This is a genomic window from Kitasatospora sp. NPDC058046 (genome assembly GCF_042885595.1).
Lineage (GTDB): Bacteria > Actinomycetota > Actinomycetes > Streptomycetales > Streptomycetaceae > Kitasatospora.
Genome location: NZ_JBHVRS010000001.1, coordinates 606744 through 663480, shown reverse-complemented (window position 1 = coordinate 663480; position 56737 = coordinate 606744). Strand labels below are relative to the sequence as shown.

Annotated in this window: 48 protein-coding genes and 3 tRNA genes (1 of these 51 running past the window's edge); 25 read left to right on the top strand and 26 right to left on the bottom strand. The window is 73.8% G+C overall.

Going from position 1 to position 56737, the window contains the following annotated elements; translation table 11 throughout:
* The 3 genes from dusB to ACFVU7_RS03055 all read left to right on the top strand — a co-directional run.
* Positions 1-954, top strand: partial view of a tRNA dihydrouridine synthase DusB gene (gene dusB, locus ACFVU7_RS03065; RefSeq protein WP_388043998.1) — the 3' portion only. The gene continues 216 nt to the left of window position 1, outside the view; only the last 954 of its 1170 coding nucleotides appear in the window; the start codon falls outside the window, past its left edge; it ends in the stop codon at positions 952-954.
* A gap of 564 nt (positions 955-1518) precedes the next feature.
* Positions 1519-4227: a pyruvate, phosphate dikinase gene (ppdK, locus tag ACFVU7_RS03060; protein WP_074000751.1), complete on the top strand. Its 2709-nt coding sequence runs from the start codon at positions 1519-1521 to the stop codon at positions 4225-4227.
* A gap of 245 nt (positions 4228-4472) precedes the next feature.
* Positions 4473-5012 carry a ribonuclease gene (locus ACFVU7_RS03055; RefSeq protein ID WP_079271730.1) on the top strand — a complete coding sequence of 180 codons (540 nt, stop codon included), beginning with the start codon at positions 4473-4475 and terminating at the stop codon, positions 5010-5012.
* A 30-nt stretch (positions 5013-5042) separates the two neighbouring features.
* Here ACFVU7_RS03055 and ACFVU7_RS03050 read toward each other — a convergent pair whose 3' ends face one another.
* A complete protein-coding gene (locus ACFVU7_RS03050) occupies positions 5043-6038 on the bottom strand; it encodes a hypothetical protein (RefSeq protein WP_380744795.1) in 996 nt (331 codons plus the stop codon).
* Between the two features lie 112 nt (positions 6039-6150).
* On the opposite strand from ACFVU7_RS03050, the gene ACFVU7_RS03045 reads away from it, so the two are divergent.
* The gene (locus tag ACFVU7_RS03045; protein WP_388043995.1) at positions 6151-7425 is read left to right on the top strand and encodes an ADP-ribosylglycohydrolase family protein; all 1275 of its coding nucleotides are present in this window, start codon (positions 6151-6153) and stop codon (positions 7423-7425) included.
* On the opposite strand, the gene ACFVU7_RS03040 is transcribed toward ACFVU7_RS03045, so the two are convergent.
* Complete coding sequence (locus tag ACFVU7_RS03040; protein WP_049650219.1) at positions 7415-8149, bottom strand: GNAT family N-acetyltransferase; 735 nt, start codon at positions 8147-8149, stop codon at positions 7415-7417. The genes ACFVU7_RS03045 and ACFVU7_RS03040 overlap by 11 nt on opposite strands.
* A 765-nt stretch (positions 8150-8914) precedes the next feature.
* Between ACFVU7_RS03040 and ACFVU7_RS03035 the strand changes: the two genes are divergently transcribed.
* The 5 genes from ACFVU7_RS03035 to ACFVU7_RS03015 all read left to right on the top strand — a co-directional run bounded on the left by ACFVU7_RS03035 (position 8915) and on the right by ACFVU7_RS03015 (position 15930).
* Complete coding sequence (locus ACFVU7_RS03035; protein WP_049650218.1) at positions 8915-9859, top strand: PAC2 family protein; 945 nt, start codon at positions 8915-8917, stop codon at positions 9857-9859.
* Between the two features lie 258 nt (positions 9860-10117).
* Complete coding sequence (locus ACFVU7_RS03030; RefSeq protein WP_388043993.1) at positions 10118-11125, top strand: SGNH/GDSL hydrolase family protein; 1008 nt, start codon at positions 10118-10120, stop codon at positions 11123-11125.
* Positions 11126-11297: 172 nt separating this feature from the next.
* A complete protein-coding gene (locus ACFVU7_RS03025) occupies positions 11298-12608 on the top strand; it encodes a deoxyguanosinetriphosphate triphosphohydrolase (RefSeq protein WP_049650217.1) in 1311 nt (436 codons plus the stop codon).
* 101 nt (positions 12609-12709) lie between these two features.
* Entirely contained in the window at positions 12710-14617 is a 1908-nt protein-coding gene (gene dnaG / locus ACFVU7_RS03020) for a DNA primase (protein WP_049650216.1), read from the top strand.
* A gap of 170 nt (positions 14618-14787) precedes the next feature.
* Positions 14788-15930 carry an RNA polymerase sigma factor gene (locus ACFVU7_RS03015; RefSeq protein ID WP_388043991.1) on the top strand — a complete coding sequence of 381 codons (1143 nt, stop codon included), beginning with the start codon at positions 14788-14790 and terminating at the stop codon, positions 15928-15930.
* A 9-nt stretch (positions 15931-15939) separates the two neighbouring features.
* On the opposite strand, the gene ACFVU7_RS03010 is transcribed toward ACFVU7_RS03015, so the two are convergent.
* From ACFVU7_RS03010 to ACFVU7_RS02995, 4 genes are all read right to left on the bottom strand, one after another.
* A complete protein-coding gene (locus ACFVU7_RS03010; RefSeq protein WP_388043989.1) occupies positions 15940-16971 on the bottom strand; it encodes a DUF2690 domain-containing protein in 1032 nt (343 codons plus the stop codon).
* A 432-nt stretch (positions 16972-17403) separates the two neighbouring features.
* A complete protein-coding gene (locus tag ACFVU7_RS03005) occupies positions 17404-18807 on the bottom strand; it encodes a glutamate decarboxylase (protein WP_074000755.1) in 1404 nt (467 codons plus the stop codon).
* Between the two features lie 100 nt (positions 18808-18907).
* On the bottom strand, positions 18908-20341 hold the full coding sequence (locus ACFVU7_RS03000; protein ID WP_380745223.1) for an FGGY family carbohydrate kinase: 1434 nt from the start codon (positions 20339-20341) through the stop codon (positions 18908-18910).
* 169 nt (positions 20342-20510) lie between these two features.
* Positions 20511-20816 (bottom strand): hypothetical protein, encoded by a 306-nt coding sequence (locus ACFVU7_RS02995; protein WP_310593127.1) that lies wholly within the window; start codon positions 20814-20816, stop codon positions 20511-20513.
* Positions 20817-21045: 229 nt separating this feature from the next.
* Here ACFVU7_RS02995 and ACFVU7_RS02990 point away from each other — a divergent pair.
* Positions 21046-21118 (top strand) — tRNA-Asn (locus ACFVU7_RS02990).
* Positions 21119-21179: 61 nt separating this feature from the next.
* Positions 21180-21252, top strand: a tRNA-Asn gene (locus ACFVU7_RS02985).
* A 156-nt stretch (positions 21253-21408) separates the two neighbouring features.
* Here the strand turns inward: ACFVU7_RS02985 and ACFVU7_RS02980 are convergent.
* Together ACFVU7_RS02980 and ACFVU7_RS02975 are read right to left on the bottom strand one after the other, a co-directional pair.
* Positions 21409-22155, bottom strand: a complete 747-nt coding sequence (locus ACFVU7_RS02980) for a serine protease (RefSeq protein ID WP_053111986.1) — start codon at positions 22153-22155, stop codon at positions 21409-21411.
* A 117-nt stretch (positions 22156-22272) separates the two neighbouring features.
* Positions 22273-23136 (bottom strand): trypsin-like serine peptidase, encoded by an 864-nt coding sequence (locus ACFVU7_RS02975; RefSeq protein WP_375876424.1) that lies wholly within the window; start codon positions 23134-23136, stop codon positions 22273-22275.
* A 189-nt stretch (positions 23137-23325) separates the two neighbouring features.
* Between ACFVU7_RS02975 and ACFVU7_RS02970 the strand changes: the two genes are divergently transcribed.
* From ACFVU7_RS02970 to ACFVU7_RS02955, 4 genes are all read left to right on the top strand, one after another.
* Positions 23326-23399, top strand: a tRNA-Ile gene (locus tag ACFVU7_RS02970).
* Positions 23400-23690: 291 nt separating this feature from the next.
* Entirely contained in the window at positions 23691-24638 is a 948-nt protein-coding gene (locus ACFVU7_RS02965; protein WP_380781117.1) for an SPFH domain-containing protein, read from the top strand.
* 9 nt (positions 24639-24647) lie between these two features.
* Complete coding sequence (locus ACFVU7_RS02960) at positions 24648-24920, top strand: hypothetical protein (protein WP_388043987.1); 273 nt, start codon at positions 24648-24650, stop codon at positions 24918-24920.
* A gap of 41 nt (positions 24921-24961) precedes the next feature.
* The gene (locus ACFVU7_RS02955) at positions 24962-26674 is read left to right on the top strand and encodes a pyridoxal-phosphate dependent enzyme (protein ID WP_388043985.1); all 1713 of its coding nucleotides are present in this window, start codon (positions 24962-24964) and stop codon (positions 26672-26674) included.
* Between the two features lie 156 nt (positions 26675-26830).
* Here ACFVU7_RS02955 and ACFVU7_RS02950 read toward each other — a convergent pair whose 3' ends face one another.
* On the bottom strand, positions 26831-28423 hold the full coding sequence (locus tag ACFVU7_RS02950) for an LCP family protein (RefSeq protein WP_388043983.1): 1593 nt from the start codon (positions 28421-28423) through the stop codon (positions 26831-26833).
* Between the two features lie 126 nt (positions 28424-28549).
* A complete protein-coding gene (locus ACFVU7_RS02945; protein ID WP_074000762.1) occupies positions 28550-29014 on the bottom strand; it encodes a MarR family winged helix-turn-helix transcriptional regulator in 465 nt (154 codons plus the stop codon).
* Positions 29015-29138: 124 nt separating this feature from the next.
* Here ACFVU7_RS02945 and ACFVU7_RS02940 point away from each other — a divergent pair, with 124 nt between their 5' ends.
* On the top strand, positions 29139-30167 hold the full coding sequence (locus ACFVU7_RS02940; RefSeq protein WP_388043980.1) for an NADP-dependent oxidoreductase: 1029 nt from the start codon (positions 29139-29141) through the stop codon (positions 30165-30167).
* Positions 30168-30530: 363 nt separating this feature from the next.
* Positions 30531-31025 (top strand): DUF3145 domain-containing protein, encoded by a 495-nt coding sequence (locus ACFVU7_RS02935; RefSeq protein ID WP_049656686.1) that lies wholly within the window; start codon positions 30531-30533, stop codon positions 31023-31025.
* A gap of 96 nt (positions 31026-31121) precedes the next feature.
* Here ACFVU7_RS02935 and fabF read toward each other — a convergent pair whose 3' ends face one another.
* From fabF to ACFVU7_RS02910, 5 genes are all read right to left on the bottom strand, one after another.
* Positions 31122-32387 carry a beta-ketoacyl-ACP synthase II gene (fabF, locus tag ACFVU7_RS02930; protein ID WP_049656688.1) on the bottom strand — a complete coding sequence of 422 codons (1266 nt, stop codon included), beginning with the start codon at positions 32385-32387 and terminating at the stop codon, positions 31122-31124.
* A gap of 186 nt (positions 32388-32573) precedes the next feature.
* Complete coding sequence (locus ACFVU7_RS02925) at positions 32574-32819, bottom strand: acyl carrier protein (protein WP_049656691.1); 246 nt, start codon at positions 32817-32819, stop codon at positions 32574-32576.
* A gap of 75 nt (positions 32820-32894) precedes the next feature.
* Entirely contained in the window at positions 32895-33926 is a 1032-nt protein-coding gene (locus tag ACFVU7_RS02920; RefSeq protein WP_049656693.1) for a beta-ketoacyl-ACP synthase III, read from the bottom strand.
* Positions 33923-34876 (bottom strand): ACP S-malonyltransferase, encoded by a 954-nt coding sequence (locus tag ACFVU7_RS02915; protein ID WP_074000763.1) that lies wholly within the window; start codon positions 34874-34876, stop codon positions 33923-33925. The genes ACFVU7_RS02920 and ACFVU7_RS02915 overlap by 4 nt, the downstream gene beginning before the upstream one ends.
* 91 nt (positions 34877-34967) lie before the next feature.
* Positions 34968-36164 carry a CdaR family transcriptional regulator gene (locus tag ACFVU7_RS02910; RefSeq protein ID WP_074001159.1) on the bottom strand — a complete coding sequence of 399 codons (1197 nt, stop codon included), beginning with the start codon at positions 36162-36164 and terminating at the stop codon, positions 34968-34970.
* 224 nt (positions 36165-36388) lie between these two features.
* On the opposite strand from ACFVU7_RS02910, the gene ACFVU7_RS02905 reads away from it, so the two are divergent.
* Positions 36389-37165 (top strand): pirin family protein, encoded by a 777-nt coding sequence (locus ACFVU7_RS02905; RefSeq protein ID WP_380778106.1) that lies wholly within the window; start codon positions 36389-36391, stop codon positions 37163-37165.
* On the opposite strand, the gene ACFVU7_RS02900 is transcribed toward ACFVU7_RS02905, so the two are convergent.
* Entirely contained in the window at positions 37162-37995 is an 834-nt protein-coding gene (locus tag ACFVU7_RS02900; protein WP_388043977.1) for a serine hydrolase domain-containing protein, read from the bottom strand. The genes ACFVU7_RS02905 and ACFVU7_RS02900 overlap by 4 nt on opposite strands.
* A 132-nt stretch (positions 37996-38127) precedes the next feature.
* Here ACFVU7_RS02900 and ACFVU7_RS02895 point away from each other — a divergent pair, with 132 nt between their 5' ends.
* Positions 38128-38631 (top strand): MerR family transcriptional regulator, encoded by a 504-nt coding sequence (locus ACFVU7_RS02895; protein WP_107086472.1) that lies wholly within the window; start codon positions 38128-38130, stop codon positions 38629-38631.
* Positions 38628-39641, top strand: coding sequence for an aldo/keto reductase (locus ACFVU7_RS02890; protein WP_388043975.1), 1014 nt, complete (start codon positions 38628-38630; stop codon positions 39639-39641). Before ACFVU7_RS02895 ends, ACFVU7_RS02890 begins: the two co-directional genes overlap by 4 nt.
* Positions 39642-39693: 52 nt before the next feature.
* Here the strand turns inward: ACFVU7_RS02890 and ACFVU7_RS02885 are convergent, their stop codons facing one another.
* Positions 39694-40272 (bottom strand): TIGR03086 family metal-binding protein, encoded by a 579-nt coding sequence (locus ACFVU7_RS02885; protein WP_049652636.1) that lies wholly within the window; start codon positions 40270-40272, stop codon positions 39694-39696.
* Between the two features lie 111 nt (positions 40273-40383).
* On the opposite strand from ACFVU7_RS02885, the gene ACFVU7_RS02880 reads away from it, so the two are divergent.
* A complete protein-coding gene (locus tag ACFVU7_RS02880; RefSeq protein WP_074000767.1) occupies positions 40384-41373 on the top strand; it encodes a YafY family protein in 990 nt (329 codons plus the stop codon).
* On the opposite strand, the gene ACFVU7_RS02875 is transcribed toward ACFVU7_RS02880, so the two are convergent.
* From ACFVU7_RS02875 to ACFVU7_RS02845, 7 genes are all read right to left on the bottom strand, one after another.
* Positions 41370-42584 (bottom strand): alpha/beta hydrolase, encoded by a 1215-nt coding sequence (locus tag ACFVU7_RS02875; RefSeq protein WP_388043973.1) that lies wholly within the window; start codon positions 42582-42584, stop codon positions 41370-41372. The genes ACFVU7_RS02880 and ACFVU7_RS02875 overlap by 4 nt on opposite strands.
* Positions 42585-42809: 225 nt before the next feature.
* Positions 42810-43181, bottom strand: a complete 372-nt coding sequence (locus ACFVU7_RS02870; protein ID WP_388043971.1) for an MmcQ/YjbR family DNA-binding protein — start codon at positions 43179-43181, stop codon at positions 42810-42812.
* A 159-nt stretch (positions 43182-43340) separates the two neighbouring features.
* Positions 43341-44615 (bottom strand): acyltransferase, encoded by a 1275-nt coding sequence (locus ACFVU7_RS02865; protein WP_380742954.1) that lies wholly within the window; start codon positions 44613-44615, stop codon positions 43341-43343.
* 27 nt (positions 44616-44642) lie between these two features.
* Positions 44643-45767 (bottom strand): alpha/beta hydrolase, encoded by a 1125-nt coding sequence (locus ACFVU7_RS02860; RefSeq protein ID WP_388043969.1) that lies wholly within the window; start codon positions 45765-45767, stop codon positions 44643-44645.
* Positions 45768-45985: 218 nt separating this feature from the next.
* Complete coding sequence (locus tag ACFVU7_RS02855) at positions 45986-46660, bottom strand: response regulator transcription factor (protein ID WP_049652627.1); 675 nt, start codon at positions 46658-46660, stop codon at positions 45986-45988.
* A complete protein-coding gene (locus ACFVU7_RS02850) occupies positions 46657-47985 on the bottom strand; it encodes a sensor histidine kinase (RefSeq protein ID WP_387966220.1) in 1329 nt (442 codons plus the stop codon). The genes ACFVU7_RS02855 and ACFVU7_RS02850 overlap by 4 nt, the downstream gene beginning before the upstream one ends.
* A 116-nt stretch (positions 47986-48101) precedes the next feature.
* Complete coding sequence (locus ACFVU7_RS02845; RefSeq protein WP_049652623.1) at positions 48102-48788, bottom strand: TetR/AcrR family transcriptional regulator; 687 nt, start codon at positions 48786-48788, stop codon at positions 48102-48104.
* Positions 48789-49021: 233 nt separating this feature from the next.
* Between ACFVU7_RS02845 and ACFVU7_RS02840 the strand changes: the two genes are divergently transcribed.
* Entirely contained in the window at positions 49022-50611 is a 1590-nt protein-coding gene (locus ACFVU7_RS02840) for an MFS transporter (RefSeq protein ID WP_369808305.1), read from the top strand.
* 89 nt (positions 50612-50700) lie between these two features.
* Here ACFVU7_RS02840 and ACFVU7_RS02835 read toward each other — a convergent pair whose 3' ends face one another.
* A complete protein-coding gene (locus ACFVU7_RS02835; RefSeq protein WP_079271734.1) occupies positions 50701-51159 on the bottom strand; it encodes a nitroreductase/quinone reductase family protein in 459 nt (152 codons plus the stop codon).
* Between the two features lie 176 nt (positions 51160-51335).
* A complete protein-coding gene (gene aceE / locus ACFVU7_RS02830) occupies positions 51336-54086 on the bottom strand; it encodes a pyruvate dehydrogenase (acetyl-transferring), homodimeric type (RefSeq protein WP_074000772.1) in 2751 nt (916 codons plus the stop codon).
* A 517-nt stretch (positions 54087-54603) separates the two neighbouring features.
* On the opposite strand from aceE, the gene ACFVU7_RS02825 reads away from it, so the two are divergent.
* From ACFVU7_RS02825 to ACFVU7_RS02815, 3 genes are all read left to right on the top strand, one after another.
* Positions 54604-55047, top strand: a complete 444-nt coding sequence (locus ACFVU7_RS02825; RefSeq protein ID WP_049652614.1) for a DUF3052 domain-containing protein — start codon at positions 54604-54606, stop codon at positions 55045-55047.
* A 241-nt stretch (positions 55048-55288) separates the two neighbouring features.
* Positions 55289-55747 (top strand): peroxiredoxin, encoded by a 459-nt coding sequence (locus tag ACFVU7_RS02820; RefSeq protein ID WP_074000773.1) that lies wholly within the window; start codon positions 55289-55291, stop codon positions 55745-55747.
* A 232-nt stretch (positions 55748-55979) separates the two neighbouring features.
* Positions 55980-56555 (top strand): TerD family protein, encoded by a 576-nt coding sequence (locus tag ACFVU7_RS02815; RefSeq protein WP_074000774.1) that lies wholly within the window; start codon positions 55980-55982, stop codon positions 56553-56555.
* The last annotated feature ends 182 nt before the right edge of the window (positions 56556-56737 follow it).

Genomic DNA, 56737 nt, shown 5'->3' with positions numbered 1-56737 from the left:
ATGCAGCTGATCAAGTTCGACCCGAGCGAGAAGCCGCGCTCCATCCAGCTGTACGGGGTGGACCCGGTGACCGTCGGCAAGGCCGCCCGGATGATCTCCGAGGAGGGCCTGGCCGACCACATCGACCTCAACTTCGGCTGCCCCGTCCCCAAGGTCACCCGCAAGGGCGGCGGCTCGGCGCTGCCGTACAAGCGCAACCTGCTGCGCGAGATCCTGCGCGAGGCCGTCGCCAACGCGGGCGACCTGCCGGTGACCATGAAGATGCGCAAGGGCATCGACGACGACCACCTCACCTACCTGGACGCCGGCCGGATCGGCGCCGAGGAGGGGGTGGCCGCGATCGCCCTGCACGGGCGCACCGCCGCCCAGCACTACGGCGGCACGGCCGACTGGTCGGCGATCGCCCGGTTGCGCGAGTCCGTCCCGGCGCACATCCCGGTGCTGGGCAACGGGGACATCTGGTCGGCCGACGACGCGCTGCGGATGATGCGCGAGACCGGCTGCGACGGCGTGGTGGTGGGCCGCGGCTGCCTGGGCCGGCCGTGGCTGTTCAAGGACCTGGTCGCGATCTTCGAGGGCGACGTGGACTACGCCCGCCCCGACTTCGGCTACGTGGCCGCGGCGATGGTGCGGCACGCGCAGCTGCTCGGCGAGTGGCTGGGCGACGAGGCGCGCGGCGTGATCGACTTCCGCAAGCACGTGGCCTGGTACACCAAGGGCTTCTCGGTCGGCTCCGAGCTGCGGGTGCGGCTGGCCGGCTCCTCCTCGTTGGCCGAACTGGCCGAAACCCTCGCCCAGGTGGAGCAGTCCCAGGGCTGGCCGGACGGTGCGGACGGCCCGCGCGGGCGGACCAGCGGCAACAACCGGGTGGTCCTGCCGGAGGGCTGGTTGGACGATCCGTACGACTGCGCCCGCCCGGGTGCTGACGCCGAATCGGACACCTCCGGCGGATGATCTGTACGACCTGGCGAAAATGACCCGTTCGGGTCGATGGCCACCTGGTCCCAGCCCTCTTGTCCATCCTGGACAAGAGGGCTCCTTTTCGGCGTCCGAATGTCACGGAGCGGGCACGTTTTTGGACACAGTGCGACGATCGGCGCAGGCGCTCTACGTTCGACCGGTGAGACGCTCTGGTGACGCTTGCCACACGCGGCGGGGGCTGACGGCCGGTCAGTGGACGAAATGGACAGGTCGGCTGTGAATCGCTTCCCGAAGTCGGTCGACCGGTGATCGGGCGATCCGGGTGCAGGAAATCAAGCCGGGGCAACGCCATGGACCCGCGGTCGCTACGGTGCGTCCGGATCGCACGATCTTCGCGGGTGCATGCCTTCAAGAGTTGAATGCTTGCTCGCGTCAGGCGGACGATTTCACCAACAGAGGTGAACGCCTTTATGTGCTTTCGATCTAGCGGGTTACCGCTGGGTACCAGCCTCGGGTGGCCTATTCAGGGCAGAGAAGTGCCTTCGAAATGGGTATGTTCTCCGGCGTCAGGGCAACCGCGTACGAGGAGACCGACCCGTGCCGTCCCAGCAGAAGTTTGTTTACTCCTTCACCGAAGGAAACAAGGACCTCAAGGATCTTCTTGGCGGCAAGGGCGCGAACCTGGCCGAGATGACCAACCTGGGCCTCCCCGTCCCTCCGGGGTTCACCATCACCACCGAGGCCTGCAAGGTCTTCCTGGAGACCGGCAGCGAGCCGTCCTCCCTGCACGAGGAGATCAGCGCCCACCTGGACGCCCTCGAGCAGGAGATGGGCAAGAAGCTCGGCCAGGCCGACAACCCCCTCCTGGTCTCGGTCCGCTCCGGCGCGAAGTTCTCCATGCCCGGCATGATGGACACCGTCCTCAACATCGGTCTCTCCGACGCCTCGGTGGCCGGCCTCGTCGCCCAGTCCGGCAACGAGCGCTTCGCCTGGGACTCCTACCGCCGCCTGGTCCAGATGTTCGGCAAGACCGTGCTGGGCGTCGACGGCGAGCTGTTCGAGGAGGCCCTGGACGAGGCCAAGCACGCCAAGGGCACCGTCAACGACCTGGACCTGGACGCCGCCGACCTCAAGACGCTGGTCGAGGTGTTCAAGGGCATCGTCGAGCGCGAGACCGGCCGGGCCTTCCCGCAGGACCCGCGCGAGCAGATGGACCTCGCGATCCACGCCGTCTTCCACTCCTGGAACGGCGACCGCGCCCGGCTGTACCGCCGCCAGGAGCGCATCCCGAACGACCTGGGCACCGCGGTCAACGTCTGCAGCATGGTCTTCGGCAACCTCGGCGAGGACTCCGGCACCGGCGTCGCCTTCACCCGCGACCCCTCCACCGGCACCCAGGGCGTCTACGGCGACTACCTGTCCAACGCCCAGGGCGAGGACGTCGTCGCCGGCATCCGCAACACGCTGCAGCTGTCCGAGCTGGAGAAGCTCGACAAGAAGTCGTACGACGAGCTGATGGCGATCATGCAGACGCTCGAGAACCACTACCGCGACCTCTGCGACATCGAGTTCACCATCGAGCGCGGCAAGCTCTGGATGCTCCAGACCCGGGTCGGCAAGCGCACCGCCGCGGCCGCCTTCCGGATCGCCGTCCAGCTGGTCGACCAGGGCCTGATCGACCTGGACGAGGCCCTGATGCGGGTCACCGGCGGCCAGCTCTCGCAGCTGATGTTCCCGCGCTTCGCCCCCGACTCCGAGTCGAAGCAGATCGCCAGGGGCCTCGCGGCCTCGCCCGGCGCCGCGATCGGCAAGATCGTCTTCGACTCCTACACCGCGGTGAAGTGGTCGCGCTCCGGCGAGAAGGTCATCCTGGTCCGCCGCGAGACCAACCCGGACGACCTGGACGGCATGATCGCCGCCGAGGGCATCCTCACCTCGCGCGGCGGCAAGACCTCGCACGCCGCCGTCGTCGCCCGCGGCATGGGCAAGACCTGCGTCTGCGGCGCCGAGGAGCTGGAGGTCGACACCAAGCGCCGCCGGATGACCACCGCCGACGGCCTGGTGCTGGAGGAGGGCGACGTCGTCTCGATCGACGGCGCGACCGGCAAGGTCTACCTCGGCGAGGTGCCCGTGCTCCCCTCCGCGGTGGTGGAGTACTTCGAGGGCACCCTGCACGCCGGCGCCGACGTCCAGGGCGGCCTCGTCCAGGCCGTGCACCGGCTGATGTCGCACGCCGACGGCCGCCGCCGCCTCGCGGTGCGCGCCAACGCCGACAACGCCGAGGACGGCGGGCGCGCCCGCCGCTACGGCGCCCAGGGCATCGGCCTGTGCCGCACCGAGCACATGTTCCTCGGCGAGGAGCGCCGCAAGGAGGTCGAGCACCTGATCCTGGCGGACAACGACAAGGACCGCGAGCTCGCCCTCTCCACCCTGCTGCCGCTGCAGAAGGGCGACTTCCTGGAGCTCTTCCAGGCGATGGACGGCCTGCCGGTCACCGTCCGGCTGCTCGACCCGCCGCTGCACGAGTTCCTGCCGGACATCACCGAGCTGTCGGTGCGCGTCGCCCTCGCCGAGGCCCGCAAGGACCCGAACGAGAACGACCTGCGCCTGCTCCAGGCGGTGCACAAGCTGCACGAGCAGAACCCGATGCTCGGCCTGCGCGGCGTCCGCCTCGGCCTGGTCATCCCCGGCCTGTTCGGCATGCAGGTCCGGGCCATCGCCGAGGCCGCCGCCGAGCGCCGGCTGGCCGGCGGGGACCCGCGCCCCGAGGTGATGATCCCGCTGGTCGGCACCGTCCAGGAGCTGGAGCTGGTCCGCGACGAGTGCGAGCGCGTGCTCGCCGAGGTCGCCCGGACCACCGGCGTCAAGCTGGACATCAAGCTCGGCACCATGATCGAGCTGCCGCGCGCCGCGGTGACCGCCGGGCAGATCGCCGAGGCCGCCGAGTTCTTCTCCTTCGGCACCAACGACCTGACCCAGACGGTCTGGGGCTTCTCCCGGGACGACGTGGAGGCCTCGTTCTTCACCGCCTACCTGGAGAAGGGCATCTTCGGGGTCTCCCCGTTCGAGACCATCGACCGCGACGGCGTCGGCTCGCTGGTCAAGCACGCCGTCGAGGCCGGCCGGGCCACCCGCCCCGACCTCAAGCTCGGCGTCTGCGGCGAGCACGGCGGCGACCCGGACTCGGTCCACTTCTTCCACGAGGTGGGGCTGGACTACGTCTCCTGCTCCCCCTTCCGGATCCCGGTGGCGCGCCTGGAGGCAGGCCGCGCCGCCATCGAGACGGCGGGCAGCGACTCGCGCTGAGGAGGGTAGGCATCCCCACCTCACGCGCGGGCACGACTGACCGCTTCCCCTCCCGTCGGGAGGGCGTACACCGGAGCTCGGCGCAGGAGAACCGGCGTACGTGACACGGCCGGGCGGGAACGGACAACGGCGTCCGTTCCCGCCCGGCCGTACGTCCGCGTACGGGCCGGCGCACCGGCCGGTGTGGCGGCGGCCACGTGTGTACCTGGCCCGGCCCGGCCCGGCCGCCTGCCAAGCTGGACCGCATGACCAACCGCAGAAACCCGCTCGTGGCCGTGGCCGTGCTGATCCTGGCGGTCCTGGCCGGGGCCGGGTACCTCCTCGCCAACCAGGGGAGCGGCCACCCCAAGGCCGCCGCGAGCGCCACCACGAGCGCGGCCGCCGGTGCCACGACGTCCGGGTCCACGGCGCCCAAGCCCTCGGCCCCCAAGCCGAGCCCGCCCGCCGGGGGCGCCGGTACCACCCCCGCCGCGGCCGGCACCTGGGTCCCGACCGACCCGGCCATGGCCGACGTCTGCCGCACCAAGCTCCCCAGCCAGGCCCAGGACACCCTCGGCCTGATCGCCAAGGGCGGCCCCTACCCGTACAACCGCGACGGCATCGTCTTCGAGAACCGCGAGAGCCGCCTCCCCAAGAAGTCCGGCGGCTACTACCACGAGTACACCGTCGTCACCCCCGGCTCCAACGACCGCGGCACCCGCCGCGTGGTGACCGGCGACTCCGGCGAGCAGTACTGGTCCGCCGACCACTACGCCACCTTCCAGGAGATCGACTCCCGCTGCTGAGCGGGGCCTCGGCAGCCCTTGCCGCGCCCCTCACCGGGCCCGGCGCCAGGTGACGCGGGGGTGGGGGGCGTGCGGGCCGGTGGTGACCAGGGCGGTGAGCTCGTGGAGCACCGGGGCCGGGTCGCGGCGGAGCTGGACCGGGGTGGTGCGGACCACCGGGAGGCCGGCGGCGGTGAGGCGGTTGGCGCGGGCGAGGCCCCGTTCGTGCTCGGCGGGGCGCAGGTGCCAGGCGCGGGAGTCGATCTCCAGGGCCACGCAGGCGTGCGGCCAGTAGGCGTCCGGGACGGCGAGGAAGCGGCCGTCCAGGAAGAGCACCGGGTTCCACAGCGGCTCCGGCAGCCCCGCGTGCGCCAGCAGTTCGCGGGTCTCGCCCTCCACCACCGACCGCACCCCGACCGTCAGGTCCTCCACCACCCGGGCCACCTGGGGCAGTCCGAGCGCACCCGGGCGGGACAGCAACTGGTCGAGCAGCTCGCCGAGTTCGCAGTGCCGCCGCTGGACGGCCTCCGCGCACAGCGCCCGGAACCGGCGTTGCCCGGTCTCCCTCGGCGCGAGGTCGGCCAGCGCCCGGGCGACGGTGGTGCTCCACAGCCCGTCATCCCGCTCGAAGCCGCCCGGCATCGCCCCGGAGGCCCGGTGGATCCGGACGAACTCCCTGTCCCCGACCCGCCGTTGAGTCGGGATCAGGATGTCGACCGCGTTCAGGTCGGACGGGTGCCCGGCGCTCGGCAGCCCGGCCTCGGCCAGCACCGCGAAGCCGGTCAGCAGCACCTCCCCGGCCCGCGGGTCGCGGCCCTTCGGCGTCGCGTACGCCAGCGCGGCCCGCAGCTTCTGGTGGAACGTCAACCGGCCGCTCTGGAGGCAGATCACCCGGGGCAGGACCTGTTGCCAGGGCCCGCCCGGCCGCAGCCGGTGGGCGATGGTGCCGGAGGGCACCCCGAGCCGGCGCAGCTGCGCCCGGGTGGCGATGTGCTGCTGGTCGGCGCCGAGCAGGGCGACCGGGTCGAGGGGGTTCGCGCGGGTCATGCCCCGGTGCCTGCCCGCCGGAATCGGAGGTATGCGAAACATCCCCCGTCGGTGGGGACGCCGGCCACGGGTGTTGACGGGACGGCGGTCAACCCGCTGAGCTGGAGGGCATATGACCATTCCATCCGCGCACACCGGCCCCGCGCTGGACTCCCTCAACGGCCTCTCCGTGGGCGACGCCCTCGGCGCCCAGATGTTCGTCCCGGAAACCGCCCGGGCCCACCTCGCCGCCCGCACCGAACCGCCCGGTCCCTGGCCCTGGACCGACGACACCGAGATGGCCTGCTCGGTCCACGCCGCCCACACCGAGCGCGGCACGATCGACACCTTCGACCTCACCCACGCCTTCGCCCTCCGCCACGACTTCGACCGCGGCTACGGCCCGGCCGCCAACCGGCTGCTCCGGCTGGTCCGCGAGGGCGGCGACGCCCGGCGGCTGGCCGCCGAACTCTTCGACGGCCAGGGCTCGTACGGCAACGGCGCCGCGATGAGGGTCGCCCCGCTGGGGGCCGCGTACGCCGAGGACCCGGCCGCCGTCGTCCGGCCCGCCGCCGACACCGCCGTCATCACCCACACCCACCCGCAGGCCGTGGACGGCGCGATCGCGGTCGCGGTGGCGGCCGCGTACGCGGTGCGGGCGCGGGCGGAGGCCATGACGCCGGAGGCCTTCCTGGCGGCGGTCGCCGACCTCACCCCGAACGGGGCGGTCAGGGACGGCCTGGAGGAGGCCCGCGGGCTGCTCGCCCGGCCGGACTTCCGGCTCGCCGCGCAGGTGCTCGGCAACGGCAGCCGGACCTCCGCGGCCGACACCGTCCCGTACGCCCTGTGGTGCGCCGCCCGGAACCTGGCCGACTACCGCACCGCCGTGTGGGAGGCGGTCGCGGCCGGCGGCGACATGGACACCGTCGCCGCCATCACCGGGGGAGTGGTGGCGGCGCACACCGGCACCGGAGGCATCCCGCGGGCCTGGCTGGCCGCCCGGGAGCCGCTGCCCGCGTGGGCGTTCCCGGAGCCGGGCGGCGTCCGCGCGGCCGGGGAGCCGCACCTGACGCCGATCCGCCTGCCCCGCCCGCACCCGGTGCCGGACCTGCTCTGGTCGGACGCCGACTGGGAGCGGATCAGGCGCGGCCTGCGGGCCCGGGACCTGGACGAGCGCTGGGTGTCCGTCGTCTCCGAGGGCGTGCTGCACCTGCACCGCGGCGTGGGCGGCGCGGAGGTCTACCGGGTCCGGGTGGCCCGGGTGCGGGGCGGCTGGCGGCCGGTGGAGGCGCTGGTCGAGGCGCACCCGGGACGCCACCGGGCCTGGGACGACCGCACGACCCTGCCGGCCGTCCTGGGCTTGGCGCGCCTCGGCTACGAGCCGCTCCGGGCCGGCCTCAGACCGTGATCATCAGCTGCCCGGCGCCGCTGCCGCCCTGTCTAAGGCACTCCTGGTTGATCGCCGGATCCGGGGCGCTCGGCGAGGTGGCGGCGGCGATCCGCAGCTCGATGATGTCCCGGACGGCCGGCCACTCGTCGTCGAGGATCGAGTAGAACGCGGTGGAGCGCACCACCCCGTCCAGCCCGCGCGAGTGCGCCCGGCGGACGCCCTCGGAGGTCGCGCCGAGCCGCTCGATGGCGGCGCGCGAGCGCATGTTGCGGGCGTCCGCGCGCATCGAGATCCGCTGCACGCCCCAGGTCTCGAAGGCGTGGCGCAGCATCAGCAGCTTGGCCTCGGTGTTGATGCCGGTGCCCTGGGCGCGCGGCGAGAGCCAGCTGTTGCCGATCTCGGCCGCGTCCGGGACGGCCGTGGCCGGATCGCCGAACGGGACGCCGGGCACGGGCGGCCACACCATCGGGCCCTGCCAGTAGTCGAGTTCCAGGAAGCGGGTGGAGCCGACGACCCGGCCGTCGGCGACGTTCACCGTCGCGAACGGCAGCGACCGTCCCGCGGCCTGGTCGGCGAGCGCCCGCGCGACGTAGTCGCGGGCGGCTTCCAGGCCGTGCGGGACGGGGGTGAAGGCGTAGGTCGTACGGTCCTCGGCGCCGGCCTCGGCGATGGCCTCGGCATGGTGCGCGGCGAGGGGCTCCAGCCGCACGGTGCGGCCGGTGAGGGTGACAGGTACGGGCACGGAACCTTCTGTCCTTCATCGGTCGGAGGGAGCCTCCCGGGCCGGGGTACGGCACGGGGTGCGCTGGACATGGGTACGCCTGGGCCCGGGTCCGTCCGCCGGGTACCCGCGCACGCCGGAGGTCCGGTCGAACGGGGTGGGGGCGGCGGCCCGGAGCGGGCGGCGCGGGGGTGCCGGAACGGACACGGGTCCTCGGACCGGTCCGGCGGGAACAGCGAGGGGACAGTGTGCGTCCGCGAAATGGCCGAAGAGGAGACGAGAGCGCGAAGGGAAGCGGGCGGCCAGGTGAAGGCAAGATGCGTCGTGGGGGCTGGCCGAGCAGCGGACCGGGACGTGGCCGACGGCGTTACGGACGACGTGGCGACGACGCGACGATGCGAGGCAGCGAGAGGACGATACCCGCCAGAAGGCGGTGCGTCACTTCGCGGCACGCGAATGGCCGCGCGGGCCGTTCCGGGGCCCCGCGGACGGGCCTCCCGCGGGGGCGCTACCAGGGCCGTGACCAGGGGCTCTTCGGTCGGGTGCGATCATGGTCCGGAGCGGTCGGCCGAGGCCGTCGGGCGCGCCCCCCGGGGAGCCGTCGGACGGGTACCGGAGCGGCCGTGGAGCGGCTCCGGAACGGCCCCGGCGCGGCCCCGTGGACGTGTCCGTCCGCGGGGCGGGGGCGGGGCGGGGCCGGGGCGGGAATTCCGGCGGCGCCCGGCACGCTGCAGAGGACGAGAAGCCGGTCGACCGGAACGAGCAGGGAACGGGGTTGGGTGCGCGGTGCGTGACTTCCAGGCGTTGTACGAGCTGGATCAGCAGGGCGTGGCCGCCGTCGCCGCGGCCAACGAGCAGTTGCGCGACACCGGTGCCGGCCTCGTGCTGCTGCAGCACTACGAGGGCTTCATGGACGCCGGGGAGGCCGGCGGCCAGGTGGTGGCTCACCTGCTGGAGACGGGCTCGCCGCAGGTCGTGGCCCGCTTCGACCACGACCGTCTGGTGGACTACCGGGCCCGCCGCCCGGCGATGGTCTTCGACCACGACCACTGGACGTCCTACGACCCCCCGGAGATCCTGCTCCAGCTCGTCCACGACGCCGCCGGCGCGCCGTTCCTGCTGCTCAGCGGCCCCGAGCCGGACGTCGAGTGGGAGCGCTTCGCGCGCGCCGTCCGCGAGCTGGTGGAGCGCTTCGAGGTCCGGCTCTCGATCGACTTCCACGGCATCCCGATGGGCGTGCCGCACACCCGCCCGGTCGGCATGACGCCGCACGGCAACCGGCTGGACCTCGCCCCGGGCTACCCGCAGTGGTTCGAGCAGGCGCAGGTGCCGGGCAGCGCCCAGGCGCTGGTGGAGTACCGCCTGGCCGAGGCCGGGTGCGACGTCCTGGGCTTCGCCGTGCACGTCCCGCACTACGTGGCCCGCTCCGCCTACCCGGCGGCGGCCGTGCAGGTCCTGGAGGCGGTGCAGTCCGCCACCGGGCTGGTGCTGCCCGGCACCCGGCTGCGCGAGCAGGTCTCCGAGGTCTACGCCGACATCGAGGAGCAGCTGGCCCAGGGGGACGGCGAGTTGCGCTCGGCGATCCGCGGCATGGAGGGCCAGTACGACGCCGTGGCGGGCGCGGAGGGCCGGGAGAGCCTGCTGGCCGAGCCGGTGGACCTGCCCTCGGCGGACGAACTGGGGCGGCGCTTCGAGCAGTTCCTGGCCGAGCACGAGCGCGGCGCGGAGTAGTCGACGCGGAGTGGTCGACGCGGAGCGGCCGACGCGCACGCGGTTTCGTGGTGCGCCGGCCGGAGAGGGCGCGCGGAAGCGGTCGGAAGCCGGTGCCCGGACGGCCCCGGGGTCGGTTTCCGGCCGGTTCGGGCCCGCCGTAAGGCGATTCGGCCGGGGCGGGAGTCATCGGCCGCGATCGTTCGTTGGCCCCTGATGTGCCCGGGGGACGGGCCGCCGCAAGGAGCCGACCGTGACCCGTATCCCCGGGGGGAGACCATGCCGAGGACCGTTCGCCCGACCATCGCCCTGACCGTCGGACTGGCCGCAGCGCTGCTGGCCGGCTGCACCGACAACACCGCTTCGGACAGCGGGGTCGGCGGCGCCGCGGGCACGGCGTCCGACCGCGCGCGGGCCGGCGCGGCCGCGTCGCCGACCGCCGCCCCGCCGCCCACCGGCCCGTACGTCGCGCTCGGCGACTCGTACACCGCGGGGATGAAGATCGCCCCGCAGGTCGGCGAGCCGGGCGCCTGCTACCGCTCCGGGGCCAACTACCCGTCCCTGGTGGCGAAGGGCCTCTCGCTCGCCGCCGACCAGTTCAAGGACGTCAGCTGCAGCGGTGCCCGCACCGGGGACCTGACCGGCCCGCAGAAGGTCGCCGACGGCACCAACCCGGCCCAGCTGGACGCGCTCACCGCGGACACCCGGCTGGTCACCCTGGGGATCGGCGGCAACGACGCCGGCTTCATCGAGGTCGTGACGGAGTGCGCCAAGGCCAACCTGGTGGACATCGTCAAGGGCGTGATCAGCGACAGCGCGGACCGGATCAGCGACTCGCCCTGCCGCGACCACTACGCCGCCGGCAGCGGCACCGACGAGGTCCAGCGCAAGGTGGACGCGGCCGGCGACCGGATCGGCCAGGTGCTCCAGGACGTCAAGAAGCGCTCCCCGAAGGCCAAGGTGTACGTGATCGGCTACCCGGGGCTGCTCCCGGCCGACCCGGCGAGCTGCCTGCCGGTGCTGGGCAACGCGGTGGCCGCCTCCGACCTCGCCTTCCTGGTGGAGAAGCAGCAGCAGCTCAACGGCATGCTCAAGAAGCGCGCGGACGCGGCCGGCGCGGTGTTCGTCGACCTCGCCGGGCCCTCGGCCGGGCACGACATGTGCGCGGGGGAGGACAAGCGCTGGGTGGAGCCGCCGCTCCCGGCCCAGGGGTCGGCGCCGATCCACCCCAACGCCAAGGGGCAGGAGGCGATGTCCGGGGTGGTCCTGAAGGCGATCAAGGGCTGAGGACGCCCGCGCCGGGGCGCGGGACGGAGTGGCGTGAGGGGTGCGCGGGCCGGGTGGGGCCGACCCACCGGGGCGGGCACCCGCGCGCCGCGCACCGTTCACGCCCCGGCCCGCACCCCTTCGTGCGCGGCACACCCCGCGTGTCGGGGGCGCGGCGTACCGTGAAGGACATATGGACGACACCACGCACCGCCTCGCCGCCCCGATCACGTACGACCACGCCGCCGAGGCCCGCTGGGTCCCCGAACCCGACAAGCGCCCGGGCCGTACGGCCTTCCAGCGGGACCGCGCCCGGGTGCTGCACTCGGCGGCGCTGCGCCGGCTGGCCGGAACCACCCAGGTGGTCGCCCCGATGCGCAGCGACTTCCCGCGCACCCGCCTCACCCACTCCCTCGAATGCGCCCAGGTCGGGCGGGAGTTGGGCGCCGCCCTGGGCTGCGACCCGGACCTCGTGGAGACCGCCTGCCTGGCCCACGACATCGGCCACCCGCCGTTCGGCCACACCGGCGAGGAGGCCCTCGACCAGGCCGCCGAGGCCTGCGGCGGCTTCGAGGGCAACGCCCAGTCGCTGCGCATCCTGACCCGGCTCGAACCCAAGCGCTTCGCGCCCGAGGGGGAGCAGCCGGCCGTCCGGCTCGCCCCCTGGCCGGGCCGCAGCGTCGGCCTCAACCTGAGCCGGGCCGCGCTCGACGCCGCCGGCAAGTACCCGTGGACCAAGGGCGCCCACCCCACCGACCCGGCCTCCTCCAAGTACGGCGTCTACGCCGACGACCTGCCGGTCTTCCGCTGGCTGCGGGCCGGCTCCCCGGCCGGGCGCAAGTGCTTCGAGGCCACCGTGATGGACTGGTCCGACGACGTGGCCTACTCCACCCACGACGTCGAGGACGGCCTCCAGGCCGGCCACATCGACCCGGCCGTGCTGCGCGCCCCCGGCGAGCGGGCCGAACTCTTCAAGGTCGCCGAGCGCTACGCCCCGGACGCCGAGCCGGAGGAGCTGGCCGCCGCCCTGGACCGGCTGCTCGCCCAGGAGTGGTGGCCCCGCTCCTACGACGGCACCGCCCGGGCCCGGGCCGGGCTCAAGGACCTCACCAGCCAGCTGATCGGCCGCTTCTGCCTGGCCGCCGAGCAGGCCACCCGCGCCCGCTACGGCCCCGGCCGGCTCACCCGCTACGCCGCCGAGCTGGTGGTGCCGAGGGACGTCCGGCTGGAGTGCGCGGTGCTCAAGGCGGTCGCCGTCCGCTTCGTGATGCAGCGCGACGAGCAGGCCCAGCTGCGGGCCCGGCAGCGGATCGTGATCGCCGAGCTGGCGTACGTCCTCACCCAGCGCGCCCCCGACGGGCTGGACCCGGTGTTCGCCGCCATGTACCACGAGGCCGAGGACGACCGCGCCGCCCTGCGCACGGTCGTCGACCAGATCGCCACCCTCACGGACGCCTCCGCCCTGGCCCTGCACGCCAAACTCGTCGGCGCCGCCTGGGCGTAGCCGCCGGGCGCGGCCGCGACGGCTCCGGTGCGGCCGTGCCCCGACCGGGGCCGAGCCCTCGGCGCGGCCGGAATGCCCCGCCGCCCCAGTAGACTTCCGGGGTGGCCGGGCGGATCAGGGACGAAGACGTACAGGCGGTGCGCAGCGCACTGCCGATCGACGCGGTGGTCGGCGACTACGTACAGCTGACCAACGGTGGCGGTGGCGAGTACAAGGGCGTCTGCCCCTTCCACGACGAGAAGTCCGCCTCCTTCTACGTGAACCCCGCCAAGGGCGTCTTCCACTGCTTCGGCTGCCAGGAGAACGGCGACACCATCGCCTTCCTGATGAAGATCGAGCACTTCACCTTCGCCGAGGCCGTCGAGCGGATGGCCGCCCAGGCCGGCATCACCCTGCGCTACGAGGAGGGCGGCTACAGCCCCCGCCACCAGCAGGGCGAGCGCACCCGGCTGGTCGAGGCGCACAAGGTGGCCGCCGCCTGGTACCAGGAGCAGCTGGCCTCGCCGGAGGCGGAGATCGGCCGCCGCTTCCTGGCCGAGCGCGGCTTCGACGAGGAGGCCGCCAAGACCTTCGGCGTCGGCTACGCCCCCGCGGGCTGGGAGCACCTGGTCCGCTACCTGCGCGGCAAGGGCTTCACCGACAAGGAGATCCTGCTGGGCGGCCTCGCCTCGCAGGGCCAGCGCGGCGGCCTGATCGACCGCTTCCGGGGCCGGCTGGTCTGGCCGATCCGGGACATCGCGGGCGAGGTGGTCGGCTTCGGCGCCCGCCGCCTGCGCGAGGACGACAACGGCCCGAAGTACCTCAACACCCCCGAGACGCCGATCTACAAGAAGTCCCACGTGCTGTACGGGATCGACCTGGCGAAGAAGGAGATCGCCAAGTCGGGCCGCGCGGTGGTGGTCGAGGGCTACACCGACGTGATGGCCTGCCACCTGGCCGGGGTCACCTCGGCGGTGGCCACCTGCGGCACCGCCTTCGCCGAGGACCACATCAAGATCATCCGACGGCTGCTGATGGACACCTCGCAGTACCGGGGCGAGACCGTCTTCACCTTCGACGGCGACGCGGCCGGGCAGAAGGCCGCCCTGCGCGCCTTCGAGGACGACCAGAAGTTCGCCGCCAAGACCTCCATCGCGGTCAGCCCGGGCGGCATGGACCCGTGCGACCTGCGCCTGGCCCAGGGCGACGAGGCGGTCAAGCACCTGATCGACAACCCGGTCCCGCTGTTCGAGTTCGCGCTGACCTCGGCGGTCGCCCGGCACCGGGTGGACACCCCGGAGGGGCGCTCGGCGGCGCTGGAGGAGGCGGCCCCGATCGTCGCCAAGATCAAGGACCGCTCGATCCAGCACGAGTACGCCGTCCGCCTGGCCGGCATGCTCGGCATCCTGGACGAGCAGTTCGTCGTCCGCCGGATCTCCCAGCTGGCCCGCTGGGACCGCGAGCGCCAGCAGAACCCGCGCGGCGCGGCCGCCCAGCGCCGCCCCGAGCCGGCCCAGCCGCAGCGCGCCGCGCAGCCCGCCTACCGGCTCAACCCGCGCGACCCGGCCCAGTTCGTCGAGCGGGAGCTGCTCAAGCTGGCGCTCCAGCACCCGGACCTGGTCAGCCCGGCCTTCGACCACTACGGCGAGGACGAGTTCCCGACCCCGCCGTACACCGCCGTCCGGCAGGCCGTCGCCAAGGCCGGCGGCGCCGCGTACGGGGCGACCCTGCCCGACTTCACCAGCGCGGTGCGCGAGGCGGCCCCGGACGACCAGGTGCGCTCGCTGGTCACCGAGCTGACCGTCGAGCCGGTCCGCTCGCGCCGCAAGGCGGACGCGATCTACGCGGGGGAGTTCCTGGTCAAGCTGCGCCTGCTGGCGGTGGACCGGCGGATCACCGAGGTCCGCGGCTACCTCCAGCGGCTCGGCCCCCGGGCCGAGGCCGAGCAGCTGCACGCGGTGCAGACCGAGCTGTGGCAGCTCCAGCAGTACGGGCAGCAGCTGCGCAGCCAGGGCGCGGCGGCGCTGTAGCGCGCCCCGCGGCACCCGCCGCCCGGACGCGGTGTCGGACCCGGCGCCCGAACCCGCGCGCAGAAAGTCGGCGCACGAGTCTCGGCCACGGAGCGTGGCGTACCGCACACTGGAGGGCGTCCCACCTCCGTACTGCGCGGGTCCGCCAGAGTCGCGCCCGCCCCGAGGGGATGCCCGTGGAGCAAGGCGTCGTCGCAGCGACCACCACCAGTACGAGAGCGAACCCCGCCGAACCGGACGGGGAACAGGACACCCACCACGGCCGGGCCGGGGCGGTGCCCCCGGACGGTGCCCGGATCCCCGCCCAGGGCCTGCCGGAGGGCCATCCGGACAGCCCGGACCCCGAAACCGGGTCCGGCGCCGAGGACCCGGACGAGCGCCGCGGGCCCGGCGACGACACCGGGCCGTCCGCCGACCTGCTGCGCCAGTACCTGCGCGAGATCGGCCGGATCCGTCTGCTCACCGCCGAGGAGGAGGTCGAGCTGGCCCGCCGGGTGGAGGCCGGCGTCTTCGCCGAGGAGCGGCTGAACGGCGACCCGCCGCCGCCCGACCCGCTGGGCGGCGAGCTGGACACCCTGGTGGTGCGGGGCCGGATCGCCAAGCGCCGGCTGATCGAGGCGAACCTGCGACTGGTCGTCTCCGTCGCCAAGCGCTACGTCGGGCGCGGGCTGACCCTGCTGGACCTGGTCCAGGAGGGCAACCTGGGCCTGATCCGGGCGGTGGAGAAGTTCGACTACACCCGCGGTTTCAAGTTCTCCACGTACGCGACCTGGTGGATCCGGCAGGCGATGAGCCGGGCCCTGGCCGACCAGGCCCGGACGATCCGGGTGCCGGTGCACGTGGTCGAGCTGATCAACCGGGTGGTCCGGGCGAAGCGCGGCCTGCTCCAGGAGCGCGGCCTGGAACCGACCGCGGCCGAGATCGCCGCCGCCCTGGAGCTGACCGAGGAACGGGTGCGCGAGCTGCTCCGGCTGGCCCAGGAGCCGATCTCGCTGCACACCCCGGTCGGCGAGGAGGAGGACGTTGCACTCGGGGACCTGATCGAGGACGCCGACGCCGCCTCGCCCGCCGAGTCCGCGACCTTCCTGCTGCTGCGCCAGCACCTGGAGGCCGTCCTGGCCACCCTGGGAGATCGGGAGCGCCAGGTCGTCCAGCTCCGCTACGGGCTGGACGACGGTCGCCCGCGCACGCTGGAGGAGATCGGCGCGGTGTTCGGCGTGACGCGGGAGCGGATCCGCCAGATCGAGTCGAAGACCCTGGTCAAGCTCCGCGACCACGCCTGCGCCGAGCAGCTGCGCGGGTACCTCGACTGAGCCCGGACCCTAGGACGGACTCGGCGACGCGGTCGGCGCCGACGGGTCGGCCGGAGCGGGGTCGGCCGGTGTGGCCGGGGCCGGGGTCGTGGACGCGCCCGCGCCGGTGCCCGGCGGGGGAGAGGCGGGCCCGATCGGGATCGGGGTGGAGGCCACCACCATGGCCAGGTCGGAGACGACCGCGGTGCAGTCGTGGCCGGCCGGCTGGTAGCCGCAGACCTGGAAGGTGACGGTCGGATCCGCCGCGTCCAGCATCGCCGAGTAGTTGTCGTAGCCCCAGTGGATGAGCGCCGTCTCGCTCTCGCCGGTGCCGTCGGTGATCGTCGCGTAGTCCTTCGGCTGGCCCTCGGTGATGGCCGCCCAGGCGGCCCGGCAGGTCTGGCTGTACCGGAGGTAGACGACCACCTTGCCGACCACCTGGGTCTGCAGGGTCCGGGCGTCCTTGCCGCAGCCGGTGGTCTTCGGGTCCTTGTGCGCGCAGCCGACGGCCTGACAGGCCGGGGCGGTGGGCCCGGGCTTGGGAGCGGCGGAGGCACCGGTCGTCGCGGCGGGCCGGTCGGCCGCCGCGGCCTGCCCGTCGTGCCGGCTGATCCGCAGGCCCACCAGCACCAGCAGCAGCGCCAGCGCGGCCGCACCGGAGACCAGTGCCGCCGGGCGCCGCCACCAGACGGCGGGGGCGGGCCCGGGCTCCTGCCCGGCCACCGGCGCCTCCGTGACGGAGGCGGCCTCCTCCACGGCGGCAGCCTCGGCGCCCGAGGGCCCGTCAGCGACGGCCTCCGGCCCGGCCACCGCCCGCCGCCACAGCGCCCGCAGCGCGGCCCCGTCGCACTCGACCGCCCCGGCCAGCGCGTCCAGCGCCTGCTCGGTGACGATCCGTTTGCCGTTGAGCCAGCGCTCCCAGGAGGCCCGGCTGTAGTGGGTGCGGGCGGCCAGCTCGGACAGCGACAGTCCGGCGGCGTCCTTGACGGCCCGGAGCTCCTCCGCCAGGCGTCTGGCGGGCTCGGGCAGCTCGTCGGGCAGCTGCTTCCAGGCGGAACCCACGGCGGCGCTCCAAACTCGAGAAACGGGGGGCGGGGAACGGGGGAGCGGCAGGGTCCCGGTCCGGGCCGTTCGGCGTCTCCGCTTCTCCAACCTGATCGGCCTGGCGTCCCAAACCCCAGGTCATGGCGCTGAGACGGACGGAAGTGTCTCACAACCCCCGGAGACGCTCGAACATCCATGTGGTCATCGTGCAGAGTTCTCTGGCCGGTGCGGTCCACCCGTCGGTGGAACCGTTCGGACCCCGATCGATCACCCGTCGTCGGTCCGCACCCGCTCCCGGCCCCCACCGGTCCGGGGCAGCCTCGCGGGGGGAGGCTGCCCCGGGTCCGCCGGGATGCTCCGGCGGGGAGGGCGCTTCGCTGCGCCCTCCCCGCTGTGACGTTCTCCCGGTCGTACGACCGGCCGGATGCACGCCCGGCCGTGCGGACGGGGTCAGTGGTGGAAGCCCGGCCGGGGCGGCACCCCGAGCTCCCGGAGCGGGACGGGCTGGCGCCGCAGCTCCGGCAGCAGCCGGTCGAGGTCGGCCAGCAGCAGGTCGGCGAGGTCCCGGGAGAAGCCGTTGCGGCAGACCACCCGGAGCACCGACAGGTCCTCCCGGTTCGCCGGGAAGGTGTACGCGGGGACCTGCCAGCCGCGCTCGCGCAGCCGCCGTGAGACGTCGAACACGTCGAACGGGACGTCCCCCTCGGTGGTGAGGGCGAACACCGGGACCTGGTCGCCCCGGGTCAGCAGCCGGAAGCCGTCCAGCTTCCCGATCCGCCCGGCCAGGTAGGTGGCGACCTCGCGGCAGGCGCCCTGGACGGCCCGGAAGCCCTCCCGGCCGAGCCGCAGGAAGACGTAGTACTGGGCCACCACCTCGGCGCCGGGCCGGGAGAAGTTGAGGGCGAAGGTCGGCATCTCGCCGCCCAGGTAGTTGACCCGGAAGACCAGCTCCTCCGGCAGCGCCGCCCGGTCGCGCCAGAGCGCCCAGCCCACGCCGGGGTACACCAGGCCGTACTTGTGGCCGGAGGTGTTGATCGAGGCCACCCGGGGCAGCCGGAAGTCCCAGAGCAGCTCCGGGTCGAGGAAGGGCGCCACCATGGCGCCGGAGGCGCCGTCCACGTGCACCGGGACGTCGGTGCCGGTGCGCTCCTGGTAGGCGTCCAGGGCCGCGCAGATCTCCGCGACCGGCTCGTACGAGCCGTCGAAGGTGGAGCCGAGCACGCCGACCACCCCGATGGTGTCCTCGTCGCACAGGGCGACCGCCCGCTCGGCGTCCAGGTGGAAGCGGGTGCCCTCCATCGGCGCGGTGCGCGCCTCGATCTCCCAGAAGTTGCAGAACTTCTCCCAGCACACCTGCACGTTGACGCCCATCACCAGGTTGGGCCGGGCCCCGGCGGCGTAGCGGTCGGCGTTGCGGTGCATCCAGCGGCGCTTGAGCGCCATGCCGGCCAGCATGCAGGCCTCGCTGGAGCCGGTGGTGGAGCAGCCGACCGCGCCGTCCGGGTCGGGGGCGTGCCAGAGGTCGGCGAGGATCGCCACGCAGCGCCGCTCCAGTTCGGCGGTCTGCGGGTACTCGTCCTTGTCGATCATGTTCTTGTCGAGGCACTCGGTCATCAGCCGGGTGGCCTGGGCCTCCATCGAGGTGGTGACGAAGGTCGCCAGGTTGAGCTTGGCGTTGCCGTCCAGCATCAGCTCGTCGTGGATCAGCTGGTACGCGGTCTCGGCCGCGACCGGGACCTCGCCGAGCCGGTGCAGCGGCGGGGCCAGCTTCATCGCGCCCAGCGGGTCGGCGATGGTCGGGTACGGGCCGATGCTCAGCCGGCGGTCGCCGCCGGCCCCCTTGTGCAGCGCCATGGCGTCCTGCCGTCCTTCGGGTCGGTGGCCGTGTCCCGTCCCACGCTGCCACCGGGTGCCGGGCGACGCATCCGCGCGGTCCGCCGCCCCCGCTCCGGGGTCAGGCCGCCGCCTCCGGGTGGACCTGGTCGCGGGCGGCCCGGTACTGCTGACGCACCGCCGAGCCGATCGCCAGGTCCTGCTCCCCGTCGGGCTCGACGGTCTCGGCGTCCGGCAGCTCCCACTCCGGGGGCTGCGGGGTGCCGGCCAGTGCCCAGGCGGCCTGCCGGGCGGCCCCGCGGGCGGCGTGCGCGCCGGGCGGCGGCACCACGACCGGGACGCCGAACAGCATCGGGGCGATGTGCCGGACGGCGGGCAGCCGCCCGGCCGTGCCGAGCAGGAACACCCGCTTCACCGGGACGCCCCGGGCGCGCAGCACGTCGAGGGCGTCGGCGATGTTGCAGAGCATGCCCTCGACGGCGGCCCGGGCCAGGTGCTGAGGGGTCATCGCCTCGGCCCGCAGGCCGGTCAGGGTGCCGGCCGCGTGCGGCAGCGCGGGGGTGCGCTCGCCGTCCAGGTACGGCAGCAGCACCAGGCCGTAGGCGCCGGGGGAGGAGTGCAGGGCGAGGTCGCTCAGGCCCTCCAGGTCCCGGCCGAGCAGGGCGGCCGTGGAGCGGAGCACCTGGGCGGCGTTGAGGGTGGCGACCATCGGCAGGTGCCGGCCGCTGGCGTCGGCGAAGGAGGAGACCAGGCCGGACGCGTCGACCACGGCCTCCTCGTGCACCGCGAAGATCGTCCCGGCGCTGCCGAGCGAGACCACCGCGTCGCCCGGGCCGAGGCCCAGGCCCAGCGCGGCGGCCATGTTGTCCCCGGTGCCGGCCGAGATCAGCAGGCCCTCGGGGGTGTGCCCGGCGGGCTCGGCCGGGGGCAGGACGTCGGGCAGTCTGAGCTCGTGGCCGAGCGCCAGCTCCACCAGGTCCTGCCGGTACTCGCCGGTGATCGGCGACCAGTAGCCGGTGCCGGAGGCGTCGCCGCGGTCGGTGGTGCGGCGCTTGGGGTGGCCGAGCAGCTGCCAGACCAGCCAGTCGTGCGGCAGCAGCACCTCGGCGACCCGGCGGGCGTTGGCCGGCTCGAACTCGGCCAGCCAGCGCAGCTTGGCGACGGTGTACGTGGGGGCCGGCACGGAGCCGATCGCGGCCGTCCAGGCGGCCGGGCCGCCGAGGGCGTCCAGCAGTTTGGCGGCGGCGCCGCTGGAGCGCGGGTCGTTCCAGAGGATCGCCGGGCGGACCAGCACCCCGCCCGCGTCGAGGCCGATCATCCCGTGCTGCTGGGCGCTGACCCCGATCGCCCGGACGCTCTCCAGCAGGCCGCCGGTCGCGGCGTCGCCGAGCGAGTGCAGCCAGACCTGGGGGTCGGCCTCGCCCGGGCGCAGGTCCTGGTCCTCGGGGACGGGGTGCGGCGCCTTGCCGGAGCGCAGGACGGCGCCGGTGTCGGCGTCGCACGCGACGATCCTGGTGCGGTTGGTCGAGCTGTCTATCCCCGCGACGATGGCCATGCCGAGATCATGCCTCAGCCCGGCCCCGGACGCGTCCGGGCCGGGCGGCCTGTTGCGGGTTCGCGACCCCGGGTCGGGGTCCGCTTCGCCCAGCTGTCACCGTCCCGTCACGGACGGCGGGTACCCGGCCCGACCGCCCCGGGTGAGGCGGTCGGGCCGGGCCCGGCGCTCACGGCCGGAAGGTCCCCCAGCCGTCGTCCTCCGCCCTGGTGCGGTTGAAGTACGGCACCCGGTCGGTGACGGCGTTCGGCAGCCGGTCGCCGACCCGGCCGGCGACCGCGTCGGCCGCCTTCCCGGCCACCGCACCGGCCTGCTGCCGGGCCCGGTCGGTCGCGTTCTGGACCGTGGGGTTCCGGGCGATCTCCCGGGTGACCTTGGCGATCTGTTCGTAGCGCTGGCGCCCGGCTCGCGAGCCCAGGACGTAGCCGGCCGCGAAACCCACGGCCAACGACAGCTTCCACATGGTCGGATCCACCCTCTCCTGGCGGCCTCTGCCGCATTGCCCTACCCGTACGTCGGGACGGCGAACCGTCCGCGCCCCAGCATCCCCGGCCCCGTCGCCGGGCGCGCGCGGGGCACGCCGGGCGGCGATCCGGGGGCGATCCGGGAAAGCGATTGGCGGACCACCCCCCCGAGTGCGCTAATGTATGTCCCGCAGCGAGCGCCGAGGAGCCCGGGAGACCGGGGGCCGAGGCGGGAGTCGATCCCCCATAGCTCAATTGGCAGAGCAGCCGACTGTTAATCGGCAGGTTATTGGTTCGAGTCCAATTGGGGGAGCTCGGGAGAAGGCCCTCCGGGGTCCTGTTCCCGTCCGTGGTACGGAAGTTGGGTACCGCGATCCCGCATAGCTCAATTGGCAGAGCAGCCGACTGTTAATCGGCAGGTTATTGGTTCGAGTCCAATTGCGGGAGCTGCACCGGGCCTGCCCGGTGACTGCTCAGAGCGAAGGCCCCTCGGTCGACCGGGGGGCCTTCGTGTTGTCCCCGGCTGGCTCCGCGGCGTGACGTGCGCGACACCGCCCCCGGGCCCGGGTCGCCGCAGGGCCGGCACCGGGGGCGGCTCCCGGGTCAGGCGGTCGCCTTCCGGTAGAGCTCGGCGACCCGCTGGTCGAAGGTGACGCTGTACGAGGTGCCGGGGGTCTCCCCGCCCTCCTGGTAGCCGCCGATCACGCCGACCACCGCGCCGTTCGAGGTGACCCACGGGCTGCCGCTGGTGCCGTCGGTGTAGCCGCCGCAGTCGAAGCGCTCCTGGGTGGCGCTCTGCGAGCTGGTGCGGACGGCGCAGGTGATCGGCTCGTCGCTCTCGTTCGGGTAGCCGGTGACCGAGACGGACAGCCCGAAGCCCTGGCCGGTGCCGACCGGGTTGCCGCCGACCGCCTCCTCGACCTGCCGGCCGTCGACCGGGCCCACCGTGACGAAGGCCACGTCGTACTCGGGGTCGTCGCCGGCCGCCCAGCGCGGGTCGACGGTGATCGCCTGCACCGGCCAAGTCCCGTACGGGGTGGACCCGTTGCGGTAGCCGGGGGTGAACACCAGGCCGTCCAGCAGGCCGATCCGGCGGGTCTGCACGCAGTGCGCCGCGGTGACCAGCAGGTTGCCCCGGGGGCTGTGCACCACGCTCGCGGTGCAGGCCCGCGGTCCCTGCGCGGTGTGGATGGAGAGGGTGCCGATCCGGTCCCGGGCGGGGCTCCGCTGCGCGACCTCGGCGCGGGGCGCCGCGTCCTGCCCGCCGCAGGCGGTGCCGGCGGCCAGCAGCAGGGCGGCCAGCGCGACCGTTCGTGCCGTGTGCGCGGGCCGCGCCGGGCGGGAGGCCATCGGGGCTCCGTCTCGTCCTCGGGGCGGGCACCGGGGCCGTGCGTTCCGCCGTTCGTGAGGAAGATCTACCAGGCCGGGCCCGGCGGCGCCACCGCCGGGGTCCCGCCCGCCGTCCGGTCAGCCGGTGGCGCGGTCGTACAGGGCCTGGACGCGGTCGCCGAAGTAGCTGCTGTACGAGGTGTCCGGGCTGTTGCCGCCCTCCTGGTAGCCGCCGATCACGCCGACCACGGTGCCGGTCCTGGTGCTCGGGTCGAAGTCGGTGACCCAGGGGCTGCCGCTGGTGCCGCCGGTGTAGTCGGGGCAGTCGATCCGCAGCTGGGTGGGGCTCTGCTGGAGGGTGGTGTTGGAGCAGGTGATCGGGACGCCGCTGCTGCTCGGGTAGCCGGTGATCTTCACCGGGAGCCGGTAGCCGCGGTTGACGCCCAGTCGGTTGGCGCCGAGCACCTGCTGGACCTGCTGCCCGTTCTGGGCCTGGACGACCGCGAAGGCGACGTCCATGTCCGGGTCGGCGTGGTCGTTCCAGGCGTCGTCCACGGTGACGGCCAGCAGCGGCCAGACGCCGCTGGGGGTGTCGCCGTCGCGGTAGCCGGGGACGAAGACCAGGTCGCCGCGCCGGCCGAGCTTCGGGTCCCAGACGCAGTGGGCGGCGGTGACGACGAGGTTGAGCCCGGCGCTGTCGACCACGCTGGCGGTGCAGAAGTGGTCGCCGGTGGCGTTGCGGGTGAATACCGCGCCGACCAGGCCGTTGAGCACGGTGGGCTTGGCGGTGCGGGTGACGCCGGTGTGCCGGCCGGACGCGCCTTTGAACCGCTGCCGGTTCCAGCCGTGGCTGTTGACGGCGGCGGAGGTGGCGGCGGCGGTGGGTGGTGCGGAGGTGACGGTCGGGGAGCTTCCGCCCGGCCGCGCCGCGGTGGTGCAGCCCGCCGCGGCCAGCACCAGTGCGAGCGCCGCGGCCGCCGCCCCCGTCCCACGTGTCGTCATCCGCCCAGGCTGCCCCGGACGGGTGCCCCGCCGCCACCCGGGCTGCGCCGCCCGGGAGGGGCGCACCGTCGCGCACCCAGGTGCGCCCCCGGCGAGCATCACGGGTGATCGACCGGCTATGCTGCCCGGGACGGCCTCGCTGGGGCCGTCTGCTGCTGCCGTGTCGACGACCGGCGCGCGCGGCGAACCGGGGCGGTAGCTCAGCCGGTTAGAGCAGGGGACTCATAATCCCTTGGTCGTGGGTTCGAGTCCCACCCGCCCCACCTTCTCGATGTGCGACGAGTGTCGTGACGACCCTTCGCGGGCGGGCCGCCGAGCCGGGGCCCGCCGTCTTTCCACCGCATGCGACGTCGCAGAGTCTAGGCCGCGGCCACCCTCCTTCCCCGTGTGGCGCGCCGGAATTCACCCGCCCGTGGGCATCGGTCCCGACCGTCCCCGACGGCTCTCCGCGGCCGTTCATCCCCTCTTTCCCGTCACCGGACCCTGGCGCCGCGCGCTCAAAAAGTGATATCACTTTGCCATCGGATGCGGATGCTCGCCGAAGGAGTCGCCCCATGACCACCCCGCCTTTCGCCGTCGAGGACGGTGCCGTCCTGGACCTCCCGGTCCCCAAGATCACCGAACGGGCCATCACCGGGGCGGCCGGCCTGCCGGTCCTCGGCGGCACGCTGCTCGGCCTGCTCGCCGGAGTCGGCTCCTTCGTCGCCGGTGCGGTCCAACTCTCCGGCAGCGGAAAGGGGTTGGGCATCGGGCTGATGGTCCTCGGGCCGGTGCTGCTGCTCGGCTCGGTGGTGCTGATGTGCGGGCTGACGGTGGTCTCGCCCGGACAGGCCCGGGTGGTCCAGCTGCTCGGGCGCTACCGGGGCACCGTCCGCGCCGAGGGCATGACCTGGCTGAACCCCTTCACCAGCCGGCGCCGGATATCCACCCGGATCCGCAACCACGAGACGGAGACCACCAAGGTCAACGACGCGGACGGCAACCCGATCGAGATGGCCGCCGTGGTGGTCTGGCAGGTCGAGGACACCGCGATGGCGGTCTTCGAGGTGGACGACTACGCCGACTTCGTCGCCATCCAGACCGAGACGGCCGTACGGCACATCGCCACCAGCTACCCGTACGACGCCCACCACGAGGGCCAGTTGTCGCTGCGCGACGGCGCGGACGAGATCGCCCGCAAGCTCTCCACCGAGATCGCCGCCAGGGTCGCCGCGGCCGGAGTGCGGGTCATCGAGTCCCGGATCACCAGGCTCGCGTACGCTCCGGAGGTCGCCCAGGTGATGCTCCAGCGCCAGCAGGCCGGGGCCGTGGTGGCGGCGCGCAGGCTGATCGTCGAGGGCGCCGTCGGTATGGTCGAGGAGGCGCTGGACCGGCTCGCCGAACGCGATGTCGTGGAGCTGGACGAGGAGCGCAAGGCCGCCATGGTGAGCAACCTCCTGGTGGTGCTCTGCGGCGACCGCGGCACCCAGCCCGTCGTGAACACGGGCTCCCTCTACCAGTAAGGCGAGGCCTTGGCGACGGAACGGAAGAAGCTCCTGTTGCGACTGGACCCTTCAGTTCACGACGCGCTGGCCCGGTGGGCCGGGGACGAACTGCGCAGCACCAACGCCCAGATCGAGTTCCTGCTCCGCCGCGCCCTCACCGACGCCGGCCGGATGCCCGGCGGCGCGGCCCGGCTCCCCCGGCGCGGACGCCCGCCCAAGGAGAGCCCGTCCGAGGAGAGCCCGGAGAGCCGCCCGGAGAGCCCGGAGAGTCCGCAGAGCGGTGGTTCCGCGGCGGACTGACCGCGGCGGGCCGGGCACCGACCGAACGACCGGAGAACGAGATGGACCTGCTCGCCAAACTGCCCAGCAAGCCGCCCGCCGACCTCCCCGTCAACCTGCCCGAGAAGCTGTACCTGCTCGCCTACGACCCGCGGCGCGGGCGGATCACCCGGCAGTCCACCCTCCACCTGGTGCTGCAGGCGGCGGCGCTGACCGAACTGCTGCGCCGCGGACTGGTGCGCGAGGAGGGCCGGACGGCCGTCGCGAGGGTCCGGGACTCCGCCGCCTCGGCCGGCCTCGACCCGTACAGCGCCTACCTGCTGGGCCGGATCCAGGAGAAGCGGCCGCACAGCTGGAGCTGGTGGATCGGCCGCGCCCCCAGCGTCGGGCGCGACCAGCCGGCCCGGCGGATCCGGGAGGGCCTGGCGGAGGCGGGCTGGATCGGCCTCCAGCAGGGCCGGGCGGCCGGGGTGTTCCCGGTCACCCGGGTCACCCTGGACGGGCCCGAGGTGCGCGCGGCGCTGGCGGCCTCCGTCACCGCCGCGCTGAAGGGCCCGCTCAGCCGGGTGGACCCGGCCGACGCGGCGCTGGTGGCCCTGGTCGCCGCGGGGCGGCTGCGCACGGTGCTGGATCCCAAGCAGCGCCGGGAGTACCGAGGCCGGATCGAGAAGCTGTACCCGGCGGCCGGCCCGGTCCCGAAGGCGCTCGGCTCGGCCCTCGCCTGGCGCCCGGCCCCCCCCCGGGGGGCCTGCGCCGTCGGGGGCGGCGGGGCCGCCCCGGGGGGGGGCGCCCCGCCCGGGGGGGGGGCCCCCGCCCGCCCCCCGGGGGGGCGGGCCCCCCCGCGTCCGCCTTATGCTGGCCGGATGCTCGAAGCCGCCCTGCTGCCGACCCCGCTGGTGGACTGCACCGACGAGGCCTTCGCCCGGGCCGGGGTGGAGCTGCGGCTGAAGCGGGACGACCTGCTGCACCCGACCGTCCCCGGCAACAAGTGGCGCAAGCTGGCGCCCAACCTGGCCGCCGCCGTGGAGCAGGGCCACACCCGGCTGCTGACCTTCGGCGGCGCCTACTCGACCCACCTGCGGGCCGTCGCGGCCGCCGCCGGGGCGCTCGGACTGGAGAGCGTGGGGCTGGTCCGCGGCGAGGAGCTGGCCGACCGGCCGCGCAACTGGTCGCTGCGGGCCGCCGAGGCGGCCGGGATGCGGCTGGAGTTCCTGACCCGGGCCGCGTACCGGGAGGCCACCGGCCGGGCCGAGGGGGAGGACGGCGCGGCGGACCCGCTCCGCCGCTGGGGTCCCTGCCTGGTGCTCCCGGAGGGCGGCTCCAACGCCCTGGCCGCCGTCGGCGCGGCCGCGATCCCGGCCGAACTGCCCGACCTCGGCGAGCGGGACGTGGTCTGCTGCCCGGTCGGCACCGGCGGCACCCTGGCCGGCATCGCGGCCGGCCTGCCGGCGGGCGCCCGGGCGCTCGGGGTGGCGGTGCTGCGCGGCGGCGAGGGCTACCTGGAGGAGGAGGTCGCCCGGCTGCACCGGGCCGCCTACGGGCGCGGGTTCGACAACTGGCGGATCGACCACGGGCACCACGGCGGCGGCTACGGGAAGGTCCCAGCCGAGCTGGCCGGCTTCGCCGAGCGGTTCGAGCGCCGCCACGGCGTCCCGCTGGAGCGCCGCTACGTCGCCAAGCTGCTCGCCGCGCTGGCGGACCTGGCGGCGGCGGGCGCCTTCCCGCGCGGGACCCGCCTCACCGCCGTCGTCACCGGGCTGCCGGATCCGGAGTAGCGGCCGCCGGCCGTCGGGGCGAGGCGCCCACGGTTCAGCCGCGCGAGGTGCCCGCCCGGACGCCGGGCCGCCCGCCCTCCCCGGGCGAACGCGGGGAGGACGGGCGGGAGTTCGACGGGCGGCCCGGCCCTCAGGCGGGCCGGAGGCCGGGCGCGGTCAGCCGAAGGTCAGGTTCGCGCACGGGTCGGTGTCGGCGGTGCGGGTGTTCTCCGCTATGCCGGTGGGGACGCCGCCCGGGAGGGCGCCGGGGGTGCTGCCCGCGGTGGCGCCCGGGGTGGCGCCCGCCCCGGCAGGGGCCGCGGCGGCAGGGGCCCCGGCGGCAGCCCCGGGCGCGGTCCCGACACCGGGCTCCGGGCTCGGGGCGGCCACCGCGTCGATCCGGGTGCCCGCCCCGCGGTAGTCGGCGCCGAGGGTGACGGTGACCGCCCCCGAGCCGGGCTCCTCGACCGCCTTGGCACCGGGGAAGAGCGCCACGACCTGGTCGGCGACGGCCTTCAGCGCGGGGTCGTAGGAGACCTGGGTGGCCTGCTGCCCGGGGGAGTTGGGGCCGAGGGTGATGCTCCGGAAGCCGCGCGCCTTGAGCGTCTCGGCGCCGGAGCCGGCCAGGCCGGGCGTGCCGACCCCGTTGACCACGGTGATCGGCGCCGCGGCCTGCTCCGGGGTGAGCGGCGTGGCCGGGGCGGCCGGGGCACCCGGGTCGGCGCCGGGGGAGGAGGTCACCTGGCCCGTCCCGGAGGTGCTCTGCCCGTCCAGGGTGCGGTCCTCGCGCAGCAGCTTCCAGAGCGCGTCGGCGTCCGGCTGGACCAGCCGCACCCGCTCGCCGGCGAAGCGCCAGGGGGCGGTGACGAAGGAGACGTCCGAGAGCTTGATGTCCTGGATCGAGCGGGCGAAGTCCACCAGCTTCATCGCGGTGCCGAGACCCTCGTCCACGGTGAGCGACTTGGTGGCCGCGTCGGCCAGCGGCAGCAGGGTGGGCAGCGAGAAGCCCTGGCCCTGCACCTTCTTGATCATCGACGAGAGGAAGGCCTGCTGGCGCTTCATCCGGCCGATGTCGGAGTTGTCGCCGATGCCGTGGCGCGCTCTCAGGTAGTCCACCGCGGACTGCCCGGAGAGCTTCTGGAGGCCCTTCTTGAGGTGTATGCCGAACTGGTTGACGTCGTTGGGCACGCAGGCCTCCACGCCGCCCACGGCGTCGGACATCGCGGCCGCGCCCTTGAAGTCGACCACGACGGTGTGGTCGATCCGCAGCCCGGTCAGCTTCTCGACGGTGTTCTGGGTGCAGGCCGGGTTGCCGCTCTCCGCCAGGCCGACGGTGAAGGCGGAGTTGAACATCTGGTCGTTCTTCGGCGTCGTCCAGCTGCCGTTCGGCAGCTTGCAGGACGGGATGGTGACCAGGGTGTCGCGGGGGATCGAGACGCCGACGGCGTGCTTGTGGTCGGCGTAGATGTGCACCAGGATCGCGGTGTCCGAGTGGCCGACGCCCTCGTCGCCGCCGCCCAGCGAGTCGTTGCCCCCGTCGCGGGTGTCCGAGCCGAGCAGCAGCACGTTGACCGGCACCTGGGCGCCGGGGCTGGCCGGCACGGCGGCCGGCGGGCGCTCGGTGGCGACGCCGCCCGGGTCGAAGGTGGTGATGTTGTTGTCCAGCCGGTGGTAGAACCAGGCTCCGGCACCCGCGACCGACAGCACCAGTGCGGCGGCCAGGCCGATGGCGGTCCGCAGGTAGCGGCGCCGACGCGCACTGCTGCTCATCCTCAGTGCCCCCCGTCTTCAGGTATCTCGCGTTCGATGTTCGATGTTCGAACGTTAGACGTTCCGGGAGGCGGTTCGGTTACCCCCCCGGGGCCAACGGACAGCCCCCGGGACCTGTGATGCTGGTCACGCGCCAGGGCCGGAGGCGCCCGCGAGCATCCTCCGGAGCAGGTCGCGCAGGGCCGTCCGCTCGTCCGGGCCGAGTGCGGCCAGCGGCTCGCGGGCGAAGTTGAGCGACTCGCGGAGCTCCTCGGAGGCGGCCGAGCCGGTGCCGGTGGCGGCGACCAGCTTGACCCGGCGGTCGTGCCGGTCGGCCTCGCGGGTGACGAAGCCGCGGGATTCGAGCCGGTCGACGATGCCGGTGATGTTGGAGGGCTCGCAGCTGAGCGTCTGGGCGATCTGGCGCATCGGCATCGGTCCGCGCCGCAGCAGGGCGAGCACCTTGGCCTGGGCGCCGGTGAGCGAGCGGGCGGCGGCGGCCTCCTCGTACTCGCGGTGGAACAGCGCGACCAGGTTGGCCATCAGGTCGACGACCTCGCGGGTGATCTCGTCGGGCTGCGGCGTGGCGTCCTCGACGGGCTGGGTCTCCATGGTCAAAAGTCTACCTGAAAAGTTGACAGGGTGAACCTTTCATGCCCATCGTTACTTCAGTTCATCAACCTTTCATGTTGTGAACCGCGCCCGAACCCGCACCCGAACCCTCAAGGAGCCCCCGATGGCAGAGCAGGCCGCCACCCCCGCGACCGCCCGTGAATGGCACCTCGCCGCCCGCCCCCAGGGCTGGCCGGTGCCGACCGACTTCGCCCTGGTCGAGGCCCCGGTCCGGACCCCCGGCCCGGGCGAGGTCCTGGTCCGCAACGTCTACCTCTCGGTGGACCCGTACATGCGGGGCCGGATGTCGGACCGCAAGTCCTACGCGGAGCCGTACGAGCTGGACAAGCCGATGCTGGGCGGCGCGGTCGGCCGGGTCGTCGCCTCGCGGGCGGAGGGCTTCGCCGAGGGCGACTACGTCCTGCACTTCTTCGGCTGGCGCGAGTACGCGACGTTCGACCCCAGGGCGGCCGTCAAGGTGGACCCGGACGCCGCGCCGCTCTCCACCTACCTGGGCGTGCTGGGCATGCCGGGGCTGACCGCGTACGCGGGGCTGACGCGGGTCGCCGGGATCAAGGCCGGCGACGTGGTGTTCGTGTCCGGTGCGGCCGGCGCCGTGGGCGGCATCGTCGGCCAGCTCGCCAGGCTGAAGGGCGCGTCGCGGGTGATCGGCTCCGCCGGCTCGGACGAGAAGGTCGAACTCCTGGTGGAGGAGTACGGGTTCGACGCCGCGTTCAACTACAAGAACGGTCCGGTGGCCGACCAGCTCCGGGCGGCGGCCCCCGACGGCATCGACGTGTACTTCGACAACGTGGGCGGCGAGCACCTCGAAGCGGCGATCGACTCGATCAACCTGCACGGGCGCATCGTGGTCTGCGGCATGATCTCGCAGTACAACGCCACCGAGCCCACTCCGGCCCCGCGCAACCTGGCGCAGATCATCGCCAAGCGCTTCCGCATGGAGGGGCTGCTCGTCGGCGACCACTACGACCTCCAGCCGAAGTTCGTCGAGGAGGTCTCGGCGTGGGTGCGCTCCGGTGAGCTGAAGTACCGCGAGACGGTGAGCGAGGGCATCGACGGCACGGTGGACGCCTTCCTCGGTCTGCTGAGCGGCGTCAACACCGGCAAGATGGTCGTCCGCCTGGACGGCTGACGACCCGTCAGGAGGTCCGACCGCCCCGCCGCCCCCACCGGGTGGCGGGGCGGTCCGTCGTGTGCGGCCCGCGGTCGGGCGCGGGCGCCGCGGCCGCACTACCGCATTCCGTCCGGATCCGAAAGTGCGTCATCCATCCTGTGGCGCCTCGCGGTACGGTGGTCCCGCCGACGATGGGGCCGTTCGGGGGAGAGATCCGGCCGAGGGGTAGACCTCGTTGAGGATTCGACTAGCATTGAGCGAAAGCCTGTCCGTTTTGCTCAATTTAGTAGCTTAATGTCGGCTAACGTGAGTAACTGCGGATCAACTGCAGGCACGAGGCAGCTGGGGAAGGCGACCCTCGTCCACAGCCTGGAGGTCCCGGTGACGACACGTGGAGTCCTGTACGTCCACTCCGCGCCCCGCGCGCTGTGCCCGCACGTCGAGTGGGCCGTCGCGGGGGTGCTCGGTGTGCGGGTGAGCCTGGACTGGATCCGCCAGCCGGCCGCACCCGGGCACTGGCGTGCCGAGCTCTCCTGGCAGGGGGAGCCCGGTACGGCTTCGAAACTCGCCTCCGCGCTGCGCGGCTGGCAGCTGATGCGGTACGAGGTGACCAGCGAGCCCTGCGCCACGGCGGAGGGGGAGCGGTACAGCAGCACGCCCTCGCTCGGCATCTTCCACGCCGTCACGGGCATCCACGGCGACATCCTGATCCCCGAGGACCGGTTGCGCGCCGTCCTGCTGCGCGCCCGCAGCGAGGGCGCCGACCTGGAGGCCGAGATCGCCCGGCTGCTCGGCAAGCCCTGGGACGACGAGCTGGAGCCGTTCCGGTACGCGGGCGAGGGCGCGCCGGTGCGCTGGCTGCACCAGGTGGTCTGAGGCCGGCGGGCCGGGCGGACAGTACGGGTACGGCGAAGATGGGTACGACGGAGGGGCCGGCGCTCACGGCGAGCGCCGGCCCCTCCGTCACGGGCGTCAGTGGGTGCGGAAGGCCAGCACCACGTTGTGGCCGCCGAAGCCGAACGAGTTGTTCAGCGCGGCGATCCGGCCCTCGGGCAGCTTCCGGGCCTCGTCGCGGACGATGTCGGCCTCCACGTCGTCGTCCAGCTCGTCCACGTTGATGGTCGGCGGGGCGATCCGGTGGTACAGGGCCAGCACGGTGGCGACGGTCTCGATGCCGCCGGCGCCGCCCAGCAGGTGGCCGGTCATCGACTTGGTGGCCGAGACGGCGATGTGGTCGAGGTCGTCGCCCAGCTCCTTGCGCAGCGCCTTCAGCTCGGCGGTGTCGCCCTGCGGGGTCGAGGTGGCGTGCGCGTTGACGTGCACGATCTCGGCCTTGTCCAGCTCGTTGCGCTCGAACAGGTCGGCCAGCGCGCGGGCCACGCCGGCGCCGGTCGGCTCGGGCTGGGCGATGTGGTGGGCGTCCGAGGACAGGCCCTGGCCCACGGCCTCGCAGTAGATCCGGGCGCCGCGCGCCTCGGCGTGCTCGATCGACTCCAGCACGACCACGCCGGCGCCCTCGCCCAGCACGAAGCCGTCGCGGCCCTTGTCGTACGGGCGGGAGGCGCGCTGGGGCTGGTCGTTGTTCTTGGACATCGCCATCATGTTGGCGAACGCGGCGATCGGCAGCGGGTGGATCGCGGCCTCGGTGCCGCCGGCCACCACGACGTCGGCGCGGCCGGTGCGGATCATCTCGATCGCGTAGCCGATCGCCTCGGCGCCGGAGGCGCAGGCGGAGACGGGGGTGTGCACACCCGCGCGTGCGCCGACCTCCAGACCGACGTTGGCCGCCGGGGAGTTGGGCATCAGCATCGGGACGGTGTGCGGGGAGACCTTGCGGGCGCCCTTCTCCTTCAGCACGTCGTACTGGTCGAGGAGGGTGGTCACGCCGCCGATGCCGGAGGCGATGACGGTGCCCAGGCGCTCGGGGGCGAGCTTGGAGGACTCGTCGGTGGCGGGGGTCTCGAAGCCCGCGTCGGCCCAGGCCTCGCGGGCGGCGATCAGCGCGAACTGGGCCGAGCGGTCCAGCTTGCGGGCCAGTGGGCGGGGCAGGATGGTGCCGGGCTCGACGGCGGTGCGTGCGGCGATCTTGACGGGCAGGTCCTCGGCCCACTCCTCGGTCAGGGCGACCACGCCGGACTTGCCGGCGACCAGGTTCTCCCAGGTGCTGGCGGCGTCGGCGCCCAGCGGCGTGAAGGCGCCGATACCCGTGACGACCACGGTGCGGTTTTCAGCGGTCACTGGTTTCTTCTTCTCTCACGTGTGCAGGGGTCGGCGGCGTGCCGAGGATGGGCCCGGCCGGGCGCCCCGGTGAGGGGGCGTCCCGGCCGGTGGGGTCGGTCGGGCTCCACGAGCCCGGCCGACCGGTCAGCCCCCGCCGGCGTACGGGACGCCGGGCGGGCTGGCCGAGTCGAACGACTCGATCGCTCAGGCGGCGTTGGCGAGGATGTAGTCCACCGCGTCGCCGACGGTCTTCAGGTTCTTGACCTCGTCGTCCGGGATCTTGACGTCGAAGCGCTCCTCGGCGGCCACGACGACCTCGACCATGGACAGCGAGTCGACGTCCAGGTCATCGGTGAAGGACTTGTCGAGCGCGACATCCTCGGTCGGGATACCGGCGATCTCGTTGACGATCTCGGCGAGACCTTCCAGGACCTCGTCCTTGGTAGCCATACTGGCTGCTCCTCTTCGGTGTTGAACGCGTCCGGCCGGCGGCCGGACACAGGCTTGTGGATTGGGCGAATGCGCCTAGGGGAGAGTAACGACTGCCGCGGCGTACACGAGACCCGCCCCGAACCCGATGATCAGGGCCAGGTCCCCGCTGTGGGCCTCACCGCTCTCCAGCATGCGTTCCATCGCCAGCGGGATGGAGGCGGCGGAGGTGTTGCCGGTCTCGGCGATGTCGCGGGCGACGGGCACCGACTCCGGCAGCTTGAGCGCCTTGATCATGGCATCCGTGATCCGCATGTTGGCCTGGTGCGGGATGAACGCGCCGAGCTGGTCGGCGGTGATCCCGGCGGCGTCCAGCGCCTGCTGGGCCACCTTGGCCATCTCCCACACCGCCCAGCGGAAGACCGGCTGGCCGTCCATCCGCAGGGCCGGCCACTTGGTCTCCTCGCCCGCGCCGTTGACGGCGTCGGACTTGGCGAAGGCGGTGTCCCAGGCCTCGGTCTGGGTGATCAGGTCGGCCTGCGAGCCGTCCGAGCCCCAGACCAGCTTGCCGATGCCGGGAGTGTCGGACGGGCCGACGACCACGGCGCCGGCGCCGTCGCCGAAGATGAAGGCGGTGGAGCGGTCCGACCGGTCGGTCAGATCGCTGAGCCGCTCGACGCCGATGACCAGCACGTACTCGGCGTTGCCGCCGCGGATCATGCCGTCGGCCAGGCCCAGGCCGTAGCCGAAGCCGGCGCAGGCGGCCGAGATGTCGAAGGCCGGGGCGGTGCCGCAGCCGAGCCGCTCGGAGATCTCGGTGGCGATCGCCGGGGTCTGCTTGAAGTGCGAGACGGTCGAGACGATCACGCCGCCGATCTGCTCGGCGGTGATCCCGGCCTGGGCGATCGCCTTGCCGGCGGCCTGGACGGACATCTCGGAGACGGACTCCTCCGGGCCGGCCCAGCGGCGCTCGGCGATCCCGCTGCGGGTGCGGATCCACTCGTCCGAGGAGTCGATCCACTCCAGGACCTCGGAGTTGGGGATCACCCGGACCGGACGGTAGCCGCCGACGCCGAGGATGCGCGAGTACTGCGCGCCGCTCACCGGACGGATCTGGGGCTTGGTCATGCCTGGTTCTCCTGCTCCTGACCGCCGTGCTCCGCGACGAGCGCGCGGGCCTTGTCCAGATCGGCGGGGGTCTTGAGGGCGAGCGTGGCCACACCCTTGAGGTTGCGCTTGAGCAGCGCGGTGAGGGTGCCGGCCGGGGACAGCTCGATCACGGCCGTCGCGCCCAGCTGCCCGAGGGTCTCCATGCAGAGGTCCCAGCGGACCGGGTTGGAGACCTGCGACACCAGGCGGGCGAGGACCTCCGCGCCGGAGTCCACGACCGCGCCGTCCTTGTTGGAGACGTAGCGGACCTTCGGGTCGGCCACGCTGGTCAGGGTCGGGGCCAGCTCGGCCAGCCGCTCGACGCCCGGGGCCATGTGCTCGGTGTGGAAGGCGCCGGCCACCTTGAGGGCCACCAGCTTGGAGCGGGTCGGCGGGTCCGCCTTCAGCGCCTCCAGCTGGTCCAGCGTGCCGGCGGCGACGATCTGGCCGCCGCCGTTGTTGTTGGCCGCCGTCAGGCCGTGCTCGGCCAGCTTGGCCGCGACCTCCTCCGGCTCGCCGCCGAGCAGGGCGAGCATGCCCGTCTCGGTGACGGCGGCGGCCTCGGCCATGGCCCGGCCGCGCTCGCGCACGAAGGTCAGCGCGTCGTGGGCGGTGAGCACCCCGGCGCCGGCGGCGGCGGTGATCTCACCGACGCTGTGGCCGGCCACGGCGCCGACCAGCGCACGGGCGGCGTCCTCGTCCGGGAACAGCTCCCGGGCGGTCACCAGACCGGCCGCGACCAGCAGCGGCTGGGCGACGGCGGTGTCCTTGATCTCCTCGGCGGACGCCTCGGTCCCGGCGCGCACCAGGTCGAGCCCGGCGACCTCCGACCAACCGCGCAGGCGGTCGGCGACGCCGTCGAGCTCCAGCCAGGGGCTGAGGAAACCGGGGGACTGGGCACCCTGTCCAGGGGCGACGATTACGAGCACGGTTCAACCCTCTCTCGCCAGGCGCCCAGGGGCGGGTAGGCGACGGTAACGAAGAAAACCATCCGGGATTGTATGGTCCCTACACTCCGGCTCAGCCGGGCTCCCCGACGGCGTCCAGCCGGCCGAGGGCCAGTGCGATCCGCAGAGTGAACGCCGAACGTACGTCGGAGGGGGCGTACCCCGTGACGTCAGTCACACGTCGTAGCCGGTAGCGCACCGTATTCGGGTGGACGAAGAGCATCCGGGCCGCACCCTCCAGCGAGGAGGCCTGCTCCAGGTAGACACTCAGCGTCTCCAGCAGGGCGGAGCCGGCCTCGTCCAGCGGTGTGTAGATCTCCTCCACCAGCTGGCGGCGCGCGGCCTGGTCGCCGGCCAGCGCCCGCTCGGGCAGCAGGTCGTCGGCCAGCACCGGGCGGGGGGCGTCCGGCCAGGCGGCGCAGGCCCGCAGGCCGGCCGCGGCGGCGGCGGCCGAGCGGGTCGCGGAGAGCAGGTCGGGCACGGTCGGGCCGACCACCACCGGGCCCGGCGCGAACTGGCCGATCAGCGCGCGGGCCGCGTGCACCGGCTCCTTCTCGCCGCCGACCACGACCACCAGGCGCTTGCCCAGCACCCCGGTCAGCACGTTCAGCTTGGCGTACCGGGCGGCCCGGCGGATCGCCTCGACCACCAGCTCGCTGTCGCCGTCCGGCGCGCTGCCCATCACCACCCGGACCTGGCTGGGCTGGCCCCAGCCGAGCGCCGCGGCCCGCGAGAGCACGCCCTCGTCGGCGTCGCCGGACAGCAGCGAGTTCACCACCAGCGCCTCCAGCCGGGCGTCCCAGGCGCCGCGCGCCTCGGCGGCCTGGGCGTACACCTGGGCGGTCGCGAAGGCGATCTCCCGGGCGTAGACCAGCACCGACTCGCGCATGTCCGCCTCGTCGCCGGGGGCGGCCACCTCCTCGATGGCCTCCTCCATCACCTCGATCGTGGTGCGGATCAGCTCGACGGTCTGGCGCAGGGTGATCGCCCTGGTCAGCTCGCGCGGGGCGGTGCCGAAGACGTCGGTGGAGATCGCCTGGGCGGCGTCGGGGTGGCGGTACCACTCGGTGAAGGCGGCGATGCCGGCCTGGGCGACCAGGCCGATCCAGGACCGGTGCTCCGGGGGCATCCGCCGGTACCAGCCGAGCTGGTCGTCCATCCGCGAGATCGCGGCGGTGGCCAGCTTGCCGGAGGACTTCTCCAGCCGCTTGAGCGTCGCGGCCCGGCGCTCGGCGCGCTCGGCGGCGTTTCTGCGCTCCTGCGCCGTCAGGCGGGGCGCCGCGCGGCCGGGGCGGTCACGGCCCGCCCGGGCGGCCGGGCTCTTCCCGGTGGGGTCGGGTGCGGGGCTGGGGCTGGGTTCGCTCTTGGAGTTCGCGGAAGCGGCTGGCACAAGGACAAGACTGCCTCACGCGAGTGACTGCTCGTGCACACCCCCCGGCGGAGCGGCGCGGTGGCAAGAGTCACACCCCGCGCGCCGGCGACTACGGTGGGGGCGTGACCGAAGCCGCCGACCGCCCCCGCGCCGACCTGCGCCGCACCGCCGAACGCTACCGCTCCGCCCCGGCCGAGGGCGTCGAGACCCGGCACGCGTTCTCCTTCTCGGGCCACTACGACCCGAAGAACACCCACTTCGGCGCGCTGCTCGCGTGCAACGAGGAACTCCTCGCCCCCGGCGCCGGGTTCGAGGAGCACAAGCACCGGGACACCGAGATCCTCACCTGGGTGCTGGAGGGGGCGCTGGCCCACCGGGACTCGCACGGCCACAGCGGGGTGGTCCGGCCCGGGATGGTGCAGCACCTCAGCGCCGGCTCCGGCGTCACCCACACCGAGCGCAACGTCGGCGGCGCCACCGGGCCGGTCCGCTTCGTCCAGATGTGGCTCCAGCCGGACGAGTTCGACGCGCCGCCCGCGTACGGCCTGCGCAAGGTGGAACCGGCGGACGGCGGGTTGACGCTGCTCGCCTCCGGTCTGGAGCGCGACGCCGGGACGGACGCCCTGCGGCTGCGCCGCCGCGACGCCGCGCTCTGGCTGGCCACCGCCGGGCCGTGGCAGCCGCTGCCGCCGCTGCCCGAGGCGCCCTGGCGGTACGCGCACCTGACGGCCGGCTCGCTGGGCTACCGGACCGTTCCGGGGCCCAAGGGCGGCGGCCGCTCGATGGTCCCGGGCGACAGCGTGCGGATCACCGGCGAGGCCTTCGCCGACCCGGCGGCGGGGGAGACCGGCGCCGAACTCCTGCTCTGGGAGATGCACTCGCCGGTCTCGTACGGCTAGCTGTTCAGTTCCGCCAGCACCGCGTCCGAGAAGGCCGGCCAGGCCTCGACCGCCCACGGTCCGAAGTCCCGGTCGGTGAGCGCGACGCAGGCCGCGCCGGCCTGCGGGTCGACCCACAGGAAGGTGCCGGACTGGCCGAAGTGGCCGAAGGTTCCGGGGGAGTTGGCGGTGCCGGTCCAGTGCGGGCTCTTGCCGTCGCGGATCTCGAAGCCGAGGCCCCAGTCGTTCGGGCGGCGGTGGCCGTAGCCGGGCAGCACGCCGCTGGTGCCGGGGAAGGCGACCTCTAGGGTGGCCTGCCGGACGGTGGACGGGTCCAGCAGCTTGGGGGCCTGCAGCTCGGCGGCGAACCGGGTGAGGTCGGCGACGGTGGACAGGCCGCCGGCGCCGGCCGGGGACTTGTGGGCGGTGTGGATCAGGGTGTCCGTCATGCCCAGCGGCTCGAACACCGCCTCGGCGACGTAGCGGGAGAACTCGATCCCGGCGGCCTCGGAGAGCGTCCGGGCCAGCGCGTCGAAGCCCGCGTTGGAGTAGAGCCGGCGGTTGCCGGGCTCGGCGAACACCCGGTCCTCGTCGAAGCCCAGGCCGGAGGTGTGCGCGAGCAGGTGGCGGACGGTGGACCCGGGCGGCCCGGCCGGGTCGTCCAGCTCGAACACGCCCTCCTCCAGGGCGACCAGCGCCGCGTACGAGGTGAGCAGCTTGGTCACCGAGGCGAGCGGGAACAGGTGCTGCTGCGGCCCGTGCGCGCCCAGCACCGCGCCGTCCGCCGCCCGGACCACCGCCGCCGCGGCATGGGGCACCGGCCAGTTCTCGATCATCCGCAAGCTCTCCATGGGCCCGACTCTAGTCGCCGGGAAAATCCTCGGAAAAGGTGGTGGCGGGCCCACCCGGATGCCGGGCTTGCTTGGAGTGCACTCCAACTCTGTAGCGTCGTTCCCGTCGCACAGGACAAGGGGGAACGAGCGATGGCCGCACCCGCACGCATCGAGATCGACCTGCGCAGCTGCTCCGAGGTCTTCAGCCGCCCCGTCGGCGATCCGGACCCGAGCCCGAGGCACACCATCAGCGAGGTCGCCACGGCGAGCGGGCTGACCGCCCACACCCTGCGCTGGTACGAGCGGATCGGCCTGCTGGACCCGGTCGACCGGGCGGCGGGCGGCCAGCGCCGCTACTCCGACGCCGACCTGCACCGGCTGGCCTTCCTGGGCCGGCTGCGGCTGACCGGCATGTCGGTGGCGGACATGCTCAAGTACGTGGACATGGCCCGCCAGGGCGAGCAGACCTACGGGGAGCGTCGGCTGCTCCTGGAGGCCCAGCGCGAGGAGGTCCGACAGCGGATCGTGGACCTCCAGGCGACCCTCGCCGTCCTCGACTACAAGATCGACATCTATGCCGGGAAGGGCGCCGTCGGCGCCGGCATCCCGGCCAAGTGCCAGAACATCCATGGAGAGGAAGAGCAGAGCGCATGACTCAGACCGTCCTTCCCACCGTCGAACTCGGCACCGGCGGCCCGCTGGTGGGCGTCCAGGGCCTCGGCTGCATGGGCATGAGCGAGTTCTACGGCCCCACCGACGCCGACGAGGCGCTCGCCACCCTGGGCGCCGCGCTGGAGACCGGCGTCACCCTCTTCGACACCGCCGACATGTACGGCTCCGGCCGCAACGAGGAGCTCATCGGCCCCTTCGTCCGGGCCAACCGGGACAAGGTGGTGCTCGCCACCAAGTTCGCCATCCTGCGCTCCGAGGAGGACGGCGCCGTCCGCGGCATCAGCAACGACCCGGCGTACATCCGGACCGCGGTGGACGCCTCGCTGCGCCGCCTCGGCGTGGACGAGATCGACCTGTACTACATGCACCGCCGCGACCCGGCCGTGCCGCTGGCCGACTCGGTCGGCGCCATGGCCGAGCTGGTGAAGGCCGGCAAGGTGCGCCACCTCGGTCTGTCCGAGGTGACCGGGGCCGAGCTGCGCGAGGCGCACGCCGTCCACCCGATCGCCGCGCTCCAGTCCGAGTGGTCGGTGTTCGCCCGCGACGTCGAGAGCACGGCGGTGCCGGCCGCGGCGGAGCTGGGCGTCGCCTTCGTGCCGTACTCGCCGCTCGGGCGGGGCTTCCTGACCGGCGCCTTCCAGGACGCCACGGAGCTCTCGGCGAACGACTACCGCCGCAACCACCCCCGCTTCACCGGCGACAACGCGGCCGCCAACGGCGAACTGCTCGACCCGCTGCGGGAGATCGCCGCGGCCCGCGGCGTCACGCTCGCCCAGGTCGCGCTGGCCTGGGTGCACCAGCGGGCCGAGGTGCACGGGCTGGCCGTGGTGCCGATCCCGGGCACCCGCAAGCGGAGCCGGCTCGCCGAGAACACCGCGGCGGCGACGCTGCGGCTGACCGCCGAGGAGCTGGCGCTGCTGGAGCCGGTGGCCGGCCGGGTGGCGGGGAGCCGCTACGCGGACATGAGCTCCACCTCGGCGGCGCGCGAGTAGCGGGCACCGGCGGCCCGGGGAGTCGGCGGACGCCCCGGGCCGGCCGCCGGGCTCAGACCGTACGGCCCGTCCAGGCGGCCAGCCGGGTGTGCACGTCGGCGTCCTCGGCGACCGGCCGGACGGCGGCGAACGGAACGCCCGGCACCCGCCGCTCGGCCGGCAGCACGAACTCGGCGATGCCCAGGGCGGTCCGCGCCAGGTCGTCGTCCAGGGCGAAGCCGTTGTCGAGGCTCCGGGCGATGTCCCCGGAGTGGGTCACCAGCTCCATCAGGTAGCCGCCGACCGCCATCGCGCCGGGCACCTCGCCCCAGGGGGCGACGGTCGGGCGGCCGAGCTTGGCGTCGTCCGCCCAGGCGGCGGTCACCCGGGCGCGGGCCCGGCCCAGGGCGGCCGGCCAGCCCTCGTCGGACGGGTCCTCGATGGCGGCCACGGTGTCCTCGGCGTGGCCGCCCTCGCCCATGTACGCGAACCGGTGGACGCCGCCGACCACGTGGTTCAGCAGCCCGCGCAGGGTGAACTCGGTACAGGGCGTGGGCCGGTCGAGGTCGGCCGGGGTGACGGTGGCGAACAGCTTCTCCAGCTGGTCGAGGGCGGCCTGGTACTGCGGGCGGGCGTCCTGGACGGCGGTCATGGCGCTCAACTCCCTGGTGTCGGGTGGTCGTTCGGGCCCCTTGCGGGCCCGGAACGCAATCTCCCAGTAAAACCTGACAACGGCCGTCAGGATTACTGGGATTCTTGGACCATGAAGGCCGACCGCCTGCTCTCGATCCTCCTGCTGCTCCAGACCCGCGGCCGGGTGCCCGCCACCGAACTCGCCGAGCGGCTGGAGGTGTCCGTCCGCACCATCTACCGCGACGTCGAGTCGCTCTCCGCCGCCGGGGTGCCGGTGTTCACCGAACGCGGGCGGCACGGCGGCATCGGCCTGCTGCCCGGCTACCGCACCGACGTCACCGGCCTGACCGCGGACGAGGCCAGAGCGCTGTTCGTGCTCTCCGCCCAGGGCGCGCACAGCGACCTCGGGCTGGACGGCGCGCTCGGCTCGGCGCTGCGCAAGGTGATGGCGGCGCTGCCGGCCCCGCACCGGCCGGCCGCCGAGCGGGTCCGCGAGCGGATCCTGGTCGACCCGGCCCGCTGGATGCAGACCCCCGGCGCGGCCGGCCCCGCCGCCGGGCCGGACCTGGGCGAGCTGCAGTACGCCGTCTTCGCCGACCGGCGGCTGCGGCTGCGCTACCGGCACAGCGGCACGCCCGCGCCGGTGGAGTACACCGTCGACCCGTACGGGCTGGTGAGCAAGGCCGCGGTCTGGTACCTGGTGGCCGATCTGCACGGCGAGCCGCGGTTGTTCCGGGCCGACCGGGTGCTGGCCGCCGACACCACCGAGGAGGCGGTGCGGCGCCGGACCGGGGTCGGGCTCGGCGAGGTCTGGGCGGTGCTGCGCGAGCAGGTCGAACGGCTGCCGAAGGACGTGCCGGTGCGGGTGCGGGTCCGGCGCGGACGGCTGGACATGTTCCTGCGCATCCACGGCGGCCGGGTCACCGCACCGCCGCCGGAGCCGGGCGCCGTCCCGGCCGAGGAGTGGACCGAGGTGGCGATGGCCTTCCCGGCGCCGGCGGCCGTCCGGTCGCTGCTGGCCTTCGGCGCGGACGTCGAGGTGCTGGCCCCGCCGGCCGCCCGGCGCGAACTGGCCCGGGCGGCGGCGGAGGCCCTGCGGCTGTACGAAGACAGGTCTTAGGAGCTCGGGTTGGCCCGGACCACGTCCTGGTAGTGGCCGAGGGAGATCGCCGCGAAGTTGTGCAGGCTGTCGGTGCCCTCGGTGAGGTAGCCGTTGTGGCCGGCCGCGCGGGCCGAGGAGATCAGCTCGGAGCCGAAGCCGCTCGCGGCCGGGTCGGCGCCGTGGCCGAGCCCGCCGACCTCCATGAACGGCACGTTGCCGATCCAGTCGCTGGGGTTGCGGGTGGCCCAGAGGTGCACGCCCGCGCCCAGCTCGCCGGTGTTCTGCACGCCCATGCCCGGGCTGCCGAAGACCACCAGGTCGGTGATGCCGGAGGTGTCGGACGGCGAGGCGGCCGCGCGCGGGATGTCCGGGGCGGCCGTACCGCAGACCACCGAGCCGTACGAGTGGCAGAGCAGCGCCGGCGGCGCGTCCGGCCGGGTGGTCTCCTTGAGCCCGGCGAGCAGCCGCTCCAGCCGGGGGGCGGCGACGTCGGCGAGCCGGGAGGTGGCCGCGTCCGGGCCGAGGCCGGACGGGGTGACGTAGCCGGTCCAGGAGATCACGGCGGTCCGGGTGTCCGGGGCCTGGCGCTGCTCCTCGGTGTGGAGGGCGCGGGCCATGCCGGCCGGGGAGCGCAGCGGGTCGGCCGCCTGGTCGTGGTGGCCGAGGTCGGCGTCCGAGCCGGGGACGAGCACGGAGATCCGCTCGGCGTCGGCGAGGTCGCCCCACACCTCGGTGACCAGGCCGCGGCCGCGCGGGTCGAAGGCCAGGATCTGCCGGTCGGGGGCGAGCAGGTGCTCGACGTCGTTGGCGCGGGAGACGGCCAGCGCGCGGGTGTCGGAGTCCAGCGTGCCGTCGGCGGCGCGGGCCAGGGCCCGGTCGTGCTCGGCGGCCAGGGCGATCCGGTTGGCGCGGTAGCGCAGGTCCAGCGGGGCGCCGTCGTAGTTGCCGACGACCAGCGGGTAGTCCTGGATCAGCCGGTCCAGCTCGGTGGGCGCGAGCGAGGCGAAGAACGCCGCGGCGGCGGCCGGGGTGGTGGTCGCCGGGTCGGGCAGGGAGCGGCCGAAGGAGTGGTCCTCGACCCAGGCGGCGCTGCCGGCCGGGGGCGTGGAGATCGCCAGCTGTTCGGAGGAGACGGCGGCCGCGGCGGCGACGGCCCCGGCGTCGGCGAGCACCGCACAGCCGGCGAACGCCCCGATCAGTACCCGCTTCCAGCGCCGACGGATGCGCACCGCATCAACTCCCTTGGGGCCCGCACCGTTTCGCGGGCGGTGGTGCCCGGAGGGTGCGATAGCTCTGCTGACTTCCCTGCGCAAGCCTAGGGGGCCCGAAGGGATGCCGGGAACGCCTAAACTGTGGGATGGCTCACATGAACCAGGGGTGTCCGTCCGACGTCTCCCAGTGGTTCGGACAGTGGTTCGTACGGAGGCCGGTGTGGCCGGTGGGAAGGGGCGCGCTCAGCCCTCGGACTCGCCGGACCCGTTGGACTCTCCGGATTCGTCGAACGCGCGGACCAGGCGCTTCGGCGCCGTCCGCCGCCAGGCCTCGGTGACCAGGTCGCGCAGCTCGTCCCCGTCCACCAGGTCCAGCCGGACGCTCACCCAGCCGTGCCGGCCGACGTACGGGGCGGAGGAGAACACCTCGGGCTCGGCGGCGAGCAGTTCGGCCTGGTCCTCGGGGGAGGCCTTGACGGTGACGCGGTCCCCGTCGGGCGCGCCCATCGCGAAGATCCGGCCGCGCACCCGCAGCGTCTCGATGTCCCAGGTCGGCTCCTGGGCGGCCTCCGGCAGGGCCAGGGCCATCGTGCGGAACTCGTCGAACGTCACCATGGCGGCAGGGTAGGGCAGGGCACTGACAGCGCGCCCCCGGCGCGCGGCACGGCGCACCGGGGGCGGCGGGCGACGGCCGCAGGGGCGCGGACCGACCGGTCCACGCCCCAGCGACGGTGGTGCGCCCCGCCGTTCGGACGGGCCGCACCCGGCGGACCGTCACACCATGCCCAGCGCGTACGCCGCGAACAGCGCCGCCGCGGCCCCGGCCACCGCCTTGCCGCCCCGGGAGAAGGCCGTCCACGGGCCGTCGAACCGGCGGGTGAACCAGCCGACCGCCACCAGCACGGCGCCGAACAGCGGCAGCAGCGCCAGCCGGGCGAGCACCCAGCCGAGCGAGTCCGGCGCCGTGCTCAGCCCCGGGACGGCGCCCAGGGCGGCCGCGCCGGGCACCGCCACCGCGAGCATCGCGCTCTGGTGCCAGCAGAAGATCGTCATCGCCGACAGGTTGACCACCACGACCGGCAGCCAGAGCAGCGGACGGCCGGTCAGCAGCCGGCCCAGCCGCTCCCGCAGCAGCACCGCGGCGCCGCACTGGAACGCCGCCAGGGCGAGCACCAGCAGGGACGGCGGGTGCGAGTTGGTCCGCTCCGCCCCGGGCACGCCGACCATGCTGGCCGGGTAGTGGAAGACCAGCAGCAGCGCGGCGAACAGCGCGCCGCCGCCGAGCAGCAGCACCCGGGCCGTCGGGCGGCCGAGCCGGCCCTGCGCCCAGAGCACGCCCAGCTGGTAGCCGAACAGCCAGCCCGGCAGGATGTTCAGCAGCGCGACCCAGGACGGCACCGACCCGGCCCACGGCCCGTACCGCAGCAGGTCGACGGCGGCGACCGAGGCCACCAGCAGGCCCGCCGACCAGCCGCCCAGCCGGCGCCCGGCGGCCACGCAGAGCGGGGTGAGGGCCGTCAGCCCCAGGTAGACCCCGATGTACCAGAGCGGCTGCACCACCAGGGTGGCGCCGGTGCGCACGGTGTCCTCGGGGACGCCGAGCGCGGGCAGCAGCGGGATCAGCGCCGCCCAGACGGCCGCCACCCCGAGCACCGGGCGCAGCAGCCGGACCGCACGGGCCCGCAGCCAGCCGCCGTACGTGACGCCCTTGGCCCGGGCCCGCTCCAGCGAGCGGACCGAGGAGTGGCCGCCGACCAGGAAGAACACCCCGAGCATCTGGAGCACCCAGCTGAGCGGGGCGAAGAAGCCGAGGGTGGAGAGCGGGCTGGCGTTGTGCAGGGCGCCGTCGGGAGAGCGGGTGAAGCCGCCGAGCATCCAGTGGCCGACCGGTACGGCGAGCAGGGCGAGGGCGCGCAGCCCGTCCAGGGCGCGGTCGCGGTCGGCCGGGGTCTTCGCGTCGACCCGCGCGGCGGCGCGGCGCAGGGCGGTGAGCGGTCCGGCGGCGAGCGCTCGGGGGGTACGGGGCGGGGCGGCGAGGGTGTCGGCCATGGTGGTGCTCCTTCCGGTGCGGGCGGGTCAGGCGCGGCCGAGGGCGACGGCGGCGTAGGCGGCGAGGGAGGCGGTGCCGGGGGCGAAGTAGCCGGTGTGGCCGTGGGATCCGGCGGCGGGCAGCGGGCGGGCGCCGAAGCCGGGGGCGGTCGGGTCGGCGCCGTGGCCGAGGCCGAACAGCCGGACCTTGGGCACGTCGCCGATCCAGTCGGAGTCGTTGCGGGCGGTGGCCCAGAGCGGGACGCCCGGGTCGAGGTCGGCGGCCGAGCCGACGCCCATGCCGGGCGAGCCGAGCACCACCACGCCGGAGGCCTGTGCGGGGGTGGGGCGGGCCAGGCCGCAGACCACGGAGCCGTAGCTGTGGCAGAACACGGTGGGCGGGTCCTGCGGGCGGGTGGTGGCGGCGAGTCCGTCGAGCAGCCGGGTGAGGCGGGGGGCGCCGGCCCGGGCCAGGTCCTCGGTGGCGGCGTCCAGGCCGAGGCCGAGCGGGGTGGTGTAGCCGGCCCAGGCGATCACGGCGGTCTGCCCGCCGGTGGCGTCCAGGAGCGCCCGGGCCATGCCGGCCGGGGTGCCGTACGGGTCGCCGGCGCGGTCGAAGCGGAGCAGGTCGGTGTCGGAGCCGGGGACGATCACGGCGGTGCGGCGGGCGGTGGCGAGGTCGCCGTACACCTCGGCGACCTGGCCGCGGCCGCGCGGGTCGAAGGCGAGGATCCGCCGGCCGCCGTCCAGCAGGGCGCGGTAGCGCTCGGCGCGGGTGCGGGCGGCCTCGTGGTCCTGCGGGGTGAGGGCGGGGTCGGCGGCCCGGGCGAGTTCGCGGGTGTGCTCGGCGGTCAGGGCCAGGGCGTTGGCCCGGTACCGGAGGGCGACCGGGGCGCCGTCCAGGTTGCCGACCACCAGCGGGTACCGGGCGGTCAGGGCGTCCTGCCGGGCCGGGTCCAGCCCGGCGAAGAACGCGGCGACCCGGGCCGGTTCGGTGGTGGCCGGGTCGGGCAGCCGCAGGCCGAGCGAGGTGTCGGCCGTCCACGCGGCGCTGCCGGGCGGCGGGCCGGTGACCGGGGTCTGGGTGTCGGCGGCCCAGCCGCCCGCGCCGAGCATGATCGCCACTGCCACCGCGGCGCCGGCGATCGCCCGCCCGGCTCGAAACCTGCGCATGTCCCTGCTCCTTCCTCGTCCGTTCGGCCGCCGACTCGGTTCGGCTTCCGACGAGGAGGAAGGTAGGAATGCGACGGCCCCGCGGACGTCACACCGCGGGGCCAACTCCCGGGTGCTACCCGGGTATCAGAGGAGAGGGCCGCCCCGAGCCGAAGGGAGCGCCGACCGTCGGCGCCGGGTCGAGAGCGCCCGGAGGCGAGCGGGCGAACAGCTGCCGGTTACTGACCCGGTGTCACCAGGCCGGACTCGTAGGCCAGGATCACCGCCTGGGCGCGGTTGTGCAGGCCGAGCTTGGCGAGGATGCGCCCGATGTGGGTCTTGACGGTCTGCTCGGCGAGCACCAGCCCGGCGGCTATCTCCTGGTTGGACAGGCCGCGGGCGATCAGCTCCAGCACCTCGGTCTCGCGCGGGGTCAGGCCGTTGAGCCGCACCTTGGGGTCGCGGCGCCTGGCCGGGCGGGTGCGGGCGAAGTCCTCGATCAGCCGGCGGGTCACCGAGGGGGCGAGCAGCGCCTCGCCGGCCGCGACCACCCGGACCGCGGCGATCAGGTCGGCCGGCGGGGCGTCCTTGAGCAGGAAGCCGCTGGCCCCGGCGCGCAGCGCCTCGTACACGTAGTCGTCCACGTCGAAGGTGGTCAGCATCAGCACCTTGGGCCGGTGGGCGCCCGGCACGGCCGGTTCGAGCAGCCGCCGGGCCGCCTCCAGGCCGTCCATGACGGGCATCCGGACGTCCATCAGCACCAGGTCCGGGTGGGTGCGGCCGTTGACCTCCAGGGCCTGGGCGCCGTCCGCCGCGTCCCCCACCACGTCGATGTCGCTCTGGGCGTTGAGCAGGGCCGCGAAGCCCGCGCGCACCATGGCCTGGTCGTCGACGATGATCACGCGGATGGTCATGCGGTGGTCTCCTGGGGGGTGTCGGTGTCGGGGCGGTCGACGGGCAGGACGGCGGCCACCTTGAAGCCGCCGTCCGGCAACGGGCCGGTGTCCAGCCTGCCATCGACCAGCCGGACGCGTTCACGCATTCCGACCAGCCCCTGCCCGGTGCCCTCGACCGAGGCCTCCAGCGACTCGGTGCGCTGCGGCGGGGGCGCGTTGACCACCGTCACCAGCAGCGCCGGGCCGTCCGTGCTCAGCGACACCCAGGCCCGCGCGCCGGGGGCGTGCCGCACCACGTTGGCCAGCGCCTCCTGCACGATCCGGTAGGCGGACAGGCCGACGGCCTGCGGTGCCTGGTCCAGCAGGTCCACCAGGCCCGGTTCCACCGTCAGTTCGGCCGGTACCCCGGCCCGGCCCACCGTCTCGACCAGCTGGGCGAGTTGGCCCACCCCGGGCTGCGGGGCCCGCTCCCCGCCGGACTCCTCGCTGCGCAGCACGCCGAGCAGCCGGCGCATCTCGGCCAGCGACTCGCGGGCGGTGCCGGCTATCGCGGTGAACTCCTCGGCGGCCTCGTCCGGCACCCCGGTGATCCGGTACGGCGCGCTGGCGGCCTGCACCGCGATGACCGACATGTGGTGCGCGACCACGTCGTGCAACTCCCGCGCGATCCGGGCGCGTTCCTCCAGCAGGGTGCGGCGTTCACGTTCGACCTCGCTGATCTGCTCCTGCTCGCTGAGCAGCCGGCGCGCCTCGGCGCGGTCCCGGACGGCCCAGCCGAGCAGCAGCACGGCGCCGCTGAGCGCGATCAGCAGCATGGTGGTGCCGTCGCCGGAGCGGGGCAGGCCGAGCGTGGTGGTGAGCGCGGTGAGCGCGATGGTGGCGAGCCAGACCGAGAGCAGGGTGGCCCGGCTCTCCCGCAGCGCCAGGGCGATCAGCAGGAAGAGGTACGAGAGGATCATCGGCGCGGTCCACGGCCAGGTGCCGCCGTCCTGGTCGTACCGGGCGGTGATGGTGGCGGTGGCGACCAGGGTGCCCGCGCTGATCCACCAGGCGGCCAGCGGCCGGGTGATGGCGAGCAGCAGCGGCACCGTCTGGGCGACGGTGAGCGCGCCGGCCACCGGGAGCACCAGGCCGAAGAAGCCGACCAGGGTGGCGATCCCGGCGGGGATCAGCGAGGACAGCATGATCAGGACGACGGCGTACGGCAGCCGGCGCACCCAGCGCCGGGGCGACGTTCCGAGCAGCGGGGTGTGGCCGCCGCTCGGGGTGGTCAGGTGGTGTCGGAAGGTGCCCAGCAGGCGCAGGGCGTGCGGGCGGAGCTCGGCGGCGGTGAGGTTCTTCATCGCGCGCCAGCCTAGGAGGGCGGAGCCCCGCCGGGCGTCGCACCGGAGCCCGATTTTCCGGGTGCTACCGGGGTACCGGGTGATACCCCGGTATGACGCGGGTGCGCGGCCGGGTACTACGCGCGGTCGTGCCAGTGGCCGGCCAGGGCCGGGCCAAGCTGGTCGAAGTGACGCTCGATCACCGCGACCATGCCCTCGGGGCCGGCCGGCTCGTGCTCGGCGCTCCAGGAGAGGTGGGCCAGGCGCAGCAGTCCGCCGAAGACGGCGGCGAGCACGGCCGGGCGCAGGTCCTCGGCCGGGTCCAGGCCCTCGCGTTCGGCGAGCACCCGGACGACCAGCCGCTCCTGCTCGTTGACCCGCCGCAGGTGGGCGGCGAGCAGCGGGGGCGTCTCCTCGATCATCCGCATGAGTTCGAGGGCGCTGTGGATCGAGCCGGGGCCGGCGGCCTCCTCGCTGCCGAGGTCGTGCCAGGCCTTGACGATCGAGGCGCGCAGGGCCTGGAGCGGGGTCTCCTCGGCCGGGCGGTGGCGCAGGCACTCCATGAAGTAGTCCTCGGCCACGGCCATCACGGCGAGCGCGACCTCGTCCTTGTTGGCGAAGTAGCGGAAGAAGGTGCGCTGGGAGACGTCGACGGCGGAGGCGATCTCGTCGACGGTCGTCCGGGCGAAGCCCTGCCGGAGGAAGAGCACGTGGGCGGCCTGGATCAGGGCGTACCGGGTCTGCTGCTTCTTGCGCTCGCGCAGTCCGGGCGTGCGCCCGGGGCCCTCCGGGGCGGCGGTGGTGCGGGGGGTGTGAGCGGCCATGAGCAGGGGCCTTCCGGAGGGCTGGGTACGGCGGTGGGAGCACGATCCTAGCGCTCTGACAAATGTCAGTTATGGCCAGAAGTCACTGTTTGCCGAATGTCAGCGGCTGACATAATCTGCCGAGGTGGCGCCCGTCGGGCCGGGGCACCTGTGGGGACGGGTGGGCCGGGGCGCCACGACCACGTCCTGCACCCCAGCCACGCCCCCGGAGGGCCCTGATGAGCCAGTCCGTCGTGAAGAACTCCGAGGCGGACGCACCGCCGCCGCCGAACCCGCCGTCGGGGGGCGGCCTCAAGGGGCACCCCTGGCTGACCCTGCTGACCGTCGCGGTCGGCGTCATGATGGTCGCGCTGGACGGCACGATCGTCGCCATCGCCAACCCGGTGATCCAGGAGAAGCTGCACGCGGCGCCCGCCGAGATCCAGTGGGTCACCAGCGGCTACCTGCTGGCCCTGGCGGTCTTCCTGGTCACCGCCGGCAAGATCGGCGACCGCTTCGGCCACAAGGCCACCTTCCTGGTCGGCGCGGTGGGCTTCGCCGTGACCTCGGCCGCGATCGGCTTCGCCGGCAACATCCAGACCGTGATCGCCTTCCGGGTGCTCCAGGGCCTGTTCGGCGCGCTGCTCCAGCCGGCCGCGCTCGGCCTGCTGCGCGGGGCCTTCCCGGCCGAGCGGCTCAACATGGCGATCGGCATCTGGGGCGGCGTGATCGGCGCCTCCACCGCGGCAGGCCCGATCGTCGGCGGCCTGCTGGTCGAGCACGTCAACTGGGAGTCGGTGTTCTTCATCAACGTCCCGGTCGGCCTGATCGCGCTGGCGCTGGGCCTGTGGATCCTGCGGGACGTCCGCGCCGAGAAGGCCGCCAAGTCCTTCGACCTGCCCGGCATCGCGCTGCTCTCGGTGGGGATGTTCGCGCTGGTCTTCGGCATCATCAAGGCCCCCGAGTGGGGCTGGGGCGACGGGCGGACGCTGCTGTTCCTGGGCGGCGCGGTGGTCCTGATGGTGCTGTTCGCGCTCTGGCAGGGCAAGGCCCGCGAGCCGCTGGTGCCGCTCGGCCTGTTCCGCTCGGTGCCGCTGTCGGCGGGCGTGCTGCTGATGGCGCTGATGGCCTTCGCGTTCTTCGGCGCGATCTTCTTCGTGACCTTCTACCTGCAGAACGTGCACGGGATGAAGCCGGTCGACGCCGGCGTCCACCTGCTGCCGATGACCGGCATGATGATCGTCGGCTCGCCGCTGGCCGGCCTGGCGATCGGGAAGCTGGGCCCGCGCATCCCGATCGTGGCCGGGATGCTGATCACCACCGTCGCGATGTACGGCATGTCCACCCTGGACACCGGCTCCGGCAACGGTGTGATGTCGCTCTGGTTCGTCCTGATGGGCCTCGGCATCAGCCCGGTCATGGTCGGCGCCACCGAGGTGATCGTCGGCAACGCCCCGCTGGAGCTCTCCGGCGTGGCCGGCGGCCTCCAGCAGGCCGCGATGCAGGTCGGCGGCAGCCTCGGCACCGCGGTGCTGGGCGCGCTGATGGCCGCCAAGGTCGGCGACGTGCTGCCGGGCAACTGGGCGAAGGCCGGCCTGCCGCCGGTCGAGGGCGCGGCGGGCGAGGGCCTCAAGCAGGCCGCCCAGCTCGGCATCGCCCCGCCGGCCCCGGCCGGCACCCCGCAGCAGGCGGTGGACGCGATGGCCGGCGCCGTCCACGAGTCCTTCGTCAGCGGCATGTCGCTCGCCTTCGCGGTGGCCTCCGTGGTGGCCCTCGCCGCCGCCGCGCTCGGCCTGCTCACCCGCCGCGGCACCACCGACGCGGGCCCGTCCGTGCACATCTGACGGCCCCACGGCCCCGCCGCACGCCACGGCCCCGGACTCCTCGGAGTCCGGGGCCGTCGTGGTGCCCGGGCGGCGGGCGCCCCTGTGCGTCAGGCGCGGCTGAGGGCCACCAGCGGGACGGTCCGGGCGGTGGTGCGGTAGCCGGCGAACTGGGGCTGGGCGGCGATCTGACGGGCCCAGAGCGCGTCGTGCTCGGCCGGGTCGACCGGGGCCGCCAGGGCCGGGTAGCGCTCGGCGCCGACCTCGACGGTCACCTCGGGGTGGGCCACCAGGTTGCGGTACCAGAGCGGGTCCTGCTCGCTGCCGCCGTTGGAGGCGAAGACCACCAGCCGCCCGCCGTCCGGCAGGTAGACCAGGGGAGTGGTGCGCGGCTCGCCGCTGCGGGCGCCGACCACGGTGAGCAGGAGGACCGGCGCGTCGGCGAGCGGGCCGCCGACGGCCCCCTGCCGGGTGCGGAACTCCGCGATCACGTTCCGGTTGAACTCGCCCGCGCCGTCGGCGGGTTCGGGGTGCCGCCCGGAGGGCCCGGGCCTCGTCTCGTCGGTCATGACGCCGAGCTTAGGGCCTGTCGTCGAACTCGCGTCGTCCGCCCGGACGACGGGAGTTCGACGACAGGCCCAGGACCTCACACCGGTGTGAGGGTCAAGAACACGACGGACGGCGAAGGGCCGGACCCCCCGTGCGGGAGGTCCGGCCCCTCGGTGCTTCAGTGCCTACCGGCCGGTCAGGCGTCGCCGCCGGCGGCGCCCGGGTCGGCCGCGGTCACGTCGAGCAGCTGGTAGCGGTCGATCGCGTCCTTCAGCGCCGAGCGGTCGATCTTGCCCTGCTTGGCGAGCTCGGTGAGCACGCCCAGGACGACCGACTGCGCGTCGATGTGGAAGAAGCGACGGGCCGCGCCACGGGTGTCGGCGAAGCCGAAGCCGTCGGCGCCCAGCGACTGGTACTGACCCGGCACCCAGCGGGCGATCTGGTCCGGCACCGCGCGCATCCAGTCGGACACCGCGACGACCGGGCCCTCGGCACCCTGGAGCTTCTGCGTGACGTACGGCACGCGCTGCTGCTCCTCGGGGTGCAGCAGGTTGAACTCCTCGGCCTCCACCGCGTCGCGGCGCAGCTCGTTCCAGGAGGTCGCGGACCAGACGTCGGCCTTGACGTTCCACTCCTCGGCGAGGATGCGCTGGGCCTCCAGGGCCCACGGCACGGCCACGCCGGAGGCGAGGATCTGGGCCGGGATCTGGCCCGCGGTGCCCGGCGCGTACCTGTGCAGACCCTTGAGGATGCCCTCGACGTCCACGTTCTCCGGCTCGGCCGGCATCTTGATCGGCTCGTTGTAGACGGTCATGTAGTAGAACACGTCCTCGCCGTGCGGGTGCTCGGCGCTGGAGCCGTACATCCGCCGCAGACCGTCCTGGACGATGTGCGCGATCTCGAAGCCGTACGCCGGGTCGTACGCGACGACGCCGGGGTTGGTCGAGGCCAGCAGGTGCGAGTGGCCGTCGGCGTGCTGCAGGCCCTCACCGGTCAGCGTGGTGCGGCCGGCGGTGGCGCCGATCACGAAGCCGCGGGCCAGCTGGTCGGCCATCTGCCAGAACTGGTCGCCGGTGCGCTGGAACCCGAACATCGAGTAGAAGACGTACACCGGGATCAGCGGCTCGCCGTGGGTGGCGTAGGACGAGCCGGCGGCGATCAGCGAGGCGGTGCAGCCGGCCTCGGAGATGCCGTCGTGCAGCATCTGGCCGGTCGGCGACTCCTTGTAGGCGAGGAGCAGGTCCCGGTCGACCGACTCGTAGGTCTGGCCGAGCGGGTTGTAGATCTTCGCCGACGGGAAGAGCGAGTCCATGCCGAAGGTGCGGTACTCGTCCGGCGCGATCGGCACGAAGCGGTTGCCGATGCCCTTGTCCCGCATGAGGTCCTTGAGCACCCGGACGAACGCCATGGTGGTGGCGATGGTCTGGTTGCCGGAGCCCTTCTTGACCGCCTTGTAGGCGTCGTCGCCGGGCAGCTCCAGCTTCCGCGGGCGGACCTTGCGGGTCGGCACGTAGCCGCCGAGCTCCTCCCGGCGGTCGTGCATGTACTGGATCTCCTCCGAGTCGCGGCCCGGGTGGTAGTAGGGCGGGTAGCCCTCGTCCAGCTGCTTGTCGGTGATCGGCAGGTGCAGCCGGTCGCGGAAGCGCTTCAGGTCCTCGACCGTCAGCTTCTTCATCTGGTGGGTGGCGTTGCGGCCCTCGAAGTTGGGGCCCAGCGTCCAGCCCTTGACCGTCTGCGCCAGGATGACCGTCGGCTGGCCCTTGTGCTCGCGGGCCGCCTTGAACGCCGCGTAGATCTTCTTGTGGTCGTGGCCGCCGCGACCCAGGTGCTGGATCTGCTGGTCGGTCATGTTCTCGACCATGGCGCGCAGGCGCAGGTCGCCGCCGAAGAAGTGCTCGCGGATGTACTGGCCGGTCTCGGTGGCGTAGGTCTGGAACTGGCCGTCCACCGTGGTGTTCAGCTTGTTGACCAGGACGCCGTCGCGGTCCTGCGCGAGCAGCGGGTCCCAGGAGCGGTCCCAGACCAGCTTGATCACGTTCCAGCCGGCGCCCCGGAACTGGGACTCCAGCTCCTGGATGATCTTGCCGTTGCCGCGGACCGGGCCGTCCAGGCGCTGCAGGTTGCAGTTGACCACGAAGGTCAGGTTGTCCAGGCCCTCGCGGGCGGCCAGCGAGAGCTGGCCGAGCGACTCGGGCTCGTCCATCTCGCCGTCGCCGAGGAAGGCGTAGACCTGCGAGTCCGAGGTGTCCTTGATGCCGCGGTGCTCCAGGTAGCGGTTCATCCGCGCCTGGTAGATCGCGCCGAGCGGGCCGAGGCCCATCGAGACGGTCGGGAACTCCCAGAAGTCCGGCATCAGCCGCGGGTGCGGGTAGCTGGAGAGGCCGTACGGGGCCTTCGACTTCTCCTGGCGGAAGGCGTCGAGCTGCTGCTCGGTGAGCCGGTCCAGCAGGAAGGCGCGGGCGTAGATGCCGGGGGAGGCGTGACCCTGGAAGAAGATCTGGTCGCCCGACTCGCCCTCGGCGTCCTTGCCGCGGAAGAAGTAGTTGAAGCCGACGTCGTAGAGCGACGCGGAGGAGGCGAAGGTGGCGATGTGGCCACCGACGCCGATGCCGGGGCGCTGCGCCCGGGAGACCATGACGGCCGCGTTCCACCGGGTCGCGTTGAGGATCTTCCGCTCGATCTCCTCGTTGCCGGGGAAGAACGGCTCGTCCTTGGTCGCGATGGTGTTGACGTAGTCCGTGCTGCGCATCTCGGGCACGGCGACACGCTTCTCGCGGGCGCGCTCGATCAGCCGCAGCATCAGGTAACGGGCACGCTCACGCCCCCGCTCGTCGATGGCCGCATCGAGCGACTCCAGCCATTCCGCGGTCTCCTCGGGATCGAAGTCCGGGACCTGACTCGGAAGGCCGCCAATGATGATCGGGTTGCGATCGGATCCGGAAGCCACGCTGTTCCTTCACTGTCGGTCGAAACTGAGGTGTGTCGCGCCGCCTCCATCGTGCTACCGCGCTCGGAGATCCGTCATCTCTACCGATCGGTAACCGTTGCGCCCGGTGGGCGGTCCGGTCTGGTGGTGCGCGGTGCGGGCGTCTCCGTCCGCTCCGCACACCCCCGGGTGTTACGAAAAGAGGTGGTCCGACCTGGTGTCCCGTCCGCCCGATGGCGGGCGGCCGGGGTGAGGGCCAACAGGAGACTCTACGCCCGCGCACGCGCGGACCCCGAATGCCGTTCGCATCTCGGGCACACGTACGGCCTGTGGGCCGGGACCACCCGAAGCATCCTCGGACCATGCAGAAAAGGGCAAATCGGTGTGATTCCCGACACGTCCCACGGCGTGTTCCGGTGCGACACGTCAACCTTTGGAGGGGATCGGGGGTCGGGTACTTGCGCGAACCGCCGCGCCCGTGTGGACTACGGCCACAGCCTCGGCATGGATGCCGAGCCGAATACTGGAGGTTATTCCCGTGAGCGCGACCGCGGACCCCGCGGACAAGTCCAACCCGGCGACCCGTCTCGGCTTCGAAGAGGGCCAGATCATCCAGGAGCTGGGGTACGACGAAGACACTGACCAGGACCTCCGCGAAGGCATCGAGGAGCTCACCGGGACGGATCTCGTCGACGAGGACTACGACGACGTCGCCGACGCCGTCCTGCTGTGGCACCGCGACGACGACGGGGACCTCACCGACGCCCTCGTCGACGCGCTGGAGTACCTGGCGGAGGGCGGCCTCATCTGGCTGATGACGCCCAAGACCGGGCGGGACGGCCACATCGAGGCGTCCGACATCAACGACTCGGCCAAGACCGCCGGTCTCTCCCAGACCAGCTCGATCAACATCGTCAAGGACTGGGCGGCCACCCGGCTCGCGACCAAGTCCACGGCGAAGCAGAGCGGCGGAAAGCGCTGAGCGGGCTCTGAAGTCCCCGCACCGGGCCCCGCCGGAGGAACCCCCTCCGGCGGGGCCCGCTGCATGCCCGCCGCCCGCCCGGGGCCCGGCCGGCGCTCCGGACCGGCCCGTTCGCGGACGGCGAACGCGGCGGGCCGCGGCCGCCCGCCTCATCCGTTCGGCGGAACGGCCGTAAACGAATGCGAGGATGTGGCCTGCCGCGCCCGCCGCGCGGCGCGCTCGCGTCAGAAAGGTCCCGTTCATGGCCATCGAGGTCGGCACCCAGGCTCCGGACTTCGAGCTCCGCAACCAGCACGGCGAGTCCGTCCGGCTCTCCGACTTCCGCGGCCGGAAGAACGTCGTCCTGGTCTTCTACCCGTTCGCCTTCACCGGCGTCTGCACCGGCGAGCTGGGCGCGATCCAGCGGGAGCTGGCGGGCCTGCAGAACGACACCGTGCAGGTGCTCGGGCTCTCCTGCGACTCCCAGTTCTCCCAGCGGGTCTTCGCCGACCGGGAGGGCCTGGAGTTCCCGCTGCTGGCCGACTTCTGGCCGCACGGCGAGGTCGCCCGCGCGTACGGCGTCCTCGACGAGGAGCGGGGCTGCCCGCTGCGCGGCACCTTCGTGGTCGACACCGCCGGCGCGGTGCGCTGGAGCGTCGTCAACGGCCTCCCGGACGCCCGGGACGAGCAGGAGTACCTGAAGGTGCTCGCGGCGCTCTGAGGCCCCGCCGGGGGCCCCGGACGCGTCCCGGGCGCGCCCGCCGGGCCCCTTCGGCGCCCGCCGGCCGGGTGCCGTGGGGCCGTGTCCGGCCTGATCAGGGGTGCGGGCGGGAACCCCGTACTACGCTCGGGCCGTTGGCGGGGTGGGACGCGGGGGCCGATCGGCCTCCCGCCGCCCCGGACCGCACCACCGGGGGCACCACTGGACGTGCCTCCCGATTCTTGGAGGACTAGTGGGAGTCAGCCTCAGCAAGGGCGGCAACGTCTCGCTCACCAAGGAGGCACCCGGCCTCACGGCCGTGGTCGTCGGCCTGGGCTGGGACGTCCGGACCACCACCGGTGCGGACTTCGACCTGGACGCCAGCGCCCTGCTGTGCAACGCCCAGGGCAAGGTCGCCTCGGACGGCAACTTCGTGTTCTTCAACAACCTGAAGAGCCCGGACGGCTCGGTCGAGCACACCGGTGACAACCTGACCGGCGAGGGCGAGGGCGACGACGAGGCGATCAAGGTCAACCTGGCCGGCGTCCCGGCGGACGTGGAGAAGATCGTCTTCCCGGTGTCGATCTACGACGCCGAGACCCGCAGCCAGAACTTCGGCCAGGTGCGCAACGCGTTCATCCGCGTGGTGAACCAGGCCGACAACTCGGAGCTGGCCCGCTACGACCTCTCCGAGGACGCCTCCACCGAGACCGCGATGGTCTTCGGCGAGCTGTACCGCAACGGCAGCGAGTGGAAGTTCCGCGCCATCGGCCAGGGCTACGCCTCCGGCCTGCGCGGCATCGCGCAGGACTTCGGCGTCAACGTCTGAGCCGTCGCCGGCGCCCTGCGGCGCGGGCTGCGCGCCGTTCTCCCGGGGCGGCCCCGGACCTCCGTGGTCCGGGGCCCCCCCCCCCTGCTACGCCCCCGGGGCGCGCGGGGGCGGGGGAATTTAAAAAAAAACCAGCCCCCCAGACAGGTAAAGAAAGCGTATTGCCGGTTATGCGTGTAAAA

Excerpts from the sequence above, each read along its gene's own strand:
- ACFVU7_RS03055 (WP_079271730.1), top strand. The coding sequence starts at position 4,473 with ATGACCAACCGCAGAAACCCGCTCGTGGCCGTGGCCGTGCTGATCCTG.
- ACFVU7_RS03050 (WP_380744795.1), bottom strand. The coding sequence starts at position 6,038 with ATGACCCGCGCGAACCCCCTCGACCCGGTCGCCCTGCTCGGCGCCGAC.
- ACFVU7_RS03045 (WP_388043995.1), top strand. The coding sequence starts at position 6,151 with ATGACCATTCCATCCGCGCACACCGGCCCCGCGCTGGACTCCCTCAAC.
- ACFVU7_RS03030 (WP_388043993.1), top strand. The coding sequence starts at position 10,118 with ATGCCGAGGACCGTTCGCCCGACCATCGCCCTGACCGTCGGACTGGCC.
- ACFVU7_RS03025 (WP_049650217.1), top strand. The coding sequence starts at position 11,298 with ATGGACGACACCACGCACCGCCTCGCCGCCCCGATCACGTACGACCAC.
- ACFVU7_RS03015 (WP_388043991.1), top strand. The coding sequence starts at position 14,788 with ATGCCCGTGGAGCAAGGCGTCGTCGCAGCGACCACCACCAGTACGAGA.
- ACFVU7_RS03005 (WP_074000755.1), bottom strand. The coding sequence starts at position 18,807 with ATGGCGCTGCACAAGGGGGCCGGCGGCGACCGCCGGCTGAGCATCGGC.
- ACFVU7_RS03000 (WP_380745223.1), bottom strand. The coding sequence starts at position 20,341 with ATGGCCATCGTCGCGGGGATAGACAGCTCGACCAACCGCACCAGGATC.
- ACFVU7_RS02980 (WP_053111986.1), bottom strand. The coding sequence starts at position 22,155 with ATGGCCTCCCGCCCGGCGCGGCCCGCGCACACGGCACGAACGGTCGCG.
- ACFVU7_RS02975 (WP_375876424.1), bottom strand. The coding sequence starts at position 23,136 with ATGACGACACGTGGGACGGGGGCGGCGGCCGCGGCGCTCGCACTGGTG.
- ACFVU7_RS02965 (WP_380781117.1), top strand. The coding sequence starts at position 23,691 with ATGACCACCCCGCCTTTCGCCGTCGAGGACGGTGCCGTCCTGGACCTC.
- ACFVU7_RS02955 (WP_388043985.1), top strand. The coding sequence starts at position 24,962 with ATGGACCTGCTCGCCAAACTGCCCAGCAAGCCGCCCGCCGACCTCCCC.
- ACFVU7_RS02950 (WP_388043983.1), bottom strand. The coding sequence starts at position 28,423 with ATGAGCAGCAGTGCGCGTCGGCGCCGCTACCTGCGGACCGCCATCGGC.
- ACFVU7_RS02945 (WP_074000762.1), bottom strand. The coding sequence starts at position 29,014 with ATGGAGACCCAGCCCGTCGAGGACGCCACGCCGCAGCCCGACGAGATC.
- ACFVU7_RS02940 (WP_388043980.1), top strand. The coding sequence starts at position 29,139 with ATGGCAGAGCAGGCCGCCACCCCCGCGACCGCCCGTGAATGGCACCTC.
- ACFVU7_RS02925 (WP_049656691.1), bottom strand. The coding sequence starts at position 32,819 with ATGGCTACCAAGGACGAGGTCCTGGAAGGTCTCGCCGAGATCGTCAAC.
- ACFVU7_RS02920 (WP_049656693.1), bottom strand. The coding sequence starts at position 33,926 with ATGACCAAGCCCCAGATCCGTCCGGTGAGCGGCGCGCAGTACTCGCGC.
- ACFVU7_RS02900 (WP_388043977.1), bottom strand. The coding sequence starts at position 37,995 with ATGGAGAGCTTGCGGATGATCGAGAACTGGCCGGTGCCCCATGCCGCG.
- ACFVU7_RS02895 (WP_107086472.1), top strand. The coding sequence starts at position 38,128 with ATGGCCGCACCCGCACGCATCGAGATCGACCTGCGCAGCTGCTCCGAG.
- ACFVU7_RS02890 (WP_388043975.1), top strand. The coding sequence starts at position 38,628 with ATGACTCAGACCGTCCTTCCCACCGTCGAACTCGGCACCGGCGGCCCG.
- ACFVU7_RS02885 (WP_049652636.1), bottom strand. The coding sequence starts at position 40,272 with ATGACCGCCGTCCAGGACGCCCGCCCGCAGTACCAGGCCGCCCTCGAC.
- ACFVU7_RS02880 (WP_074000767.1), top strand. The coding sequence starts at position 40,384 with ATGAAGGCCGACCGCCTGCTCTCGATCCTCCTGCTGCTCCAGACCCGC.
- ACFVU7_RS02870 (WP_388043971.1), bottom strand. The coding sequence starts at position 43,181 with ATGGTGACGTTCGACGAGTTCCGCACGATGGCCCTGGCCCTGCCGGAG.
- ACFVU7_RS02865 (WP_380742954.1), bottom strand. The coding sequence starts at position 44,615 with ATGGCCGACACCCTCGCCGCCCCGCCCCGTACCCCCCGAGCGCTCGCC.
- ACFVU7_RS02860 (WP_388043969.1), bottom strand. The coding sequence starts at position 45,767 with ATGCGCAGGTTTCGAGCCGGGCGGGCGATCGCCGGCGCCGCGGTGGCA.
- ACFVU7_RS02855 (WP_049652627.1), bottom strand. The coding sequence starts at position 46,660 with ATGACCATCCGCGTGATCATCGTCGACGACCAGGCCATGGTGCGCGCG.
- ACFVU7_RS02850 (WP_387966220.1), bottom strand. The coding sequence starts at position 47,985 with ATGAAGAACCTCACCGCCGCCGAGCTCCGCCCGCACGCCCTGCGCCTG.
- ACFVU7_RS02845 (WP_049652623.1), bottom strand. The coding sequence starts at position 48,788 with ATGGCCGCTCACACCCCCCGCACCACCGCCGCCCCGGAGGGCCCCGGG.
- ACFVU7_RS02835 (WP_079271734.1), bottom strand. The coding sequence starts at position 51,159 with ATGACCGACGAGACGAGGCCCGGGCCCTCCGGGCGGCACCCCGAACCC.
- ACFVU7_RS02820 (WP_074000773.1), top strand. The coding sequence starts at position 55,289 with ATGGCCATCGAGGTCGGCACCCAGGCTCCGGACTTCGAGCTCCGCAAC.